We start from the raw sequence: 57671 nt of genomic DNA on the forward strand, positions 1-57671 counted from the left end.
CGGGGCCGCCTCGGGGGCGTCGGCGATCGTGCGGCCGTCCCCGGCCCGGACGGTCCAGGCTCCGGCGGGCACGGCGGCGAGTGCCTGCCGGACGAGGTCGGCGCGGTGCGGGGCGACCTCGTTGGCCACGAGCGTCGCACCCCGCTCGGCGGCGAGGGCGGCCAGCAGGGCCGCCTTGCCGCCGGGGCCGGCGCACAGGTCGAGCCAGCGCTCGGCCCGCCCCTCGGCCGCGGGGACGGGTGCCTGGGCCAGGGCGCGGGCGGTGAGCTGGGAGCCGGCGTCCTGGACGCGGAGCACGCCCTCGCGCACCCCGGGCAGGCGGCCGGCGTCGCCGCCGGAGTGCAGGGCGGAGTCCGGGGCCAGCGGCCCGGGTTCGGCGCCGTCGTCGAGGGCCGCGGCGAGCGCTTCGGCCCCGCCGGCCACGGGCAGGGCGACGAGGTTGACCACGGGCGGGGCGTTGTTCGCCTCGAGCAGGGCGGCCAGCTCGGCGTCGCGGTCGGCGATGTGGCGGGTGCCGCGGTGGGCGGCCAGGGCCTGGCGCAGCGCGCGGACGATCCACACCGGGTGCGAGGTGCGGACGGCCAGGGCGGCGTCGCCGCCGTCGGCGGGGGCGACGTCGGCCAGCCACTCTTCGAGGGGGCGTTCGGCGACCCGACGCAGCACCGCGTTCACGAACCCGGAGGCGCCGGCCCCGATCTCGGCGCGCACGAGGGAGACGGTGGCGTCGAGGGCGGCGTGGGCGGGCACGCGCATGCCCAGCAGCTGGTGGGCGCCGAGCCGCAGGGCGTCGAGCACGGGTGGGTCGATCTTCTCGAGCGGGCGGTCCACGCAGCGGGTCAGGATCGCGTCGTACAGGCCGAGCCCGCGCAGGGTGCCGTAGGCGAGTTCGGTGGCGAAGCCCGCGTCGCGCCGGTCGAGGCGGGCCTGGCGGATGCGCGCCGGGAGGACCAGGTTCGCGTACGCGTCCTCGGCGTGGACGGAGCGGACCACCCCGAAGGCGACGCGGCGCGCCGGGTCGGCGGTGCGGGAGCGCTGCGACGGCGCCTGCGCCGAGTACTTCCGTCCGGCGCCGGAGCGACCCCGGTTGCGGGTGCGCCCCTGCGCGTCGCGGCGGTCCTGGGAGTCCGCCCGGGGTGCGCGGCCGCGTTCTCCGCGGGCCCCTCGCTCGCCCCGGCCCTGTCCTGGCTGTCTCTCGCGGCTCATGCGCGCGCCTCCTCGTCCTGTGCCGTGGCGTTCCGCGCGGCCTCGCGTGCCGCCGCCCGGGCGGCGGCCTCCCGGCGGGCCTGTTCTTCGTGGTGGGCGAGCGCCTCCCCGGCCAGCAGCGCGGCCCCGGCGGCGGCGCCGCGCGCCCAGTCGGCGGCCGGCATCAGCTTCCTGCCCGCCGGCTGGACTCGGGAGAGCCGGACGGCCCCGCCGGCGGTGCGCAGCCAGGCGGCCTTCGCGGCCACCAGGATCTGCCCGGGAGCCGCGGCATCGAGGGCGGAGGGCCAGCCGTCGTCGCCGGCGCTGACCGGGGCGACGCCGTCGAGCTTGAAACGGGCCGGGGCGGCGCCGTCGTCGGCGGTCAGCCAGCCCCAGGCGCCGGGCTCGGGGGTGACGCCGTTGATCCGGGCGGCCACCTCGGCCGCCGGGCGGGCGGGGTCCACCAGGCCGTCTGCGGCCGTGAGCTTCGGCGCGTGGGTGGGTTCGCCGCGCTGGGGCGTGGCCGTCGCGGTGCCGTCCGCCAGGCGGTCGAGCACGTCGATCACGAGCGGGCCGCCGCGCTCGGCGAGGTCGGTGAGCACGGTCCCGGCGGTCTCGTCGGCCGCGACGGGGCGGGTGAGTCGGGCGAAGACGGGTCCGGTGTCCAGGCCCTCTTCGAGCTGGAACACGTCGGCGGCGATCTCGGTCTCCCCTGCCATCACGGCGCGCTGGACGGGGGCGGCGCCGCGGTAGGCCGGCAGCGCGGAGAAGTGCAGGTTGAGCCAGCCGTGGCGGGGGGTCTGCAGGGCCTCGGCGGGCACGAGCGCCCCGTAGGCGACGACGACGGCCACGTCCGCCTCGAGGGCGCGGATCGCCTGGAGGGCATCGGCGCCCTCGGGTCCGCGGAGTCGGTCGGCCTTGAGCACGGGCAGGCGGGCCTCCTCGGCCACGACCGCGACCGGCGACGGGGTCAGCACCCGCCGGCGCCCGACCGGGGCGTCCGGCCGGGTGAGCACGCCGACGACCTCGTGGGGTGAGTCGAGCAGGGCGCGCAGCACGGGCACGGCGGTCTCGGGCGTGCCGGCGTAGAGCACGCGCAGGGGCGTCGGGGCGGTCATCGGGCGGCTCCTGTTCCGGCGGCGGGGGCGGCGGGGGCGCCGAAGACCGAGCTGACGGCGGCCGCGCGCGCGGCCCCGATGCGGCGAGCGGCGCGGTCCACCTCGCCGGCGCGCATGCGGCGGCGGGCCTCACGGCGTTCCTCGCCGTCGAGGCGGTCGACGTAGAGGATCCCGTCGAGGTGGTCGGTCTCGTGCTGGAGGCAGCGGGCGAGCAGGCCGGTCCCCCGGTGCTCCACCGGGTTCCCGTCCACGTCGGTGCCGCGGACGACGGCCTCCGCGGCGCGCGCCGGGTGGTAGCGCAGCCCGGGCACGGACAGACACCCCTCGCCCGGCTCCCGCAGCGCCTGCCCGGCGGTCTCGAGCACGGGATTGACCACATGCCCGGCGACGCCGGCAACGTCGAACACGAAGACCCGCAGGCCCACGCCCACCTGGGGCGCGGCCAGGCCCACGCCCCCGACGGCGTGCATCGTCTCGATCATGTCCGCCATCAGGGCGCGCACGTCCGCCCCCGCGGGCACGGGCGACGCGGCGGTGCGCAGGACGGGGTCGGGGACGGTGCGGACGGGCAGGACGGTCACGCCGTCACCCTATCGCCGCCCTCGGCGGCGGACGCCGGGCGCGACGACGACCCGTCGGGCGCCGCGTCCGGGGCGGCGTGGGAGCCGCCGCCGAACGCCGCGGCGCGCACGGCCTGCAGGCCGGTGGCCGCCGACGCCGGGACCGACGGCGGAGGCGGGCCGATGAGGCGGAGCGCGGGGCCGGCGTCGTCCACGGCCTGCGCGTGCTTCCAGACCTGGCGCAGGGCCCAGAACTTGTGCCAGTGGCGGGGCAGCACGCCAGGGTTGGCCTGGTGCACGGCGACCTCGGTCTCCCCCAGGGCGACGCCGAGCAGCATCTCGGCCTGGCCGTGTCGCCACTCCTCCCAGGTGCCGGCCTCGGGGTCCACGAGGGACTCCTCCGCCTTCAGGCCGGCGGTCAGCTGCATGACCACCTTGGGGTCGAGCGCCTTGACCCGTCCGTCCCGCCCCGTGCCCTTCGTCTTGTAGTCGATCAGACACAGCCGGCCGCCGATCCGGGCGACGAGGTCCAGGGTGCCCGCGTAGCCCACCGTGTGGTTCCAGACGGTGATCTCGGCCGCGATCGGCCGGACGTCGTAGAGGTCCCACCACTCGTCGAAGCGGTCCGCGTAGGCACCCTCACCGTGCTCGATCAGGCGCGCGCGGGCCTCCGCCATGGTGTGGGGACGGCCGAGGGCGCGCTGGGCGACCTGCTCGGCATAGTCGTGCACGCGGTCCCCGCGCTCGGCCGCGGCGTCCCGGTAGCGGGCCGCGGCGTCGGCGGACTGCCGGGCCACCTGTTTCAGGCGGGCAGCGGAGCCCACCGATTCCGCCAGGCGCGGATCCTGGGTCACGGACTGGGCCGCCATCCACCCGACCCAGCCGTCCAGGTCCGTCTTCTCCATGCCGATCACGGTGGTGATGGACGGGACCTCGGGCAGGCCCGAGAGGGAGCGCGCGTACATGCGTCCGTGGGGGGTCTGATGCGCGAGGCGTGGCTGGGTCATGGTCAGCCATTCTGGCAGGGTCCGCGGACCCCCGACGGGGTGGCCCGACACGCCTCCGGACGCCGATTTTGCATCCGGGCGGAGATGGCCTAGAGTTCTTTCTCGTTGGAAAACGCAGGTGAGCGGCTCGGACGAGCGGATCCCGGCGGCACCGACACGCGGATGTAGCTCAGTTGGCTAGAGCGCCACCTTGCCAAGGTGGAGGTCGCGAGTTCGAATCTCGTCATCCGCTCGCTCAACCTTCACCCCTGGTCGGGTGGCCGAGAGGCGAGGCAGCGGCCTGCAAAGCCGTATACGCGGGTTCGAATCCCGTCCCGACCTCGCAGGCTTCTCCGACCGGGAGTGGCGGCATGTTCACCACCTCCTCGGAGGTGGACGAGCGCGATTGGCGCAGCGGTAGCGCGCTTCCCTGACACGGAAGAGGTCACTGGTTCGAACCCAGTATCGCGCACGGAGACGATCCGTGAGGATCGACTCAGGCGGATGTAGCTCAGTTGGCTAGAGCGCCACCTTGCCAAGGTGGAGGTCGCGAGTTCGAATCTCGTCATCCGCTCCACACACGAAGGGCCCCTCCTGGCGGAGGGGCCCTTCGTCGTTCCGGGGCGTGCGGTCGGCCTCGTGCTCGGAGCACGGACGCCGACCGTCGGACGGGATCAGAGCCGCGGGCCGTCCACCCGCCAGTAGCCGCTGAACATGATCGCGCGCTTCGGTGCGATGCCGCGGCGGACGATCACCCGCCGCGCCGCCGTCGCGAGCGACTGCTCGCCGCACGCCCACACGTGGTCGCGGGGCGCGGCGGGGAGGTCCTCGAGGTGCGGCGTGAGCAGGGCGCCCGGCACGGCGTCTCCGCGGTGCAGGACCGTGAGCGTGGCGCCCTCCGGGACCTCGAGGGCGGGGACGTGGTCACGGCCGGGCACCTCCAGGACGACGTCCATCCGGCCCCCGCGCGGCGTGCGACGCTGCGCGGCGAGGGCGGCGGCGATGCTCGGGACTGCGGTCTCGTCCCCCACCACGAGGTGCGACTCCCCCGCCGCCGGCAGACGATAGGCGCCCGTCCCGGTGCGGAAGCCGGCGACGTCGCCCGGACGTGCGGTGCGCGCCCACGTGCCGGCGGGGCCCGCATGGTCGTGCACGACGACGTCGACGTCGATCTCACCGACGGAGGGCCGGTGCTCGGCGACCGTGTACCACCGCAGATCCGGCCGCACGTCCTCGGGGATCCGCCCGACCGCTCGCCGCGCATTGAGCGCCGCGGGATCGGGCATCACGAGCGCCCGCCCCGGGGGCGGGGTGAGCAGCCCGAAGTACTCGTCGCAGCCCTGCGGGGTGAACGTGCGGAACTCCTCCGCGGCGAACGTGAGACGACGCAGCCGGGGGGCGAGCAGCCACGTGGCGCGGACCGTCATGGTCCACTGCGGATACTCGTCGCGGTCAACGGGCATCGCCTGGCCGAGGGCCGCGAGCCCGCGGTAGGCCTTCATCTGCAGGGCCTCGACACGCGAGGGACGGGCGGCAGGCGGGGGGAGGACGGAGGAGCTCGTCATCCGGTCAGCATAGGTGAGCCTCACCTTTGCTGGAGTCCTCCCTTTGAATACGTCACGTCATTGTTGCGTATTTGCTTTCTTAGGTAAGGCTTCCCTACTGTGCGGGACGTCCGTGGCGCACGCCGCCCGGAGCCGACGACCCCCTCACGGAAGGCCCTCCCATGCTCCCTCGCCTGTTCGGACTCGGCGATCCCGCCGCCTACCTCGACGCCACCGGCAGGGCGGCCCGGGTGGCCGTCGACACCGCCTACGACCGCGCGGGGGTCCACCCGGACACCCCGTCGACGCACCTGGCCGACGCCGTCGGCGCCGTCGACTTCTCGCAGCCGACGGGCAGCCTCGACGACGCCCTCGCCGAGGTCGCGGAGCTCTACGCCCACCAGACCACCGCCTACCACCACCCGCGCTATGCCGCTCACCTCAACTGCCCGGTTCTGCTCTCCAGCACCGCAGCGGACACCGTGCTCGGGGCGCTCAACACGGCGGTCGAGTCCTGGGACCAGGCCCGCTCCGCGGCGCTCATGGAGCAGCGGCTCCTGGCCGAGGTCGGACGCTGGTGCGGGTTCGCCGCGGGCGACGGCGTCTTCACCTCCGGAGGGTCGGCCTCCAACCTGCAGGCCATGACGCTGGCCCGCGGCCGCGCCGTGCAGCGTCTCACCGGCCACGCCGGGCTCGCCGACCTGCCCGCCGAGGTGCTCGGCTCGCTGCGCGTCTTCGTCAGCGCGGCCACGCACTACAGCATCGCCAAGGCAGCCGGCCTGCTCGGGCTGGGCCGCCACGCCGTGGTCGTCGTCCCCACCGACGCCGCCGGGCGCCTGGACCCCGGGGCCCTGGCCGCGGCGGTCGAGCGTGAGGTGGCCGCCGGTGCCGTGCCGATGGCCGTCGTCGCGACGCTGGGGACCACCGACCGCGGCGCCATCGACCGGCTGCCGGCCATCGCCGACGTCGCCGAACGCCACGGGATGTGGGTCCATGCGGACGCGGCCGTGGGCGGGATCCTCGCCGCGAGCGCGGCGACGCGCCACGAGCTGCCGGCACTGCACCGTGCGGACTCGGTGACGATGGACTTCCACAAGACGTTCTACGTGGGGCTGGCCTGCAGCGCGCTGGTGGTGCGGGATGCCGAGAGCCTGCGCCATGTGACGGTGCACGCGGATTACCTGAACCCGGAGGACAGCGTCCATCCGAACTTGGCGGATCGGTCGCTGCAGACGAGCCGCCGGTTCGATTCGCTCAAGCTGTGGCTGACGCTGCGTGAGCATGGGGCCGAGGCGGTGGCGTCCCTGTTCGCGGGGGCGCGCGAGCGCACGCGGCAGGCGTGCGGGATCCTGCGGGCCCGGCCGATGTTCGCGGTGCTGGAGGATCCGACGCTGGTGACGGTGCTGTTCCGGGTGCGGGCCGAGGGACTGTCGGAGGAGGAGTGCACGGCGGTGCAGGCGGCGATGCACCGGGAGCTGGTGGCCGGCGGGCGCGCGCTGATCGCGACGACGGTGGTGGACGGGGTGCCCCATCTGAAGTTCACGATCCTGAACCCCGCGGTCACCTCGGGCGAGCTGGAGGCGCTGGTCGACGTCGTGGAGGAGGCGGCGCTGCGGCACGCCGACGCGGTGCGGGCCGGCCGTCACCGGAGGCGCGGGGCGGGGCGGAACCGTCCGCATGCCCCGTCGGCCTCCGTGTCCTGCACGCTTCCCTCGTCGGCGGGACCCCGTCCGTCCGCGGCGCGCGTGGTTGAGCACGGAGAGCAGGTGTGCGCATGAGCCCGGCGTCCACGTCCCCCCGCCGCGTGCTCGCGATCGGGCTGGGCCCGTTCGACCTGAGCCTGGCCGCGCTGGCCCACCCGCTGCCCGACGTCGAGGTGGAGGTGGTGGAGAGCCGCGACGCGTTCGTGTGGCACCCGGGCATGATGCTGCCGGGCGCGCAGATCCAGGTGCCGTTCCTCGCTGACCTGGTGACGTTCGCGGACCCGACCTCCCCGTACTCGTTCCTGGCGTATCTCAAGGCGATGGGCCGGCTTCACCGCTTCTACATCCGGGGTTCCTGGTACCCGCTGCGGCGGGAGTTCTCGGACTACTGCGCGTGGGTGGCAGCCCAGCTGCCCGGCATCGCCTACGGGACCACGGTGACGGCGGTGCGGTGGGACGAGCAGGCGGACGAGTTCGTGGTGGAGGCGGCCTCCGCGGCCGGGACCAGCACGCACCGGGCCGACCACGTGGTGGTGGGCACGGGCACGGTGCCATCCCTGCCCGCGCCGCTCGCGCGCGTCGCGGAGGAGGCGGTCCGGGTCGGCGCGTCCCCCGTGGTGCACACGGGCGAGTACATGGGCCGTCGCGAGGACATCGTTGAGGCCGGGTCGGTCCTGGTGGTGGGCAGCGGTCAGTCGGCGGCGGAGTGCGCCCTGGACCTGCTGAACGCGGGCCACCCGGACCTCACGTGGGTCACGCGCTCACCCCGGTTCTTCGGCATGGAGGTCGGCCAGCTGACGCTCGAGCTGACCTCGCTGGACTATGAGCGGCACTTCGCCACTCTGCCCCGGGCGCGGCGGGATGAGATCAACGCGTCCCACCGGTCCCTGTACAAGGGGATCAGCGAGCACACGATCGAGGACGTCTACCACGCGCTGTACGAACGCCAGGTGGGTCCGCTGGACCCGGCCCGGCTGTGGCCGGGCACGTCGGTGGCGGACGCCCGCCTGGTCGCGGGCCAGGGCGCGCCCCGGGTGGAGGTCACCCTGCGCGATGAGGAGACCGGGGTGACCGCGCGGCACGTGGTGGACCGCGTCGTCGCGGGCACGGGCTACCGCCACCCGGACCATCCGTTCCTGGAGCCGGTGCGGCACCTGCTGCGCGTGGAGGACGGTCGGACGACGGCGAACGCGGACCACGCGATCGACGTGAGCGGCCGCCGGATCTTCGTGCACAACACCGCCGAACAGCCCCTGGGGCTCACCGGCCCGGACCTGGGCATGGCGGCGGAGCACAGCGGCCGCATCCTCAGCACGATCGCCGGCCGCGAGGTCTACGCGCAGGCCGAGTCGATCGCGTTCCAGGACTTCGGTGCCGTCGCGGCGGGCGTCCGGTGAGCGCCGTGACGCCGCCGCAGACCACCGTGGACGGTGCGGCCGCGAGCGCGGCCCGTCGTGTGGAGCTCCGTCCCGTGGGCGCGCAGGACCATCCGCTGCTGCACCGGTGGGTGACGTCCCCGCACGCCGTGTACTGGGAGATGACGGAGGCGGGCCTGGCCGACGTCGTGGCCGAGTACGAGGCGATCGCCGCGCACCCGCACCACCACGCGCACGTGGGGCTCGTGGACGGGACCGCGACCTTCCTGGTGGAGGTCTACGACCCGGCCCACTCGGAGCTGGCCGGACGGTATGCGGGCGCGCCCGGCGACATCGGCCTGCACGTGCTCGTCGCCCCGACGGACACCCCGGTGCCCGGGACCACGGACCTGGTGATGGCCGCGGTGGTGCGCTGGTGCCTGGCCCAGCCGGGGGCGCGGCGCGTCGTCGTCGAGCCGGACGAGCGCAACGCCGCCATCCGGGCGAAGAACCTGGCCGCCGGGTTCACGGAGCTCGGTCCCGTGGCGCTGGGATCCAAGACGGCGATGCTCTCGATCGCCACGCCCGAGTCCTTCACTGCCAGCCGGATCGGCGTCCTCGCCGCCGGGCTGGACCTCACCCTCCCCGAGCCCCCGCTCCTCCTCACCCCCGACAGGCAGGTGTCCGCATGACCCCCGTCCCCCCGTCCTCCCCGTCCCGCCTGGACGCGCTGACGGCGCCGACCGCCCGGCACGCCCACCGGCTGCTCGTCGCCAAGGCGATCCGCGAGTTCACCCATGAGCGGCTCCTGACGCCGGTGCGCGGCGAGCGGGTCGACGACGCCGGCCGCCACGCCTACACGCTCACCCTGGGCGGGGTGCGGTGGACGTTCACCGCGCGTGCCCTCCCGCTCGAGCACCTCGGCGTGGATCCGGACTCGGTGTGCCGTGCCGGGGATCCGGACGCGGTGGCCGTCGACCGCTTCGTCCTCGACGCGGCCGAGGTGCTCGGGCTGGCCGGCGAGGCGCTGGACGTCTATCTCGAGGAGCTCGCCTCCACCTTCGCCGCCCGGTGCCACACCCTGGCCGGCGAGCGCCCGTCCGCCGCCGACCTGGTGGACGCGGACTACACGGCGGTGGAGGCCGCCATGAGCGAGGGACACCCGGGCTTCGTGGCCACCAACGGCCGCATCGGCTGGGGGGCCACGGAGTACGCGATGTTCGCCCCCGAGGGCGGGCGGGCGCTGCACCCGGTGTGGCTCGCGTTCCCCTCCGAGCTCGGGGGACGGTGGACCTGGCCCAAGACCGCGAGCGCGGGCGCCGCCGTGCCGGCGCCGCCCCCGCCGATCACCGAGGCGGTGGCGGGCCTGTGGGCGGAGCGGGCGGCGGCGCTCGACGTCGATCCGGAGGCGTACACGCTGATCCCGGTGCACCCGTGGCAGTGGGAGCACCGGATCCAGGTGGCGTTCGCCCCCGACCTCGCCGCGGGGCGGCTGGTGCACGTGGGCGAAGACCCGGACGCGTTCACGGCCATGCAGGCGGTGCGCACCCTGTTCAACGCGAGCGACCCGCACGCCCCGCAGCTGAAGACGGCGTTGTCCGTGCAGAACATGGGGTTCGTGCGCGGCCTCTCCCCCGCGTACATGTCCGTCACCCCGGCGATCAACGCGGTGGTGGCCGACCTCGTGGACTCCGACCCCCTGCTCGCGAGGTGGGGCTTCGGGGTGCTGCGGGAGTACGCCTCGGCCGGGTACACCGGGGACGCCTTCCATGCCGTGGGCTCGAAGGGCCCTCGCACGAAGATGCTCGCCGCCCTGTGGCGGGAGAGTCCGCTGCCGCGCCTGGCGGAGGGCGAGCGGGTCATGACCATGGCGGCGCTGCTGCACCGGGACGGCGGGGGCCGCTCCGTGGCGGGGGCGCTCGTGGAGCGCTCGGGGCTGACGGCGGCGCAGTGGCTGCACGGGGTGGTGACGGCCTACGTGACCCCGCTGGTGCATCTGGCCGCCGCCTACTCGACCGTGTTCATGCCCCACGGGGAGAACATCGTGCTCCGCCTGCGGGAGGGACGGGTCACCGGCGCCTTCCTCAAGGACATCGGGGAGGAGGTGGTGGTCGGCGCGGACGGCGTCCCGCTCACGGAGCAGACCCGGCGCATCCGCATCGACCTCACCGACGAGGACCTCTCCCTCTCCTTCTTCACGGACATGCTGGACGGCGTGCTGCGCCATCTGGCCGACGTGATGGACGCGGACGCCCTGCTGCCGGCGGAGGAGTTCTACGCCGTGGTGGGGCGGGTCCTCGCCGAGTACACGGCCCTGGGGCTCGCGGATGTGGAGCGCCTCGGCCTGGACGCGGAGGACTTCGCGCACTCGTGCCTGAACCGGTTGCAGCTGCGGAACGCCACGCAGATGGTGGACCTGACGGACCCGTCGGGCTCGCTGCTCTACGCCGGTCGCCTGGCCAACCCGGTGGCCGCGCCGCTGCGCCGCGCGCTGGCGGAGCTCCGGCAGGACGCCGCGGCATGAGCGCGGACGCGTGGACCGGGACGGCGACGGGTGACGTGGCGGGCCGTTGCCACCGGGACGCGCACGGCGTGCCGACGCTCGTGGCCGCGTCCCTGCCCGAGCTGGCCTACCTCCAGGGGTGGCACGTGGCGACGGAGCGGGCCTGGCAGGTCGACTGCGAGCACCGCCGGGTCACCGGCATGGGCGCCGAGGTGTTCGGCCCGCCGGCGGTGGCGAACGACGTCGCCGCCCGGCAGATGGACCTGGACGGCGCGGCCCGCCGGGCGTTCGACGCCCTCGACGACGCGGAGGACCGGGCCTGGTTCACCCGGTTCGCCGACGGCGTGAACGCGGGGCTGGACGCCGGGGCCCGGCGCGCGCCCGAGTTCGCCGCCCACGGGGTGAAGCCGCTGCCGTTCGACCCGCACACGGCGCTCGCCCTGCACCTGGGCTACAACGTCTGGCTGACCAACGCGCCGGCCGCCCTGTTCCGCACCCTGCTGGCCGAGCGCTTCCCCGCGCTCGCCGCGGCGCTGATCTCGCCGCGCCCCGACGCGGACGGCTCGAACGCCTGGGCGGTGCGCGTCGGCGCCGAGGGCGCTCCGCTCGTGGCCGCCGACCCGCACCGGCTGCTCGAGCTGCCCGGCGTCTACCAGCAGGTGCGCCTCGTGGTGGAGGCCGAGCGTCCCCGGGACCGCGTCGACGTCGTCGGCCTGGCCTTCCCCGGTGTGCCGGGCGTCCCGCATGTGGGGCAGTCCGAGCACGTCGCGTGGGTGACGACCTCGGCGATGGTGTCCTCGCTCGAGATGGTCCTCGAGGACGCCCCCGAGGGGCCGGAGGTCCTCGACGCCCGGACCGAGCGGGTGCACGTGCGCGGCGGCGACCCCGTGGACGTGCGGGTGGCCCACACCCCGCGCGGGCGGCTCGTGGACGTGCCCGGCGCCGGACCGGTGAGCATGCGGTTCCCCGCCTGGGACCGCGCCGACACCGGCCTGCCGAGCGCGCGCCGGCTGCTCACGGCCGCGAGCGCCGCGGAGGCCTGCGCGGTGCTGGACGGGCACGTCGAGCCGGTCAATCGCGTGATCGTCGCGGACCGGCGGACGGTGCTCACCCGGCACGCCGGGGCCGTGCGGCGCCGGGATCGACGCTCGGCCTGGGGTGCGGCGCGGGCCTCCGCGCTGGGCCGGGGCTCCGCCGACGGGTCCCTCGATCAGCGCTGGGTGCGCTGGCCCGCGCCGGCCGCGGCGGACGACGTCGTGGTGGCGGCCAACGAGCCCCACCCGGACACCGCCTGCCTCACCGTGGACGCGTGCGCGCCGTGGCGGTCCCGCCGCATCCGGGAGGCCCTCGAGGCGCTGGCACCGCAGGAGCGGACCGTGGACGCGATGGCCGCCCTGCAGACGGACACCCGGACCCCGGGCGCGCCGCGGGCCTGGCTCGCCGACGCCGTCGACGCGCTCGTCGCGGACGGCGTGCTGGCCGCGGAGTCCGTCCCGGCGTGGGCCGGCGACGCCGCCGCCGGATCGGCCGCGGCCCGCTGGTGGCTCCTCGTGGAGCACGAGGTGGCCGCCGCCCTGATCGCGCACCTGCCGCCCGCCTCGCGGGCCCTGCTCGGCGGCCCGTGGGCACCGTGGGGCGACGCCGCCGCATGGGTCGGCGCGGCGCTCGCCGAGCGCGGGCCGGAGCCGCTGCGCGCGGCCCTGGGGATCACAGCGTCGACGAGGGACCTCGTGCGGGCCGCCGTCGCCGCCGTCGACGACGCCGCCGAGCCGCCGGGCCCCGACGGCGCGGCCCGGACCTGGGGCGAGGCGCATGCCCTGACCCCGTTCCTGTTCACGCACGAGCATCCCGGCGGGCCGGACGTGCCGGGGCTCGCCGACGTGCTCGACACGATCGGGTCCGTCCGGGTGGGCGGCACCGCGGACGCGGTCTGCGCCACCTCGCACGCCCCCGGCCTGGCCGTCGGCACCCACCGCGGGCCGGTGGCCCGGGTCGTGTTCGACCTCGGCGACCGCACCCGCAGCCGGTGGGTCGTCCCGTTCGGCGCCTCCGGTCTCGGAGGCGGGCACGTGACGGATCAGCTGGACGCGTGGGCCGCCGGCCGCCTGCTGCCCGTGCCGTCCCGTCCCGTCCCCCCGTCCGCCGGCAGCGGCGTCGCACCCGCCCGCTCCGTCCCCGGCGGGGCCCCTCCGGGACGCATCGTGGCCGAGGTCGGCGTCGGGGCGTTGGGCCTGACCATGACGCGCGTCCGCCCGGCCCTGGACGCCCCGCTGATCCACGCACTCGTCACGGAGCCGCGGGCGGAGTTCTACGGGATGCGCGGGCACAGCGTGCAGGACGTCGAGGAGGTCTACGACTTCCTCGAGTTCCAGCCCACCCACGCGAACCACCTCGTGTGGCACGGCGGGACCCTCGTGGCCCTCGTGCAGACCTACGACCCTCGCGCGGAGGAGGTCGGCGGCGCCTACGAGGTGCGGGACGGGGACCTCGGATTCCATTTCATCACCGCCCCCGGCGGCCTGCAGGGGCGCGCCCGCGCCACGGCCTACCGGAGCATTGTGGACTGGTTGGGCGCACGCCCCGGCACGCGTCGGCTCGTGATCGAGCCGGACGTCCGCAACACGCGGGCCGTGAAGACCGCCCGGGCTCTGGGCTTCACGGTGGACCGGGAGGTCGAGCTGCCGGGCAAGCGGGCGGCGCTGTGCTTCCGCGCCGTGCACTGACCCTGCCCCGCACACGGCGACGGCGCGCACCCGCCTCGGTGCGCGCCGTCGTCGTGCCGGTCAGGGGCGGTGGCTCACTTGTGCTCGGCCACGCCCGTCTGGCCCTCCCGGACCAGGGCGGTCATGCGGGAGACCGTGCGGAAGTACTTCTTCATGTAGCCGCCGTGCATCATCTCCTGCGTGAACAGGGCGTCGAAGGGCACACCGGAGGCGAGGACGGGCACGTCCTTGTCGTACAGGCGATCCGCGAACACCACGAAGCGCAGGGCCGTGGCCTGCTCCGTGATGGTGTGCACGTCGTGGAGGGCGAGCACGTCCACGTCCTTGACGAGCTCGCGGTAGCGGGAGGGATGCACGCGGGAGAGCATCGCGGTGAGGTCCGCGAAGTCGTCCACGGCGAGCACACCCGCGTCGGGGAAGTTCTCCTGGGCGGTGGCCTCGACGGCGGCGTCGTCCAGCGGCGACGGGGCGGCGGAGAGGCCGCGGTGGCGGTAGTCCTCGCCGTCCACGCGGATGACCTCGAACTGGTCGGCCAGGACCTGGATCTCGCGCTTGAAGTCCTGCGCCGCGAAGCGCCCCTCGCCGAGCGAGCCCGGCAGGGTGTTGGAGGTCGCCACCAGGCGCACGCCGGCGTCGGCCAGCTCGCGCATGAGGCGGGACATCAGCACGGTGTCCCCCGGGTCGTCGAGCTCGAACTCGTCGATGCACACGAGGGTGTACTCCTTGAGCTCGTCCACCGCCTTGCGGAAGGACAGGGCGCCCACGAGGTTGGTGTACTCCACGAACGTGCCGAACGCCTTGGGCCCGGGGGCCGCGTGCCACGTCGAGGCCAGCAGGTGGGTCTTGCCGACGCCGAAACCGCCGTCGAGGTAGATGCCGGCCGGCCCTGCCGCCCGCTTCTTCCCGCCGAACAGGCCGCCGAGGAACCCGCCGCCCGAACCGCCCCGGCCGAGGTCTGCCGCGAACCGGCGCAGCCGCTCCACGGCCTGTGCCTGCGAGGGGTGCGCGGGGTCCGGGATGTAGGTGTCGAAGGACACCGTGCCGAAGCGGTACGACGGGTGGAAGCCGGACAACAGCTGGTCCGGGGTGACCTGCGGCGAACGGTCGGCGAGGTGGACGATCTGAGCCACGGGACACTCCCAGGGTCGACGACGGGGATTCCGGGCCATGCTATCGGGCCGCGGACCCGACCCATGTGACCTCGCGTGTCCCGGACTGAGGGGCCCCTACCCTCTTACGTGACACCGACGTGCCGTAATCTGGCGCGCAGGGCACGGACACGGAACCCGCCGTCGTCGTGCCGCCCGCCCCGGGCCCGTGCGGGCCCGCCCCGACGCGAAGGAAGGCAGTGCCATGACCGATACCGCCGCGAAGTTCTCCGAGTACGCCCACCCCGAGAAGCTGGTGTCCACGCAGTGGGTCGCCGACCATGTCGGCGACGAGGACGTCGTGGTCCTCGAGTCCAACGAGGACGCTCTCCTCTACTCCACCGGCCACATCCCCGGCGCCCAACGCGTCGACTGGCACACCGAGCTCAACGACCCCGTCACCCGCGACTTCGTCGGCCCCGAGGCCTTCGCCGAGTTCGCCGCCTCCAAGGGGATCTCCCGGGACACCACCGTGGTGTTCTACGGCGACAAGTCCAACTGGTGGGCCGCCTACGCCCTGTGGGTGTTCACCCTCTACGGCCATGAGGACCTGCGCCTGATGGACGGCGGCCGTGACAAGTGGATCGCGGAGGGACGCGAGACCACCCGCGAGGTCCCGACCGTGGCCCGCGCCGAGTACCCGGTGATCGAGCGCGACGACCACACAGATCGTGCCGCCCGCGAGGACGTCCTGCAGGCCATCGGGACCACCCCGCTGATCGACGTCCGCTCCCGTCCCGAGTACACGGGCGAGACCACGCACATGGCCGGCTACCCGCAGGAGGGCACCCTGCGCGGCGGCCACATCCCCACGGCGGCGTCCGTGCCGTGGGCGTCCGCGGCCAACGAGGACGGCACCTTCAAGTCCCGCGCCGAGCTGGAGCAGGTCTACCGCACCGACGCCGGGCTGCGGGAGGGTGACGACGTGATCGCCTACTGCCGCATCGGCGAGCGCTCCTCCCACACCTGGTTCGTGCTCAAGTACCTGCTCGGCCACGAGGACGTCCGCAACTACGACGGCTCCTGGACCGAGTGGGGCAACGCCGTGCGCCTGCCGATCGCCGTCGGCGAAGAGCCGGGCGAGGCCCCCGCGCGCTGAGCCCCCGGCACGGCGTGGATCACTAGACTGGGACACCATGACCGAGAACCACGCCGTGCCCGCCGCCCTGGCCGAGATCATCGACGACTTCGCCGGGGTGCCCGATCCCGAGAAGCTCGAGCTGCTGCTGGAGTTCTCGGACGAGCTGCCGGCGCTGCCGGAGCGCTACGACGGCCACGAGGCCGAGATGGAGCAGGTCGTGGAGTGTCAGACCCCGCTGTTCCTGGCCGTCGAACTCGAGGGTGAGCCCGGCCCGCAGGCCCCGGTCCGCCTCTTCATCACCGCTCCCCCGGAGGCGCCCACCACGCGCGGCTTCGCCTCCGTGCTCACCCAGGGCCTGGACGGGCTGAGCGCCCTCGAGGTCGTGGACGTGCCCGAAGACATCCCCACCCGCCTCGGCCTGGCCAAGGCCCTCACCCCCTGCGCCTGCGCGGCATGTCCGCCATGCTCGGCCGCATCAAGCGCAACGTCCGCGAGCAGGCCGGGATCGCCTGAGTCCGCCGTGGGCCAGCGCAAGAAGGATCGCGGCGCCCGGCACGGGGCGGCCACGCCGGCCGTCGCCGCCCTCGAGGCCGCCGGGGTCCCGTACCGGCTGCACACCTTCGACGTGGCCCTCGACGCCGGCGGCGAGCGGTTCGGCGTCCAGGTCGCCCGGGCGCTCAGCGTGCCCGCCGACCGACTGTTCAAGACGCTGATGGTGGCGGACCCCGACGGCGCGCTCGCCGCGTGCGTGGTGCCCGTGTCCGGTCAGCTGGACCTGCGGGCCGCCGCCGCGGTGCTGGGCGTCAAGCGACTCGCCCTGGCCGATCTGGCCGTCGTCGAACGCCGGACCGGCTACGTGCGGGGCGGCGTCTCGCCCCTGGGCCAGCGCCGGCCCCACCCCGTCGTCCTGGACTCCTCCGCCCTCGACGCGGAGCTCATGTACGTCTCCGGCGGGCAACGCGGCCTGGATGTGGAGATCGCGCCCGCCGACCTCGTGCAGGTGACGGGCGCCGTCGTCGCGGAGATCGCGGCGGGCTGACGGGCCGGTCCTGCGGCGGACCGGTCAGGCGTCGTCGCGCGCCTGACGGCGCACCACGGCCATGCGCTGGCCGACGGTGACCAGGGACGCGGCGGCGAGCAGCCCCAAGGTGACGGCCAGGACGACCGGGGGCAGACCGAGGCCGGTGAGGCCGGCGACCACGAGGGTGGCCACGAGCCGTTCCGCTCGCTCGGCGATGCCCACGTGCGCGTCCCAGCCGAGGGCCTCCGCCTTGGCACGCACGTAGGAGACGAGCATGCCTAGGGCGAGGCAGGCCCCGGAGAGCGCGCCGACCGCGGGTGCGGCGCCGACGCCGAAGCCCCACAGGCACAGCCCGAGGAACACGGCCGCGTCCTGCACGCGGTCCAGGGTGGAGTCGAGGAACGCGCCCCAGCGGCCGGTGGACCCGGCCTCGCGCGCCATGATCCCGTCCACCAGGTCCGAGAACACGAACGCGGTGATGAAGAGCGTGCCCCAGAACAGGTGCCCCAGGGGGAAGAGCACGAGCGCGCCCAGGCTCACGCCGAGTGTGCCGACGACCGTCACGGTGTCCGGACTGACCCCGGCCCGCAGGAGCGTACGGGCCACCGGGGTGAACAGGCGGGTGGTGACGCCGCGCGCGTGACGGTCCAGCATCAGGCGGAGTCTCCGGCCCCCGGGCGAGGATGCTCGGCCGCGGCACGGGCGTTGGCCGCCTGGCGCGCGGCGTGGTCCCGGGCGGCCCGGTCCCAGACGTCCGCGAGGATCTGCCGGGTCTCCCCCAGGGTCTGCGACATGTTCTTGGTCCGGGCGATGATCGGCAGGAAGTTGCCGTCGCCGGTCCACCGCGGCACCACGTGCTGGTGCAGATGGGCCGCGATCCCGGCGCCGGCCACCGCCCCCTGGTTCATGCCGAGGTTGTAGCCGGACGCGCCGGCGGCCTGGCCGAGGGCGAGCATCGCCGTCTGGGTCAGCTCCGCCATCTCGGCGGCCTCCTCCGTGGTGGTGTCCGTGTACAGGGGCACGTGGCGGTAGGGGCAGACGAGCAGGTGACCGGGGTTGTACGGGTACAGGTTCAGCACCACGTAGGCGGTGCGGCCGCGGTGGACGATGAGGGAGTGCTCGTCGTCGCGCTGCGGGGCCGCACAGAACGGGCAGGTGTGCTCGTCCTTGACCTGGCCCGTCCCCTTGGACACGTACGCCATGCGGTGGGCGTTCCAGAACCGCTCGAAGGCGTCCGGGGCGCCGGGCAGCTCGAAGCCGTCCGTGGCGGCGGCGTCCGCCGACGCGCGGGCCTGCGCCCGCGCGTCGGATCCGCCGGTGCCGGGGCTGGTCATGGGGTGACCTCGCGCTCGCGCACCGCCTTCACGATGCGTTCGATCGCCTCCTCCACCGGCACGCCGTTGTCCTGGGTGCCGTCGCGGAAGCGGAAGGACACGGCGTTCGCCTCCCTGTCCTCGCCGCCGGCGATCAGCACGAACGGCGCCTTCTCCTTGGCCGCGGTGCGGATCTTCTTCGGGAAGCGGTCCGAGGAGTCGTCCAGGCGCGCCCGGATCCCCTCGGCACGCAGCTTCGCGACGACGTCGTCCAGGTAGTCGTTGAATGCCTCGGCCACCGGGATGGCCACGACCTGCTCCGGGGCAAGCCAGGCCGGGAACGCGCCGGCGTAGTGCTCGGTGAGGACGCCCAGGAAGCGCTCGATGGAGCCGAAGAGGGCGCGGTGGATCATCACGGGGCGCTGACGGGTGCCGTCGGCGGCCTGGTACTCGAGGTCGAAGCGCTCGGGCAGGTTGAAGTCCAGCTGGATGGTGGACATCTGCCACGTACGGCCGATGGCGTCCCGGGCCTGGACCGAGATCTTCGGGCCGTAGAACGCGGCGCCGCCCGGATCCGGGACGAGCTGCAGACCGGAGGCCTCCGCGACCTCGGCGAGGGTGCGGGTGGCCTCCTCCCAGATCTCGTCGGAGCCGACGAACTTCTCCGGGTCCTTCGTGGAGAGCTCGAGGTAGAAGTCGTTGAGGCCGTAGTCCTTGAGCAGGTCGAGGACGAAGTTGAGCGTGGTGGTCAGCTCCTCCTTCATCTGCTCGCGGGTGCAGTAGATGTGGGCGTCGTCCTGGGTCATGCCGCGCACGCGCGTGAGCCCGTGGACCACGCCGGACTTCTCGTACCGGTACACGGAGCCGAACTCGAACAGCCGCAGCGGCAGCTCACGGTAGGACCGGCCGCGGGAGCGGTAGATCAGGTTGTGCATGGGGCAGTTCATCGGCTTGAGGTAGTAGTTCTGCCCCTGGCGCGTGATCTCGCCGGTCTCGGGATCACGGACCTCGTCGATGTGCATGGGCGGGAACATGCCGTCCGCGTACCAGTCGAGGTGGCCGGACACCTCGTAGAGGTGCTGCTTGGTGATGTGCGGGGTGTAGACGAACTCGTAGCCGGCCTCGGTGTGGCGCCGACGGGAGTAGTCCTCCATCTCCTTGCGGATGATGCCGCCGCGCGGGTGGAACACGGGCAGGCCGGAGCCGAGCTCGTCCGGGAAGGAGAAGAGATCCAGCTCGGCGCCGAGCTTGCGGTGGTCGCGGCGCTCGGCCTCGGCGAGGCGCTCCTGGTAGGCCTTGAGGTCGTCCTTGCTGGCCCAGGCGGTGCCGTAGATGCGCTGCAGCTGCTTGTTCTTCTCGTTGCCGAGCCAGTAGGCGGCGGCGGAGCGGGTGAGCGCGAAGCCGTTGCCGATGAGCTTGGTGGAGGGCAGGTGCGGGCCGCGGCAGAGGTCGCACCACACGGCGTCGCCGGTCTTGCGGTCCACGTTGTCGTAGATGGTGATCTCCCCGGCCCCGACCTCCACGGAGGCGCCCTCGCCGGCGGTGTCCGCGGCGTCCTTCTTGCCGAGCAGCTCGAGCTTGTAGGGCTCGTTCGCCATCTCGGCGCGGGCGGTCTCCTCGTCCACGACGCGGCGGCGGAAGGTCTGGCCGGACTTCACGATCTTCTGCATGAGCGAGGAGATCTGCTTGAGGTCCTCGGGGGTGAAGGGCTCGTCGACGTCGAAGTCGAAGTAGAAGCCGTCCGTGATGTACGGGCCGATGCCGAGCTTGGCGCCCGGGCGCAGCTGCTGCACGGCCTGGGCCATCACGTGGGCGGTGGAGTGCCGCAGCACCTCGAGTCCCTCGGGCTCCGTGATGTCCACCGATTCGACGGACGCGCCGGCGGGGATCTCGCGGGCCAGGTCCCAGAGCAGGCCGTCCACCCGCATCACGGCGGTGGTCGGCTTCTCGCGGAAGAGGTCGAGGCCGGTGGTGCCGTGCGTCACCTCCCGCAGCTCTCCGTCCACGGTCAGCAGGATGTTCTTCGGCTCCGACACGGTGCTCCTTCGAGGTCTGGCTTCGGGATCGGTGGCGTACGGGGGCCACCGTCGGCCGCGTCCCATTCTAGGGGCGCGGCCGGACGGCGGGGCACGGAGGCGAGCGGTCTCATCTGTCCGGGGTGGGCAGCAGCTCCCACGTCTCCGGGTGGGGCACCGGGATCGGGGTGTGCTCCGGCGCGGGCCGATCGGGTGCCGTGCGGCCGGGGCGGGCCCCGCCGGCCGGTCCGACGTCGGTACGCACCTTCACGGGCCAGCCGCCCGTGCCGTGGTGCGGGATGTCCGGCAGGGGCTGCGCCCCGGTGCCCGCCCGGCCGCTGCGGCGCGCGGCGGCGGCTCGGCGGTCCGCCGCGAGCCAGTCCCGCCACTGCTGCCGGGTGGCGTCCAGGTAGTCGGGGTCCGGGAGCGTCTCGGGCCGGTGCAGGTCCCAGGCGCGCACGGCCTGGACGGACACGGCCCGGTCGCCGGTGCGCCGGACGGTGCCCTCGATCAGCAGGAGGCGGGCGGAGAAGAGCATCTCCCCGGAGGCGTGCTGGGCCTCGGTGAAGAAGGAGGCGTCCACGCATCCGGTGCCGTCGTCCACGGAGAGGAACACCACCCGCTTGCCGCTGCGCATGGGCGGGGTCTGGGTGGCCACGCGCACCCCGGCCACGAGCACCCGGGACTGCGTGCGCAGCCCGAGCAGGTCCTTCGCCCGGGTGACGCCGAGCGCGTCCAGGTACGGGGCGTGGGAGTCCATGAGGTGGGCGGTGACGTCCAGGGCGGTGAGCTCCAGCTCGGTGCGGACCCGGGCGGCCGGGGCCGGGTCCGGGAAGAGCGGGGCGAGGGCGGTGAGCTCGGTGTCCGGCAGGTCCAGGGCCAGCTGGCCCTCCACCTGCCGTGGACGGGCGGACCGCGAGCGCGGGGCGGTGCGGCCGGGGGCGGTGCCGCGGGTGGTGGAGTGCTGGAGTTCGAGGTGGTGGACGAGGTCGGTGCGGGAGGCGCCGCCGGGTGGGAGGAGGCAGTCGAGGGCGCCGAGCTGGGCGAGGCGTTCGAGGTTGCGGGCGGTGGGGCGGGCGCGGTCGCGGACGTCGGCGAGGGAGCGGTAGGGGCGGCCGGCGTCGAGGCGGTCGGTCTCGGCTTCGCTGAGTCCGGAGAGGCTGGTGAGGGGCAGGCGGATGCCCCAGCGGCCGGGGGCGCCGTCGTCGACCTCGGGGTGGGCGGGGACCCACTCGACGTGGACGTGGCGCGAGGAGGCGTTGACGTCCACGGGCAGGACGGGGATGCCCATGCGGCGGGCCTCGGCGACCATGAGGCGGGCGGGGTACATGCCGGGGTCGTGTTCGAGGATGGCGGCCATGAAGGCGGCGGGGTGGTGGGTCTTGAGCCAGGCGGAGTGGTAGGTGGGGACGGCGAAGGCGGCGCCGTGGGCCTTGCAGAAGCCGAAGGAGCCGAAGGCGGAGAGGGTGGCCCAGACCTCGTCGATGACGTCGAGGGAGTAGCCGCGGGCGAGGGCGCCGGTGCGGAAGGCCTCTTCGACGAGGTGTTCCTGCGGGCCGCCGAGGAGGCGGCGGTGCTCGTCGGCGCGGGCCAGTCCGCAGCCGGTCATGACGTCCATGGTGCGCAGGACCTGTTCGTGGAAGACGGTGACCCCGTGGGTCTCGGCGAGGACGGGCCGCAGGTCGGGGTGCGGGTAGTGGGCGGGTGCCCAGCCGTGCCGCTGTTCGAGGAAGGGCCGGACCATGTCGGACTGCATGGGGCCGGGGCGGAAGAGGGAGATGTCCACGGTGAGGTCGTTGAACTCGCGGGGGGCGAGTTTGCCGACGAGTTCGCGCTGGCCCGGGGACTCGATCTGGAAGCAGCCGAGGGTGTGGGTGGTGCGGATCATCGCGTAGGTGGCGTCGTCGTCGAGGGGCACCTGTTCGAGGTCGATGCGCTCGCCCGTGGTGCGTTCGACCTCGGCGATCGTGTAGGCGATGGCGGACTGCATGCGCACGCCGAGGATGTCGAGCTTGAGGAAGCCCATGGGGTCCATGTCGTGCTTGTCGAACTGGCTCATGGGCAGGCCCATGCCGGAGGGTTGGACGGGGGTGCGGTGCAGCAGGGTGGCGTCGCCGAGGATGACGCCGCAGGGGTGCATGGAGATGTGGCGGGGCAGGCGGTCGAGGCGTTCGGTGAGGTCGACGAGCAGGTCCAGCTGGCGGTCGCCCTCGGCGCGGCCGGACTCGATGCGGCGGGAGAGGCCGCCGAGTTCGGGCATGCGCTGGAGGGCTTCGCGGAAGTTCGAGGCGGAGAAGCGCCAGAGCTGCTTGGCGATGGCGTCCACCTCGGGTTCGGGCATGCCGAGGGCGAGGCCGGCGTCGCGGACGGCGCCGCGGGCCCGGTAGGCGTTCTGCATGCTCATGAGGGTGGTGCGCTCGGCGCCGAAGCGTTCGACGACGGCGTGGTAGATCTCGTGGCGGCGGGCGGACTCCACGTCGATGTCGATGTCCGGGAGGGTGGAGCGGTCGGTGGAGAGGAAGCGCTCCATGATCAGGCCGTTGGCCATGGGGTCGACATGGGAGATGCGCAGGGCGTGGTTGACGAGGGAGGAGGCGCCGGAGCCGCGGGCGGCCACGCGGATGCCCATGCCCTCGATGAGGTCGACGACGGCGGCCACGGTGAGGAAGTAGGAGGAGAAGCCGAGTCGGGTGATGATGCCGAGCTCGTGCTCGGCGCGGTCCTGCAGGTCCCGGGCCGCCTGGCTGGTGCCGGGGAGGCCTCCCCCGGTGTGGAGGTGGGGGTAGCGGGCGAGGAGGCCGGTGCGGGTGCGCTCGCGCAGCACGTGCTCCGGGGGCCGTCGATGCCGATGACGGCGGCCTCCGGGACGCGGGGCACGCCCCAGCCGAGGTCGGTCTCGGGGTCGAGTGCGCAGGCCTCGGCGAGGCGGCGGGTGGCCTCGAGCAGGGGGGCGGGGCGGTCGTCGGCGGCGAAGGCGATCTCGTGGGCGATGCGGTGCATGGCGGCGGTGGACTTGAGCCAGCCCTGCCCGTTGGGCTGCAGGTCGTGGAGGGCGTCGAGGGAGCTGAGGGCACGGACGGCGTCGAGGACGTCCGCGGTGGCGGCACCGTCCGGGGCCGCGTAGCGCACGGCGTTGGTCAGGACGGCGGGGATGCGGGCCTGGCGGGCGGCGCGGAGGGTCTTCACGGCGTGCCCGGTGTCGAGGCGTCGGCCGGGGGCGGAGAGGTGGGTGACGACATCGGCGTGGGGGCTGCCTGCGGGCAGGGCCGCCTTCCAGCGGCGCAGGGCGGTGAGGCCGGCCGCGTACCGGCGGCGGGCCAGGTGGCGGCCGACGTCCGAGTCCGGGCCGAGGAGGACGAACAGCTCGGGGGTGGGCGGGTTGTCCCGGTTGGCGGCGGTGGGGACACGGCCGGCCGCCGCGGCGGCGAGCTCGGCGACGCTGGCCCACGGGCTGCCGCCCGCCGCTCCCCCGGTGGTGCGGGCGTGGGCGGCGGAGACGAGCTCGCACAGGGAGCGGTAGCCGGAGCCATGACAGCCTCCTCGGGCGAGCACGACCACGCGGCCGGCGTCCTCGTCCTCGCTCCACCGGACGGCCAGGTCCACGCCCACGATCGGGGTGATGCCGTGGCGCAGGCAGGCACCCACGTGTTTGGCCATGCCGTAGAGCCCGTCCCGGTCGGTGCAGGCCAGCAGGTCCATGTCCGCGGCCGCGGCGGCGGCCACGAGGTCCTCGGGCCAGCTGACCCCGTAGTGGGCGCTGAACGCGGAGGCGACGTGCAGGTGGGCGAAGGGTGCGGCGGTGCGTCCGGCCGCGGCGGCCCGGCTCATGCCGACCGCCTCAGGTCCTGGGCGTGCTCGTGGACGCGCACGAGCCGCCACCGGCCGGAGTCCAGGTGGTGGGCGACGTCGAGGGTCTGCAGGGGCGCGGCGCCGGCCCGGGCCAGGCGGACCTGCAACCGCCACATCTCGTGGTCGACGAGACCGGCGCCGCGGCCCTTCTCCGCGCGGACCTCCTCCGCCCACCAGCGGCGCCGCTCGAACCAGCGCACGGGGCGCTCTGCGAGGACGTAGTCCCGCCCGTTCCAGCGCAGCCCCTGCGGGGTGCCGTCTGCCCCGCACTCCACCGCCACCGACTGTGTGAGGACTCCCATTCTGCTTCTCTCCCTGTGCACTGCTGACCGGACCGACGACGGGGTGCCGTCGGGCGATGGGAGCGCGGCCCGTCCGGCGGACCGGACGCGGGGAAGAAGTGGGAAGGTGGGGCCGCACACCCGATCGTACTCGAACATGTGTTCGAATGCGATGGGTGCGAACGTAGGGCGCCCGCCGGACACGTTAAGGACGCATCGCCCCAGACGGGCGAGGCCGGGAACGCCCTTTTCGTGAGGCCGGCTGGCCGAGTCCTGGCCGTAGGCCTCAAACCCGACCTTGGGGCGCACACGCACGAGAAAATCGTCTCTTGGGCCGGAAGAAGTGCGCCGGCACGGTCCTGTGGACAATGCGAGCAGGACCACAATCCGTCTGCGTATACTCCGAACCAACCGGGCCTCGCATGCCACGGGCACCGCGTTGCGGGATCAGCGCGGGAGGCGCGGACACACGACGGACGTCCAGTTGGAGGGGAAATGTCTCTCACCGCACCCGGGCGCGCCCTGCGCCGCCACCGATTCGCCCAGGCCGGCACGCTCAGCGTGGCCTTGGCGCTCGCACTGACCGCCTGTGGCGGGCAGTCCGAGCCCGCCGAGTCGTCGACGACGTCACCCTCGTCCGCCAAGCCCGCCGTCGAGACGTCCGCGCCCGCGAGCACGAGTGAGACCGCAGGCGTCAGCTCATCCCCCACGGCCACGGAGAGCGGGTCCGGCGAATACGTGCCCGCGTCTGCCGACGGCCCCGCGCGGAACGTGCCCAAGCCGGAGATGCCCGCCGCCATGAAGGAAGAGACCAAGGAGGGCGCCGAGGCGGCAATTCGCTATTTCTGGGAGGCCATTTACTACACTGACCAGACCGGAGAAACCGCTGATTTTGATTCGACATACAGCGAATACTGCGAGCTTTGCCAAGCCGTATCCGACTCAACTGCCCAGCACTACAAAGAAGGTGGCTGGTCGACGGGAGAGCACACCTCGATCAAATCGTTGACTCTCACCCCGTCAGAGTTTGGCTACACCGCTACTCTTGTTCGTGACGCATCCGCTGTAGAGGTCTTCGACTCACAGGGCGTTAGAGACGACTCTGCCAGTGGGGTGGAAACTCACGACGAGACCTGGCTGGCCGACGTAGTCTACGAACCCTCCAAGGGCCACTGGGTGATCGATGAGATGCAAAATCACCAGGATGCTCAATAATGCCTTCCATCTCGCGTATTTTGATTGCGATAGTAACTGCTTGCATTGCCCTAACGCTGATTCAAGCGCCATCGGCACACGCACAGCGCGCGAAGCCCTGCACCGATGTTCCCATTAGTGGCAAGCGAGAAGACGTCGAATTTAGGATTCGAACGCAGTGCAAGAAACAGTCGCGAACACAGCCCCCTCAGCCGGCCTCCGAACCGGTATCCGAAGTTGCCGCTCCAGGAGCCAGAGAAAAGCCGGCAATCGAGCAGCGCACTGTAGACGCCTGTTTTCCGAATCAAGAGAATAATTCCGATTTTGGGACGTGTCGCGAACAGACCGAGGCCTTTTGCCCAGAAGGGGCATGGGTACGTGAGCAGTTCGTCGACACAACTCGCCCAGATAGGGATCCCTATTACAGCCGGCCGGAATGCGTTACTGCGGGTTCGCCAGCCCCAGCAGCAGACGGCGCCCCGCCCGTGTCCATCGACGAGGTCCGCACGCTCCTCGTGCTGGAGCCTGAGATCCGGTCGGACAACGGCGGACGCGGGATCCGCAATGCGGAGACCAACTTCTACGCAGACGCCGAAACACGCACGCTCGTCACCACCCTCAACGGGGTCGAGGTCGAACTCCGCGCCACGCCGGTGAGCTTCCACTGGGATTACGGGGACGGGTCCCCCACCAAGACCACCTCGGTCGCAGGCCAGAGCCAGCCGGAGTTCAACGTCCCCACCCCCACGAGCCACGTGTACGAGGACACCGGGCAGTACACGGTCCGCCTCACCACCGTGTACATCGGCGAATACCGGGAGGCCGGGGGCGAGTGGGTGCTCATCCCAGGCACCATCAGCCTCGACTCGGCCCCCGTCACCGCGAACATCTGGCGCACCATCACCCGCAATGTCGCCGATGACTGCAGCGTCGACTCCTCAGCCTGGGGCTGCACCGGCCCCATCGAATCCGCTCCGGCCGGCTGAGCACAGACCGCGGGGCGGCCGACGGTCTCCCGTCCACCGCCCCGCGGCCCACTCATCGGCCGGGTGTGTCAGACCCGGCGCACCCGCCCCCGGGCCGTGAGCACGAGTCCCGCACCGAGGGCCGCGAGCGCTCCGAGCGCACCCGCCGGAACTTCACGCCCGGTCTCGACCGTGTCCGGGGTCGTGTGGGTCTCCTCCCCGCCCGTTCCCTCCCCCGGTTCCTCCCCGGCCACGGGAGCCGGAGTGTCGACGGGCTCCTGCTCGGCGGGCGGCACCGGGTCCGCCTCGCCGGGAGACGGGGCGTCCTCCCCCGCCGGCACGTTCAGGGCCCAAGGCTTCTGCCCGTCCGCGAGCAACTCGACGAGCGCGAAGACGTCGGACCGCGCCGCGTCCTGGGTGATGATGACGTCCTCACTCTTGGTCATCCCGTCCAGCGACCAGTCGAGGACGAGGCGGTCGTCGGTCGGGTATGTCGCGTCGGCGAGGTAGTGAAACCCGGTGAAGGAGTCCACCGTGGTGTCGCGCCAGAGGGCACCCCAGCGCGGACCCCACGAGAGTTCCGCGACCGCCGCGTCGTCGCCCAGGCCTTCGGACCGGAACGGCAGCAGCACGCCCGACTCGGCGTGCTCCAGCGTGAAGAACCACTCGGGGTTGTCCCCGAACACGGGGTCGGCCAGGCTGTGCTCCCCCCACGCGTAGACGAGCCCGGCAGAGGGGCCTCTGTTGCCCTCCGGAGTGCCGGCGGCCTCATCGTAGAGGGCGGCGGCCACCGGGGTGCCGTCCACGGACAGGGCGAACAGGAGATGGCCGTCTCCGGCCTCGCCGTGGCACCCCTCCGAAAGATGCGGCGCTCATACCGGCCCGGTGACACCCACGCTACGCAGAGCCCATTCTCAGGGGGAGTTCAGAACGGTCTCGGATCCGTCTCGATCCGATCACGATGCCGCGGCACCGCGTTCCCGCGCCTCACGGGCAGGTCATCCCCGTCGCCCCGTCCTTCAGAGCAGCGTTCCCTGATGCTCTCTCATCTCCTGGATCAGCTCCGGCCCGTTGTTCCGCACGTTCCCCACGGCGCCCCCCACGGGCCGCAGCGACCAGCCCGCCGCGACGTCGTACGCGCCGGCGCACACCTCGCCCACGAGGGCGTCGGCTTCTTCTGCGGACCCGAGCGTGTCCGGGGCGAGCCACCGGTCCATCGCCTCGGCGTCCATGGGCACGGGCATCCGGTCGTGCAGCTGGCCGAGTGCGGCGAGCACCGGATCGTCGTCGTCCGCGTCGGGCGCGGCCATGGTGAGGATCGTCGTCGAGAGGACCCAGGCGTCCTCCCCCGCGGCCTTGGCCTCGGGGTCCTGCCACCACTCGTACAGGCCGGCGAACCAGATGACCGGCCCCTCGCCGTCCCCGGCCCCGGCCGGGTGCACGTAGTAGGGCTGCTTCTTCGCGGCCCGCCCGTCGGGACCCTTGGCGCCAGGCTCCGGCGTCTTCCACTCGTAGTAGCCCTCCACCGGCACGGCGCAGCGTCGAGCGCGGACGGCGGCCCGGAACGTCGGCTTGGAGGCCACGGTCTCCGAGCGCGCGTTGAACGCACGGGACCCCACGGACAGCTCCTTCGCCCACGGCGGCACCAGGCCCCAGCGTGCCACGTGGATCCGCCGGGTCACTCCGGCGCCGACGTCGTCCGCATGCGCCACGAGGATCGGCACCTCGGCTGTCGGCGCCACGTTCCAGCTCTGGCGCAGCACCAGCTCCTCATTCGTCTCGGCATCGCCCAGGGCCACCAGGTCGCTCGTGGCGCGGGCCATCACGTAGCGGCCGCACACGTCAGCGGTCCCTCCCGTCCCGGCCACGATCGACATACATCCACGCGATGCCGAGGGCGAAGCCCATCATCGCGCAGCCGAGCACAGTGCCCCAGGGACTCTCGGTGCCCAGTCCGAACACCACTCCCAGGCCGACGCCGATCAGCAGCCCCACCAGCGGGATGCGCCACTGAGCGAGCGTGCCGGCACCGGCCGGAGCCCCGGCTGGAGCCTCCGGAGCCTCGTACGCCTCGTCCTCGTCTCTGCCATGTCCTGCCACGGTTCGCCCCTCCGTTCACATCGGTGTTGCGGGTCAGGTTGCAGTCTCCCCCGGCCGCCATGGTGACGCCATACACCAGGCCCCCCGGCTGCTCACCGATGCGTCGCACAGGGTCCTGTGATGGGATGGGCAGAACGAGCCCGCCCGCCGCGCCGCCTCACGCATGCGCGGCCTCGGGCAGATCCCCACCACCAGGAGGAACAACGTGTCCCAGAAGGTCCGCGGCGTCGTCGCCATGGCGAAGGACGCCCCCGTCACCATCGAGACCATCGTCATCCCCGATCCGGGACCCGGCGAGGCCGTCGTCGACATCAAGACCTGCGGCGTCTGCCACACGGATCTGCACTACCAGCAGGGCGGGATCGGCGACGAGTACCCGTACCTGCTCGGCCACGAGGCCACGGGTGTGGTCTCCGCGATCGGCGAGGGCGTCGACCACGTCCAGGTCGGCGACACCGTGATCCTCAACTGGCGCGCCGTGTGCGGCGAGTGCCGCGCGTGCCGCAAGGGCGAGCCGAAGTACTGCTTCAACACCCACAACGCGACCCAGAAGATGACCCTGGAGGACGGCACGGAGTTGTCCCCGGCCCTGGGCATCGGGGCGTTCGCGGACAAGACGCTCGTCCACGCCAAGCAGTGCACCAAGGTCGACGGCGTCGACACTCCCGAGGAACAGGCCGCGGTCGGCCTGCTCGGATGCGGGATCATGGCCGGCATCGGCGCGGCCATCAACACCGGCGAGGTCAAGCTCGGCGAGTCCGTGGCCGTGATCGGCTGCGGCGGCGTCGGCGTGGCCGCGATCGCCGGGGCGAAGCTCGCCGGCGCCACCACGATCATCGCGGTGGACATCGACGCCAAGAAGCTCGCGAAGGCCGAGGAGCTCGGCGCCACCCACACCGTGAACTCGAAGGACGAGGACCCCGTGGAGGCCATCCGCGCGGCGACCGGCGGCTTCGGCGCCGACGTGGTCATCGAGGCGGTCGGCCGCCCGGAGACCTACGAGCAGGCGTTCTACGCCCGGGACCTGGCCGGCCGCGTCGTCCTGGTGGGCGTGCCCACCCCCGGCATGGAGCTGAAGCTGCCCCTGCTGGAGGTCTTCGGCCGCGGCGGCGCGCTGAAGTCCTCGTGGTACGGCGACTGCCTGCCGGAGCGCGACTTCCCGATGCTCGTGGACCAGTACCGCCTGGGCCGCCTGCCGCTGGACGAGTTCGTCACGGAGACCATCGCCCTGGACGAGGTGAACGAGGCCTTCGAGACGATGAAGTCCGGCGAGGTCCTGCGCTCGGTGGTGGTGCTCTGATGGCGCGCATCGATCACCTGGTCACCTCCGGCACGTTCTCCCTGGACGGGGAGACGTTCGACGTGGACAACAACGTGTGGATCGTCGGCGGCGCGGAGCAGTGCGTCGTCATCGACCCGGCCCATGATGCCTCGGCCGTCTGGAAGAAGGTGAACGGCCGCCAGGTGCTGGCCATCGTCCTCACCCACGGCCACGACGACCACATCCGCCAGGTCCAGGAGTTCCGCCAGATGGTGGACGCCCCCGCGCTGCTCCACCCCGCCGACCGCATGCTCTGGGACGACGTCTTCCCCGACGAGGAGCCCGATGGCGCGCTCGCCGAGGGCGACGTCCTGCGCGTGGCCGGCGTCGAGCTGCGGGTGCTGCACACCCCCGGCCACTCCCCCGGCTCGGTCTGCCTGTACGCCCCCGCCCTGGGCGAGGCCGGCGACGACGGCGCCCCGACCGGCGTCGTGTTCTCCGGCGACACCCTGTTCCAGGGCGGGCCCGGCGCCACCGGCCGCTCGTACTCGGACTTCGACACGATCATCGAGTCCATCCGCGAGCGCCTGCTCTCGCTGCCGGAGGCCACCGTGGTCCACACCGGCCACGGCGACTCCACCACGATCGGCACGGAGAAGCCGCACCTGCAGGAGTGGATCGACCGCGGCCACTGAGGACGCGCCGAGGTGGGGAAGAATGGTCCCCCGTGACCATCCTCCCCGCCTCGCCCCCTCCCTCCGTGATCCTGCTCGGCGGCGCGTCGGGCTCCGGCAAGTCCTACCTGGCCCGGCGGCACGGCCGGCCCCACCTCTCGCTCGATGCGTTCTACCGTCCGCAGTCCGACGACGGCGCCGCGGGCGGGCCCGGCCCCGTGTTCCCGCGCACCCCCTACGGCGAGATCGACTGGGACCACCCCGGAACATGGGATGAGCAGGCGGCCGTGGACGCGGTCGTCGAACTGCTCGAGGAGGGCGCCACGCGTGTGCCCGACTACGACATCTCCACGTCCTCCGTCCGCGGGCACAGCACCGTCGCGCTCGAGCCGGGCGGGGTGATCGTGGCGGAGGGCATCTTCGCCGAGCGCATGCCCGCCGCCCTGGACCGGGCCGGGGTCGGCTACGCGGCCTGGTACATCGACCAGGCGCGGACCACGACGGCGGCCCGCCGGTTCGTGCGCGACGTCGCCGAACGCCGCAAGCCGCTGCCGTTCCTCGTGCAGCGGGGCTGGTCCCTGTACCGGACGGACGCGGCGCGCCGGGCGGCGGCCGTGGCGGCCGGCTTCACCCCGCGACGCAAGCGGGAGATCATCGCGGATCTCACGGCCTGACGGCCCGCCCGCAGTCTGGCCGCCCGTGCCCTCAGCCGGAGGTGCCCGCAGCGAGGACGGCGAGCTGCTCGTCTACCACCTCGAGCCCGGCGGCGGCCGCCCACGCCGTGTACTCCTCCCGCAGGGCCGCGGCGAACGCGGGGACGCTCACCCCGGGGCGCACGTCCTCGGCCGCGCCCGCCGTGCGGGGGTCCATGTCCAGACCGAGCTCCCGGTAGACGTCGACGAGCACGGCCCGCAGCGGAGCGGGGTCGGACACCACCACGTGGGTGGAGAACAGGAACGCCCCCTTCACCACGCGCTGCGCGGAGCCGGCCAGCTTCACCGGGTATGTCGGCGCAGGGCCCTGCACGGAGAACTCGCCCGGGCAGTACTCCCCCGGGATCTCGCCCACGGAGGCGGGCACGTCCACGCGCGCGAACGCCCGCACGAACAGGTCGGCGAACTCGGCGAACCGGGCCTGCTGCGTGAGTGCCGCGTCCTCCTGCTGGCTCAGGTGGTCCACCACCAGGCAGCCGTGGTGGTAGGCCGCCGCCCGTCCGCCGGCCCGGCGCACCACCGGCTCGAAGCCGTGGGCGCGGGCCGCCGCGGCCGCGGCCGCGAAGCCGGGCAGCCGGGCGTCGCGCTGGCCGAACGGGACCGTCGGTTCGGGCACGTAGACGCGGATCAGGTCCTCGAGGGCCCTTCCCTCGGCCGCGGCGGCGCGGAAGACGGCCAGCTCGTCCATGGCCCAGTCGAGGTCTTCAGCGGCCCCGAGGGTCCGCTCCTGCACGGCCCAGCGCAGCCGGGGAGCTGCGCTCACAGGCCGCCCTCGGCCGGCCAGGAGCGCAGGGTGAGGGTCTGCTCGGCGTGGGCGAAGGGGCCGTCGTCGTCGTGGAGGACGGTGCTGGTCAGGCCCACGCCGTCCGGGCCCACCGTGACCTGCCCCGCGAGGCCGAGCCAGTGGCCGGTGGGCTCGCGGTACAGGTGGATCTGCAGGTCCACGTTGGGGAAGAACCACCCGCCCGGTTTCGCCGGCAGGGCCGGGGCGATCCCGTTGGCCGCGTCGGTGAGGCTGATCAGGCGCACCAGGTCGCTCGTGCTCTCCCCCGCCACCATCTCGCGGTCCGTGGTGAGCCACACCCGGCCGTGGCCCGGCCCGTGGCCGGGCAGGACGACGCCGTCGAGGGAGGCGATGTACCCGCCTCCCCATCCGTGGAGCGCGTTGTGCGACTGCGCCTGCGAGCGCGGCGGGAGGGGCTCGTCCGGCAGCTGAGCGACGGCGGAGGTGTCCGAGGTGGACAGCAGCCAGGCGCGCAGGGTCAGCACGGTGCGGCCCCGGGCGTGGAGCACGGACTCGACAAGCTCGATGGTGCGGCCCGGACGCAGGGTGCGCGTGACCACCTCGAGCTCGCCCGACCAGAGCGTGCCCAGGATGTCGTAGGAGAGCCGTCCCACCCGCAGCCCGGGAGTGGTCTCGTGCGCAGCCACCTCGTGCAGCAGCAGGCCCGAGACGGCGGCCATGTGCATCTCCTCTTCCCGCCATGCGCCCTGGGCGTGCACGGTGGAGCGCACGCGGGAGGTGCGGACGCCGTCGGCGTCCACGGTGGGCTCGCCGAGGCGGACGTAGAAGGCCAGGGGATCGCCGGCGACGGAGGTCGCGGGGGTGGAGGTGATGTCGGTCATGGGCCGAAGTCTGCCAGAACGACGACGACGGCCGGTGACGTCCCCGCGGGATGTCACCGGCCGTCGTCGTGCGGACCGAGCCGGGGTTCAGCGGCGCATGACCTTGCGGGCGATGCCGTTGCCGATCAGCTGCAGCGCCTGGACGAACACGATCACCACGATCACGGCCAGCCAGGTGACCTCCGGACGGAACCGGTTGTAGCCCTCCACGATGGCGAAGTTGCCGACGCCGCCGCCGCCGATGATGCCCGCCATCGCGGACATGTCCACGAGCGAGATGATCACGAACGTGAAGCCGAGGATCAGCGGGCCGAGGGCCTCGGGCAGCACCACGGCGCGCACGATCCGCATGCGGGAGGCGCCCATCGCGCGGGCGGCCTCGATCACGCCGGGGTCCAGCGAGACGAGGTTCTGCTCCACGATGCGGGCGATGCCGAACGTGGACGCCCAGATCATGCAGAACACCACGGCGGTGTTGCCGATGCCGGTGCCGAGCACCGCGATGGTCAGCGGCTGCAGGGCGGCGATGAGGATGACGAACGGGATGGGCCGGATGAGGTTCACGATGAAGTTCGTGACCAGGTAGACGGCACGGTTGGCGAAGATGCCGCCCGGGCGCGTGGTGTAGAGGACGAGCCCGACCAGCAGGCCGAGGATGCCGCCGAGGATGAAGGACCAGCCGACCATGTAGAGGGTGTCCCCCACGGCGGTCATCAGCTCGGGGCCGTAGTACCCCCAGTCGAGGTTCTGGAATCGGTCGATCACTGGTGCACCTCCTGCACGTCTCCGGCGCCGGCCAGGTCCGCGACAAACGCGTCCACCGCGGCGGCCTCGCCCGTGAGCGCCACGGTGAGCAGGCCGTACGCGGAGTCCTTGGTGGCGGACATGCCGCCGTGGACGATCTCGAAGCCCACGCCGCGCGTCGATGCGGTGCCGAGCACCGCCGAGACCGCGGCGGAGTCCTTGAGCGAGACCATGATCAGCCGACCCTCGGTGCGCGCCCGGATGCGGGCCACCTCCTCGGCATTCGGCCGGTCCTTGAGCGCCGTGGCCACGAAGGACGCGGCGTCGGCGGAGTGGGCGGGCCGAGAGAAGAGGTCGTAGACCTTGCCGGACTCCACCACGCGGCCGCTGTCCATCACGGCGACGCGGTCGGCGATCGAGCGGATGACCTCCATCTCGTGGGTGATGGCCACGATCGTGACCCCGAGCTCCTCGTTGACGCGGCGCAGCACGGAGAGCACCTCGTGCGTCGTCGAGGGATCCAGGGCGCTGGTGGCCTCGTCTGCGAGCAGGATCTCCGGCTCGGCGGCCAGGGCGCGGGCGATGCCGACGCGCTGCTTCTGGCCGCCCGAGAGCTGCTCCGGGTAGTGCTTGGCCTTGTCCGCCAGGCCGACGAACTCGAGCAGCTCCGCCACGCGAGCGCGGCGTTTGGACCGCGGCCAGCCGGCCGTGTCCAGAGCGAACTCGATGTTCCCGGCCACCGTGCGGGAGGTCAGCAGGTTGAACTGCTGGAACACCATGCCGATGCGGGTGCGCAGCGGACGCAGCTTCGCTTCGGAGAGATGGGAGACCTGCTGGCCCAGCACCGTGACGGTGCCCGACGTCGGCTTCTCCAGCCCGTTGATCATGCGGATCAGGGTGGACTTGCCGGCGCCGGAGAAGCCGATGACGCCGAAGACCTCGCCGCGGTTCACGGCGAGCGAGACGTCGTCCACGGCCTTCACACCGGCACCCTTCTTGGTGGCGTAGACGCGGCTGACGTGGTCGAAGACGATGACCGGCTCCCCCGGGGCGCCCGCGGAGGGGCGCCCCGGGGTGACCGCGTCACGGTCGGACGTATGGGAACCTGCCATGGATCAGGCGCCCTGCTTCGCGATCGCGTCCTGGTACTGCTTCAGGGTCTCGTCGATCTGGGCGGTGTCGAGCTGCACCGGCACGCTCGTGTCGGAGGAGAGCTTCGCGGACTCATCCAGCACGGGCTGCTCGTGGTACAGGGCCGCGATCTTCTTGTAGGTCTCGTTGTCGCGGTCCTCGCGACGCACGGCGAAGCCGTTGACGTACGGCTTGGCGGAGTCGTCCTTGGGATCGTCCTTGAACAGGGCGGTGTTCGTGTCGATGCCGGCGTCGGCCGAGAAGGTGTTGTTGATGACCGCGCCCTGGACGGACTCGAGCGCGTTCACGGTCTGCTGGGCGGCCACGGTCTGGACCTTCACGGTGGAGGCGGCCTCGTCGATGTCCTTCGGCTCCGGGCGGATGGTCTCGTTGGACAGCTTCAACAGGCCGGCGGCGACGAGCACGTTGATGGCGCGGGCCTGGTTCACGGTGTCGTTCGGGATGGCGACGGTGTCGCCCTTCTTGAACTCGGAGACGTCTTTGTACTTCTTGGAGTACAGGGGCAGCGGGATGATCTCGGTGGTCCCGATCAGCGTCAGGTCCTTGCCGGAGGCCTGGTTGTAGTCGGCCAGGTAGGCGATGTGCTGGAACCAGTTCATGTCGATGTCGCCGTTGTCCAGCGCCGGGTTCGGCTGCGTGTACTCGGTGAAGTTGCGGATCTCGACGTCGATGCCGTGCTTCTCCTTGGCGAGCTTCACCAGGGCGCGGTGCGTCTCGTTCTCGGACACGACGCCGATGCGCACGGTCTGGGCGCCGTCGTCGCCCTTCTTCTCGGCCTGCGAGTTGCAGGCGGTCAGGGCGAACGCGCCGACGGCGGCCAAGGACAGGCCGGCGAAGGAGCGGCGGGAGATGTTCGAGGGGGTCGTCATGGGGTTCTCCTTGGAGGACGGTGCGGCGTCGCCGGCGCGGGTGGGCACGGCGGGTGCGGAACGGTGCGGGGTGGGCCGTGCGGTGGGTGATTCCCCGCGGGGCACAGCACGGCGGGCGGGGGGCGAGAGACGCCCCGAGCCGGAGGCCGGGATCCTTTCGAACGCTGCTCTTGCCCGTCCCCCAGTCACCGCGGGCTCCCCTCGAGGGGTCTGCACGCAGCGGAGGCAGGCCGCTTCTCGGTCCGTTGCCACCCGTGAACATGGGGTTGGCGAGCGGCTCGTCGTGGGACCACGTGGACCCGCCGAGGCGGGGTCCACAGCCGCTTCTCCTGAAGCTGGGCCCAAGCGTATCGCAGCGTGTGCGCTCCATCGGGCAGGGCGGTGACGCGCAGCGTCATACTGCGGGCCCGGGTGTCGACGTGTGATGCCCCCGCGAGACGACGACGGCCGGGCGCCTCCGCGGGGAGGCGACCGGCCGTCGTCGGGACGGGGCTCAGGCGGACGGGATCAGAAGTCCCAGTTCTTGCTCTCTCAGGATGCCCAGTCCTCGTCCTCCCTGATGAGAGGCGGAAATCCTGCGGCTCCTCCAACTCCGATGGCCGCTCGTGCCATCCGCGTGCCACTCGCGATCGAAGCCGCTCTCGCCGACCAGATCGCTGCCGTCGCACATGCCCAGCTTACCGCCGGACGGCTCCGTCTGCACGGGAACTTGCGCGGCCCACAGGCAGCACGTCGCACGCTCTCCCTCCAGTTCAGTGCCCCTCCCGGGTGGGTCAGTGGCTCGTCCCACCGTTCGGAGAACCATATGCCGCGTCTGCCACCCCGTCGCCAGCTGAGCAGCAAGCTCACGTCCCCCTCGCCCCAAAGGTCAACCATTGAGTTCAGAGGCTGAGACCTCTGGCACCATTGATGACATGGCACCACTTTCATCGTGGACGACTTCCACACACGAGCCGCTTAATCGGCACACGATGGTGCACATGGTTGCCCCACCGGCGACCATCGGATCGGGAGTCGGCTGGGCTGCGTCACAGATCCCGAACCAATACACGGATCCGGATCGCGTCGCCACGATCCTCGCCAAGCTGGGGAAACCTAAAGCGGCTAAATACCTTAAGGGGAAGCTCCCTACGAGCAAGCGCACCCGCTCGGGCGACCTCGGAGAGATCATCGGAGCGCAGTACGCAACGCTTGAGCTGGGCTTTCGAGTGGTGGAGCGGTTGCGGTGGAAGGACCACCGCGAGATGTCGATGCGTGGCGATGACTTGGTTGGTGTGCGCGCGAGTACGAACGGAACGCTGGAACTGTTGAAGGGTGAGGCAAAGAGCCGCGTAAGGCTCGGAACTGCAACGGTCACGGACGCAGATGATGCACTTAAGCGCGATCGGGGACGCCCATCGCCTCATGCTCTCAGCTTCGTCGCTGACCGACTCCACGGACTCGGTGAGCACACGTTGGCAGAGCTCATCGACGACGCCCAGTTGATTTCTGGGATCAGTCAACGGCAGGTGGTCCAGCTGCTTTTTACTTTCACTGGAAATGATCCGCGGGCCCTCCTCCGCGCAAATACGACAGCGTACCGGGGACGTGTAAAGCGCCTCGCCGTCGGTCTGCAGGTGTCAGAGCATCAGGCGTTCATCGCGAAGGTGTATTCGAAGGCGATCGCTGATGCCTGAAACAGTCGATGAGATTGAGGCCGCGATCGGGGAGGCGACGACCCCCGGATTTCGTGAACAGCTTCTCGCGCGAGGAGAGGCCCGGTCTATGATCTGGCGGGACGGTGTCCTGCCCGAGGACGCGCCCGCGTTCGATGAGCTGCTCAGCTACGACCTTCTATCCTACGGCTATTCGCTCCTGGGCCTGGGGCTACGTCTCGTGGAGGCGGATGGGTCGCGGAGCCTCGCCCAACGCGCCTTTGAGGGCGCAGCTACGGCCATTGAATCAGTCATCGCCAGAGGAGCTAACTCGCGCGAACGAGGCTTCCACCGTGTCGTCGCAGCAGCCGCCTACCACCTCGGCAGCTTCTCCGCGCGGGCGTACTCACTGCTTCAGACTGCGCTCGATTCCGGTGAAGTCACGACTAGTGAGCGATGCCTCATCCACATCATCCGCAGAGAACTCGACACCCTGGCCGCGCTCATCCTGAGTCACCGCGACGAGGACGCGGCAGCAGACGCCGACCTCGTCGAGACGTTGCGCGGGCTCCTCGAGCCCGCCAGCGATGAGGAACAGGACGATGACAGCGGCGACACCGATGTCATCGACGTCGTCGACCTCGCACTGACCGACGCGTTCGTCGGCGCAATCAGCATGGCGCTGCTCGCATTCGAACGGGGCGAGGGGGCGCTCCTGGAGGAGGCCCTCAGCACACTGCAGGTCGGTCTCAGAGCCGCCAGCGAACTGAGCCTAGTCCCCCAGTGGTGGTGCCATCGACTCGCGATTCACCTGCTCCGCGGCCTGTGGGAGGCCAGTTTCCACCGCCTGCTCCCGGACGACCCAATCGACGGCGGTGGCGACTGGGCACGACTGCGTGCGACGTTCATCGCATCTCTCTTCCGAAGGCGACGCTCGGAGATCGACCTATGGCCGTCGCAGCTCGCCGCCGCAGAACGGGTGCTGAACACCAGCGAAAACCTGGTGCTGTCTCTCCCAACAAGCGCCGGCAAGACCCGGATCGCCGAACTTTGCATCCTCGCGACCCTAGCCGAGGGTCGGCGCGTTGTCTTCGTGACCCCATTGCGGGCGTTGTCAGCCCAGACTGAAACGGCTCTGCAGCGGACCTTCACCCCTTTGGGCAAGACCGTCTCGTCCCTCTACGGCGCGATCGGGGCCAGCAGCGTCGACGAGGATTTGCTACGAGAGAGGGACATCGTCGTCGCCACTCCCGAGAAGCTCGACTTCGCTCTGCGCAACGACCCAACGCTCCTCGACGACGTGGGGCTTGTCGTGCTCGACGAGGGGCACATGATCGGGGCGGATGAACGCGAGGTCCGATACGAAATTCAGGTACAACGACTGTTGCGCCGTGGGGATGCAGCCACCAGACGTATCGTTTGCCTCTCGGCGATCCTGCCAGACGGAGACGAAGTCGAGGACTTCGTGAACTGGCTCACCGATGACCAGCCCGACGGTCTCATCGCAAGCTCGTGGCGGCCGACTAAGCTTCGTTTCGGCGAAGTGATTTGGCAAGGCGATCGAGCCCGCCTGAGCATCATCGTGGGAGACGAGGAGCCCTTCGTCCCCCGGTTTCTCGAGCCCTTCGTTCCCCCGAACGGCCGCAGGACGACGCAGTTCCCCAAAAATCAGCAGGAGCTGACACTGTCCACAGCCTGGCGGCTCGTCGATGACGGCCAGACCGTCCTGATCTTCTGCCCACGGAAGGACTCGGTAAATGCTCTTGCCAAGGTCATAGTCGACCTTCATAGGCAGGGAGCACTCCGAAGCGTCTTCGAAGGGGATCCCGGCGACCTCGCCTCGGCCATCACGATCGGCGAGGAGTGGTTCGGGCGAGAACACCCGATCCTCGCGTGTCTGCGACTTGGAGTGGCGATCCACCACGGCTCGCTGCCCGCGCCCTATCGAAGAGAGATCGAGCGACTACTCCAGCAAGGAACGCTGAGGATCACTGTCTCCTCACCGACTCTTGCCCAGGGGCTCAACCTTTCGGCGAGCGCTCTCGTGATGCACAGCCTCTGGCGCAACCGGGAACTGATCAAGGCGTCCGAGTTCCGTAACGTTGTCGGCAGGGCCGGGCGAGCATTCGTGGACTCCGTCGGCCTCGTCGTCCACCCGATCTTCGAGAAAGTGTCCTCAGGTAGACGGAACTGGAGGCAGCTGGTCGAGGACACCGCTCTGCGCGACATGGAAAGCGGCCTACTGCAGCTGGTGGTAAACCTGTTCCGCCGGATGCAGGCGAAGCACGGTCTCCAGGACCTGGATGCACTGCTGGAATACGTCGCCGGCGTCGCGGCGTGGGATTACCCAGAAGTCGCGGCCGAGAGCGACAAGGAAGCCGAGCGCTCCCGAACTGCGTGGCGCTCGCAACTCGCTAGCCTCGATAACGCCCTTCTCAGTCTGCTCAACGACTCTGCGATTACGGAGGACGGAATCGAGGGGGCTCTCGATGACGTGCTCGCCTCGTCGCTTTGGACCAGGAGCTTGGCTCGACGGCAGGAGCCCGTGCAGACAGCGCTTCGAGCCGGCCTGACCGCGCGGGCACGCTTCCTCTGGAGCCAGTCGACCCCGGCACAGCGCCGAGGGTACTTCCTTGCGGGGGTCGGCCTAGAAACCGGACGCCAACTCGACGAGCACGCCAGCATCTTGGAACAGTACCTGCACAACGCGGACGAGGGCATCCGAATCGGCGACCCCGGTGCCGCAATCGACGCCCTGACCAGCTTCGCCAGGATCGCATTCGGCATCTACCCCTTCGCGCCCCGCACCCTTCCTCCGCAATGGGAAGACATCCTCGCCGCATGGCTTCGCGGCGAGGATGCCGCACAGATGGCACGCGAGGAGATCACGGACACACTGGAATTCATCGAAGACTCGCTGACCTACAGGCTGCCATGGGCGCTGGAAGCGGTCCGGGTCCGAGCAACCGCCAACGAGGACCCGGTCGGCAATCTTTGGGCGCTCCTCACCGATGAGCACGGACTCGCAGTTGCAGCGCTAGAGACAGGGACGCTGAACCGATCTGCCGCGCTGCTCATGCAGGCCGGATTCTCCTCCCGAGCCGGTGCCCTCGCCGCCATCGCAGCCGGAGGCGGCACCTTCACAACCGTGTCGGAGCTTCACCAGTGGCTGAACTCGGAGGAGGTGCGGCAACATGCGAACGACCCGCACTGGCCGACCGTGTCATCGCACGATCTCTGGGTCGATTTCATCAGCCGTAGCACTGCTGCACCGGAGAGAACCTGGATCAACACAGTCGAGGATGCCGCGGTGACGTGGCTTCCCGATCACCAGCCGAGTAGCGGGACTCCCTATCGAGCCGTGTCCCTTGCGAACGGTGAGACCATCCTCCAAGCCGCGGACGGTCGACGAACCGGTTCGCTTGAGGAACCACTCAATCCGAAAAGGCGCGGGTTGCTCATAGTCACTGGGACAAGCGCCGCCAACAGCGTCGAACTCCGCTATCGAGGCCCAGCCGACCTTCATGCATAACAGTGTTGCATGATTCTCAGATCATGTTCGGATTTCTACGGGACAAGGGGATTGCAACGAATACCACATGCTGTATCTGACACCACTACCCAGCGGATCTGGACAGGGCTCCTACTCCCGGGCACCGCGGGCGGCGCCCGGGAGTAGGAATAGGTGTAAGAGGTCATGACGTTGTTGACTCGGGCCGGGGCCAACGAGGCCGGCGGGGCGTTCCCGCGGGAGGTATGAGGCCGATGGTAGTTGTAGTGGTTCACCCACACCGCCAGGGCCTCACGCCGAGCTGTCTCTGAGGTATACGGGCGGGCGTAGATGACCTCATCGACCATCAGCCGGTTGTACCTCTCCACCTTCCCGTTATGGCGCGGGGTGTAGGGCCGGATCCGGTGATGCCGGCCCCCGAGCGAGACCACCTTGGCGGTGAAGTCCGCAGCCCGGTAGTTGTTTCCGTTGTCCGTGATCACCCGGTCCACGGTGATGCCGTGGGCGGCGAAGAACGCCCTCGCCCGGCAGTAGAAGCTCACGGTCGTGGCCGCCCGCTCGTCCTCCAACGCTTCGGTGTAGGCCAGGCGGGTGAACCCGTCGATCGCCGAGTGCAGGTAGGTGTAGCCGACCCGCCGGCCGGCACCACGCTTGGAAGCACGGCCTGCTTCACTTTCACGTCCGTGGGTGCGCCAGCCGCCCCCGTCTGGGATCTTCCCGATCTTCTTCACATCCAGGTGCACCATGTGCCCCGGCCCTCTCGCGGTGATCTTCTGGGGTCGTTGGCGCAGGTCCTCACCCGTGGGCGCGAGGTCTGGCAACCGGGAGAGCCCGGCCCGGTGCAGCCACCGTCCCACGGTACGAAGACACACCCGGTGGCCCTCGGAGACGAGGTGGTGATGGATCCGGCGGGCCGACCACTTCTCCCTGCGACGCAGGGTCTGGATCTGAGCCACCACCTCGGGATCGAGCTGGGCAGGTGAACGGTGCGGCCGGCTGGGCAGGTCCTGAAGGCCGGCTTCTCCCTAGTTGAGTCCCTGATAGTGGTGTAACCCTCCCCGGCCGCCAACACCGTCCCCAGCATGGACGCGGTCACCGTGGGAGCCTTCGAGTGAACCTTCCACAGCACTCTCGAAAGGGACATCACCACGATGACCGCTCCTCACATTGTCGACCCTGAACGCCTGCTACGCGAAGCGATCGGCGAAGCCTCGCCGGACTTGTTGCGCCACCTGCTGCAGACCGTGATCAACGCCCTGCTCAGCGCTGACGCAGACGCGGTCTGCGGCGCCGAGTACGGCACCGCTTCTGATACCCGCACCGCACAGCGCAATGGGTACCGCCACCGGCCCCTCGACACCCGCGCCGGCACGATCGACGTGGCCATCCCGAAACTGCGCGCCGGCACGTACTTCCCAGAGTGGCTGCTCGAGCGACGCAAGCGGGCCGAGTCCGCGTTGATCACGGTCGTCGCCGACTGCTACCTCGCTGGGGTCTCCACCCGACGCATGGACAAGCTCGTGCGCCAGCTGGGCATCGACTCGCTCTCGAAGTCCCAGGTCAGCCGGATGGCCGCCGAGCTGGACGAGCACATCGACGCGTTCCGGCACCGCCCGCTGGGGGATGCCGGCCCGTTCGTGTTCCTCGCCGCGGACGCCCTGACCATGAAGGTTCGCGAGGGTGGTCGGGTGATCAACGCGGTGGCCATGGTCGCCACCGGCGTCAACGCTGACGGGCGACGTGAGGTACTCGGGCTGCGGGTGGCCACCACGGAGTCAGGCGCGGCGTGGAACGAGTTCTTCGCTGATCTGGTCGCCCGCGGCCTTCACGGGGTGAGACTGGTGACTTCGGACTCCCACCGTGGCCTGGTCGAAGCCATCGCGGCGAACCTGCCCGGGGCTGTGTGGCAGCGGTGCCGCACGCACTATGCCGCGAACCTGATGGCGGTGACCCCGAAGGCCATGTGGCCGGCGGTGAAGGCCATGCTCCACAGCGTCTACGACCAGCCTGACGGGCCCGCGGTGCACGCCCAGTTCGACCGGCTCTTGGACTACGTGGCCGAGCGGTTGCCCGCCGTGGCTGGGCACCTCGATGCTGCTCGGGAGGACATCCTCGCGTTCATCTCGTTCCCGAAGGACGTGTGGTCCCAGATCTGGTCGAACAACCCTGCCGAGCGCCTGAATCGGGAGATCCGGCGCCGCACGGACGCGGTGGGCATCTTCCCGAACCGGGATGCCGTGGTGCGGCTCGTGGGGGCCGTGTTGGCTGAGCAGACGGATGAGTGGGCCGAGGGCCGCCGGTACCTCGGTCTCGAGCTGCTGGCCCGCTGCCGCGAGCCCCTCACGCAAGAACCGGGCACCGTGATGGGCACGGAGGTGATGCCGGCCCTGGCCTGATTCTCATGCCTCGAAGACGGTTACACCACTTCCAGGGACTTGACCTTCTCCCTGGGCGCGGTAGCGGGCCACCCAGGTGGCCACCGTGGGGCGGCTCACCCGGAACTCGGCGGCGACATGGGCTTGGGGGATCCCGTCGTGCAGGTGGCGGTGGACCATCCTGAGACGGCCAGTGGGGGTCAGGGGTGCATTAGCGTGGGTCATGAGCGGGTCTCTTTCCAGCGGAGGGGTTGTTGAGGAACTTCCATCCTGCCGGGCGGGGCCCGCTCGTCTCATCTCAGTCCGGGCCTCGTGCCAAGAACCTCATGACCCACAACAAATAGGGCTGCCCGAGCGAGCAGCGTGAGCCTGGTGTCTACGCTCCCGTCCGTTCGGTGCGCATCGAATGACGGTGTGGGAGTACACGAGCGGATCACGAAGAGCCAGGTAGTCAACCTGCGCACGAGGATGCTCCAAGTCTCACTTCTTATAACCCTTAATCCTTCTGACCCATTCTTTGAAGCGGACCAACTCTGCTTCGAGTTCGTCGGGCTCCGGTGCGATGAAGTTGGTCTCTGGGGCATGATCGTGGCGAGGCGCCCACTCGGATGCCTTGGCGTAGCCAGATTGGTAGTCGTTGTCGTCCTGTTCGGTGATTCCTACGAGCATCTTGAACATGCGTGGCCGCACCTCGGTCAAGTCCTTTTGAGTGGTGTATCGAGGCTTTGTCGGGTTCCTCGTGGTCGGGTGGGTTGTCAGGCGGCGAGTGCCGCGTGGCCGGGGTCGTCGGTCATGGTGTCGCTGACCTGTAGGGCGGCTTGTTCAGCCGCGGCTTTCGCGGCTGCTTCGGCGAGCATCGTGTCGGTCGCGGTCAGCAATTCCAGGCTCATGTAGCGCCGTGATTCGGTCCATTCGTCGTGCTGCTCGGCCAGCACCGCGCCGAGGAGTCTAATCACCGCGACTCGGCTGGGGAAGATGCCGACGACGTCGGTGCGTCTCCGGATCTCCTTGTTGAGCCGTTCGTTCGGGTTGTTCGACCAGATCTTCTTCCACACCTCCTTCGGGAACTTCGTGAACGTGAGCACCTCATCGCGGGCGCCCTCGAGGTGCTCGGCAGCGGCCGGCAGATGGGTGGCCAGGCTGTCGATCATGTGCTCGTACTGGGCGATCACCGCCTCGACGTCGGGCTGGGTGTAGACGCTGTGCAGCAGCGCTTTCACCGCGGGCCACTGCGACTTCGGGCACACCGCCATCAGGTTCGCCGCGTAGTGGGTGCGGCAGCGCTGCCACTGCGCCGTCCCGAACACCGCCCCGGCCGCTTCGACCAGCCCGGCATGGGCATCGGAGGTGATCAGCTCCACCCCCGACAGGCCGCGGGCAGCCAGATCACGGAAGAACCCGAGCCACCCCTCCCTGGTCTCCGCGGTGCCCAGTTGCAGGCCGAGGATCTCGCGGTAGCCGTCGTTGTTGATGCCGGTGGCGACCATGGCGGCGACCTTGACGACCCGGCCGTGTTCACGCACTTTGAGCACGAGCGCGTCGGCGGCGACAAACCGATACGGCCCAGCATCGAGCGGCCGGGTGCGGAACGCTTCGACCTGCGCATCCAGGTCTTTACTCATCTCTGAGACCTGCGATTTCGACAGGCCCGTGATGCCGAGAGTCTGCACCAGTTTGTCCATCCGGCGGGTGGAGACGCCGAGCAGGTAGCAGGTGGCGACCACCGTGGTCAGCGCTGCCTCGGCGCGGCGGCGCCGCTCCAGGAGCCAGTCGGGAAAGTAGGTGCCTTTGAGCCGCCCCCTTCATTCGGTCCGGACGTTCTGTGAGTCGTCGGTTTCCATTTGATGGGTGCACTGCCGAGCGTACTCGGCTGGGGTTAGGTAGCCGAGCGAGGAGTGCCGGCGGTGGTGGTTGTACTCGTCCTTCCAGTCGCCGATGATGACCTGTGCGTGCAGCAGCGAGTAGAAGCTGTTGATGTTGAGGCACTCGTCGCGGATCCGGCTGTTGAACGACTCGACGTACCCGTTGCGCCACGGCGAGCCCGGAGGGATGTAGGACAGGCCGGTGCGGGTGCCGGCCCAGTCGACCACCGCCTCGCTGATGAACTCCGGCCCGTTGTCCGACCTGAGCACCGCCGGGGCGCCCCGGGCGGCGACGAGGTCCCCGAGGTGGGCGGTGAGTCGGTCGGCGGTAATCGAGCGCTCCACGAGCCCGCCGATGCACTCCCGGGTGTGTTCGTCGACGATCGAGCAGATCTTGATCGGTCGTCCGTGCTCGTCGGCGTCGAACTGGAAGTCCACCGCCCACACCACGTTCGGCGCGTCCGCCGTCGGCGCGTCGACGGTCGAGGACCCGACGCGCTTGCGTCGACGCCGCTGCGGGACCCGGAGCCCTTCGTCACGCCACAGGCGTTGGATCTTCTTGTGGTTCACCACCGGCCCCTCGGCGCGGGCGTCGTGATACGCCCGCCGATACCCGTAGCGGGGATGGTCCTTCGCCCAGGCACGCAGCCACTCCCTGAACGCCCGATCCGGGTCCGCGACCGTGTCGCCCTTGAGCGGTCGCCGGTACGCGGAGCGGCTCAGCCCGACCAGACGGCACGCCATCCGTTCGCTCACCCGCAACTTGCGCTTGAGGTGATCGACGGCGGCGCGGCGCCTGTCCGGGCTTAGAAGTTTCCCTCAGCCAGCTCCTTGAGCGCGGCCTTCTCCAGCTCCGCTTCCGCGAGCAGACGCTTCAGGGTCGCGTTCTGCTTCTCCAGCTCCTTCAGGCGCTTTGCGTCCTCGGCCTTGAGGCCGCCGTACTGGTTCCGCCACCGGTAGTACGTCTGCTCGGACACCCCGAGCTCCCGGCACACCGCCGCGACGTCCTGACCATCGGCGAGCATCCTGTCGGCCTGCCCGAGCTTACGGACGACCTGCTCGGGGGTGTGACGCTTCCTGCTGTTCGTCATGATCTGACCAGTCTCCCTGCCCGCGACCGCGGGCAACAGGACGACTCTCATAACGACTGGACCTACGAAACGGGGTCAGCCCACCACAACGCGATCCGCAGCGGGGTCAGGACCAGCGGGGTCGTCTTGGCCGTCGCGGCATGCCAGGCGAGGATTCTCTGCGAGTAGCAGTCCAGCACGAACGCGACGTATACGAAGCCCGCCCACGTGCGCACATAGGTGAAGTCCGCGACCCACTTCGTGTTCGGCGCGGCCGCGGTGAAGTCTCGATTGAGCAGGTCACCGGCACGGCAGCCGTCCTTGGCCGGGACGGTGGTGCGCACTGGCCTGCCTCGACGCACACCGTTCATCCCCGCAACCCGCATGAGCCGGTCCACACGACCGGCGCCGACCTGGTGACCTTCTCGACGCAGCCACGCGGTCATCTTCCGACGCCCGTACAGCCCTTCCGGGGTGCCGACAAGGTCGTGCAGGACGTTGAGCAGGACCGCGTCGGACGTGTCACGAGCCGACGCGCTGCGGCGGCGCCACGCCCGGTAGGTGCGTGCGGCGATCTGACAGCCCTCCTGACGGAGCACCCTGCAGATCGACTCGACCGCATGCCCCTTGGCGCGCATCTGATCGATGAATCCCATGATCATCGGTTGCGGGGGTCGAGCTCCCCGCGAAGAAAATCGAGGCCTTGCGCAGGATCTCGTTGTCCTCCCGCAATCGCTTGACCTCGCCGCGCAGGCGCTTGAGCTCGGCCAGGTCATCGCTGGTCGGCCCGTCCTTGAGGCCGGCGTCGACGCGGTGCTGACAGACCCAGCGGCGCAAGGTCTCGCGCCCCACGTCGACCTTCGGCGACACCAAAGCCACGGCCTTCGTGACTGACCCGGCTTCCTCGACACGGTCCAGGACCATCCGCACCGCGCGGTCCTTCACCTCGGGATCGAACTTCTTCGGCATGAACAACATCCTCTCGAACTCGAAAGGAAGCGGCATCACACCCGGGACGCTTCACAGTCCCTTCAAACCGGCCTCTCACCTGGCCTTTTACGGACCTCGACGCGAGCCCAATGGCACGCTGTGGCACGCAGCTGGTGGCACGCAGCCCCCAAATTTCGGGCTTCGAGCCACCCCGCGCTTGGCTGGAAGGTGCGCTCGTGCCACCCCCGTGCCATACCGAACGGATACTGATGTTCATCTGTGCTCTCCTCTGTCCTTCGGATGGAGGCACGAGAAGAGGCCCGGACCTGCAGAAACCTGCAGGTCCGGGCCTCCCATCAGCCCTTTCGGGCCTCGAGCAAGCTCTGGGGTCTTAGAAGTCCCAGTCCTCGTCCTCGGTGTTCTCGGCCTTGCCGATCACGTAGGAGGAGCCCGATCCGGAGAAGAAGTCGTGGTTCTCGTCCGAGTTCGGGGAGAGCGCGGAGAGGATGGCGGGGTTCACGTTCGTGGTCTCGGCCGGGAACATGGGCTCGTAGCCCAGGTTCATCAGCGCCTTGTTCGCGTTGTAGTGCAGGAACTTCTTCACGTCCTCGGCCAGGCCGAGGGCGTCGTAGAGGTCATGGGTGTACTCGACCTCGTTCTCGTACAGCTCGAACAGCAGCTCGAAGGTGAAGGCCTTGAGCTCCTCCCGCTTCTCCTCCGGCAGGGTCTCGATGCTCCGCTGGTACTTGTAGCCGATGTAGTACCCGTGCACGGCCTCGTCGCGGATGATCAGGCGGATCAGGTCGGCGGTGTTGGTGAGGCGGGCGTGCGCGGAGAGGTACATGGGCCAGTAGAAGCCCGAGTAGAAGAGGAAGGACTCGAGCAGGGTGGAGGCGATCTTCTTCTTGTACGGGTCCTGGCCGTCATAGCGCTCCACGATCAGGCCGGCCTTGGCCTGCAGGTTCCGGTTCTCACGGGACCAGCGGAACGCCTCGTCGATCTCCGGGGTGGAGGCCAGCGTGGAGAAGATCGAGGAGTACGACTTCGCGTGCACCGACTCCATGAACGCGATGTTCGTGAGGACGGCCTCCTCGTGCGGGGTCATGGCGTCCGGGATGAGGGAGACGGCGCCCACGGTGCCCTGGATCGTGTCCAGCAGCGTCAGGCCCGTGAACACGCGCATGGAGAGCAGTCGCTCCTCATCCGTGAGGTGGGACCAGGACTGGACGTCGTTGGACAGCGGCACCTTCTCCGGCAGCCAGAAGTTGTTGACGAGGCGGTTCCACACCTCCACGTCCTTCTCGTCCTGAATGCGGTTCCAGTTGATCGCCTCGACGAGGTGGGACTGCTGGGTCTCGGTCACGGCAGGGCACATCCTTCAGAAGAATTCGTTGAGAATCCGCGGATTCCGGGGGCTCTCGAGAGCACGGTCAGCGGGGCGCGGGTCCGGGACAGTCTAGGCCTTGGGCGCCGCTGGGGCCATGGAGGCGAGGGTGTGGTCGGCCACGCTTACCGAAGTTCCCACGCGTCAGCTAGAAGGCCGACAAGTCGCTCATGCCGTTCGCCCACTATGGCCGGGGTCCAAGAATCGGTATTGATAACCTGCGTGGTGAGTGCAAACATTGCCACCCCCTTTGTCGAGGTGAAGTACATGCTCTTCTTCTTGTCGAAGTCGTAGTTCTGAGCTTGGCTGTTCTTCCTCCGATTGAGCAGGAGGAGGTTACCGAGGCGGTGCACCCAGCGCTCGGCTTCCTCATCAGTGAAGTCCTGGCGCCATTGACTGTCGACAGCGGGACTCTGAGGCAGCACGTGTTCCACAGTGATGACGGAATGGTCATACGATGCGCCTGGGTTGTCCGCAAGCATCGAGTCCAGGCGCAACAGCACATAGCGCCGCACCGGTCGCGTCAAGTAGATGTCCCCGGTGAGCTGTTCGAGGGTCGCCGCCTTCTCCGCATCACTGAGCGCGAACGCCGCCGCGTCGAGGCCCCGCCCCTCGGCAAGCTGGTCGAGGAGGACGTGGTAGCGCTGCATCCTCGGCGTGCGGTATTCACGCCGCAGAAGCATGCTGGCCGCGAGTCGCTCGAGCTTCTCCAAGTAGTCCGAGAGGAAGGCAGGGTCATCCGGGTGGGCTCGAAGCGCCCACAGCGCCAGAGGCCGCCAGTCGTCGTTGTCGAGTTCAACGAGCCGTTTCAACCACGCGTTGACCTTTTCCCACTCGGCACCGCCCGCAAAATCCTGGGCGACCAGGCGCATGTCTGCTTTCGCATAGGGTTCGAGCACATCCTTGATGAACGCGATGCCGTCATTGGCTCGCAGGTAGGGGTCCAAGACTTGTTCAGGAAATTCCTGGAGCAGGGATTTCACAGCTCGTTTGCGCGAGACCACCATGCGAATGTACAAGAACAGGTTCGCAAACTCGTCACGCCCCAGATTCTCTTCGAGGCTTTCCCAGAGGTCCGCGTAATGCTGACGGGACTGCTCCGGGATGGCCCCGATCACCTGCGACTTGAAGATGTCAGAGGGGGCCAGCGCCAGTCCCCGGGCGTTCATGACGGAGAAGATCCGGTAGGCACTGTTGAGGTCCGGGGTGCTCACGGTCACCACGAAGGTGCGCTTGGCGAGCATCTTGAACAGCTCTTTGAGCCTTGACTCTCCCCATGCCACCAGCTTTTCCCGCAAGACCTTGGCATTGTCCCGGATTCCACGCTGGGAATCCGTGCTGGTCTGGTTGTCGCTGATGTCCACCAGCGCTGCGGTGGCGCCGTCCGTCTGGACGTGCTTTCTGAAGAACTCCCGGTCCCGTGGACGCAGCGTCAAGCGAGGACGGGCTGGAAGGTCGTCCCACTCGACGGCGGGCTCCTCCACGAACCCGTGCACCGCGGAGCGGAATGCCGGATCATCCACAAGGTCGCGCAGCACACTCAACAGGATGGTGAGGGTCGTGAGTCGCTGCTGCCCGTCGATGACCTCCGAGTGCGACGACGCGGCGTCCTTCACGAGCACGACCGAACCGAGGAAGTACGGTTCCTCCGTGTCACGCTCGAGCGCTCCTTCGAGATCGGCCAGCAGCTGGAGGGCCTCCTCCTGTCCCCATGCGTAGGGGCGCTGGTACTCCGGGATGACGAAATCGAAGTCGTTCGTGAAGAGCTTCCCGAGGTTAATCTCGGCGGCCTTCATGGGCTGGGCGTTCACGTGCATGTCCTCAGTTTGCCGCAGGTCACGACCCACAGCGCGGAGTTGCAACTCAAATTTCAGAGGCTCTTCGGCCGGTCGAGGACAAGTGGCGCGACTACCGCGGCCCATGACAGGTGGTGTCGGATGATCCCACAGCGGCGTCGGTGGTCGGTCTCGGCCGCAGCCGCTACAGATACCAGTGGATGGTCAGCCCCAAGCGTCTCGCCAATCCACAAAAACATCTCCCAGCACTGGAGTCTGTTGCACGTCAGCCGGACATCGAAATTGGGCGTCGTAGGGGTGTATCCCCCAGATCCTCGAGTTGCCTGACCTTTGAACCAGCCGATCATGTGCTCGTGCTGAGTCTGGTGCCAGACACCGCGCTTTTGACCGTGGAGCTTCTCGTAGGTGTCCGTCACCGGCGTGGAGGCGGGCAGCGTTCGGAGAATGCGGATGAACTTTCGATTCGGATATCTCGACTACCGGTGCACCCACGTCCCGGTTCCGAACCGTCTGCCTCAAGGCCCAGCTTGGTCGCGGAGACGCATTGGCAGCCGTCACTCCACCTCCAATTTCGGCAGGCTGTCCACGATCTTCATGGTCTCCAGGCTCACCGTCACGATCCGGCCGATGAGGTCGCGGATGTAGCGGGGCTGCCCGTGTTCGCGGGACCAGTCGTTGGGGTTGTTCTCGATGCCCGACGCCTTGTCCGTCTTCACCTGATACCGCTCGAGGATCCAGTCCAGCGCGGACCGTGAGCCCAGCATGTACCGCTGCGCCTCCTCCGGAATGCCTGTGAGCGTCAGCCAGCCGTTGTACTTCACGGTGGTCTTGTCCCAGGCACCGGACTTGCCGCCGTACTTCATCTTGGTCACACGGAATCGCTCGTACTCGTCCAGGCCGTCGGCGGTCGCAGCCCACTGTTCCTGCAGTGCAAACGGTTCGACCGTCTCATACCCGATGTGCAGCTCCGACAGTGCCCGGCCGGCATCCGAAAATGCCCGGAAGTCCTCCACGGACGGCACCTGCGGGATGCGCGGCAGCATCTTCTTCAGGTCCGCCGCGAACCGCTCCCGGTAATCGGGCGAGTGCAGCAGGCCGTAGACGTAGTAGAAGATGTCGTCCTTCGTCACCGCTTCGCCGTACGCCGCCCGGTAGGAGGCCAGTGTCGCGTCCGTGATGTTGTCCACGCCCGTGTACCGATCCGCAGGCGACGACGGCCCGTCAGCCTGAGAGAACAGGTCACCACTCGACTCCGCGTAGGTGTAGCGGGGAAAGAACTGGCCCTGACCAGAGCCCCAAAAGGAGAGGTCAGGCAGAGCGTCGGTCATCAGTGCGGTGAACGGCTTGTCGTTTCCTGGCCCAACGACGTAGAAACCGCAGTTGTTCATGTCTCGAACAGGGAAGTACTTGGGCTGCTGACCGCGCTCGTGATTCAAGAGTCGAGCAAAGTAGACGGCCTGCTTATTGAATGGCCTATAGACCCCCACCCGCCGAGATTCCTCGTTCGCCTTCGGAAGTTTTTCACCCTTCGCCAACGCGGCACGAAGTGAGCGGGCCCAGCTGATTCTGGCCGGATCCTTGTCGATGAAAGATTCCACCGGGGTTGGCTTCCCCGCCCCTTCCCATCGGGCCACTTCACCGTTGTAGTTGTCGATCATGCGAGTCACATTCGAGATGAGATGTTCGCTGCTGGAGTTGTAAACCCACGCATCGCGATTCGTCTGGAGCCCAGCGCCATTCGACGCGAAGATCGCGTCCCGTCCGTCCTTCATGGACAGCGGCTGGAATGAGGGGAACCGTTCATCCCGCTGGTTGATCCAATCCCCCTCGGCATTCGGAGTGATCTCCTGCCAGTCCAGAGACCGCAGCGTCGCCCGGTCCACCAGGTCCAGCTTGGTCTTCCGGTCTAGGTAGTCACCGATGTCCTTGTAGTGCAGGCGCGCCTGCTCCACATCCCCGGTCCGCTTCACCAGCAGGAGCACGGCCACGGTGGTCTTGCTGCCCTCACCGAAGACGTTGCCGCTCTCCTTACGGCGCTGGTCCCCGGCCGACCTCGCATTCCCCCGCAGGTTGTACACGTAGATCTCGTGGAACTCCGAGTACAGGGTCTTCCTCAGGCCGTCCGCCGTGTTCCCGTCGATATACCCACCGTTGGACACATAACAGATCACTCCGCCCTGCTCCGATTTCAGCAGCCGGTCAGACCCCCACCGAATGGCCCGGATGTACGAGTCGTAGAGGGAGTTCTTGTTTTGCGCAGTGGAGAGCTTCGCGTAGGTGTCCCGGATGGAGGCGTCCAGCGTCGGGTAGCTCAGATTCGCGTTGTCGTCATTCCCGGACGTCTGCCCCACCGAGTACGGCGGGTTTCCGAGGATCACCCGGATGTCCAGGTTGTTCTGCGCCTGGACGCGGGCGTTGTTGGAGCGGAACACCACCTCGTCGAGCTTGTCGCCGTCCTCCGTCATCTGGAAGGTGTCCGTCAGCACGATGCCGTCGAACGGCTCGTAGCCCACCGCAGCGGGATCCTTGCCGGCGGCCCGGGCCTGGTCGGCCATGAGGCCGTGGAACGCGGCCTCGATGTTGATCGCGGCGATGTAGTACGCCATGAGCAACAGCTCATTGGCGTGCAGCTCCTGTGTGTACTTGCGCAGCAAGTCCTCCGGGCGGATGAGCCCTGATTGCAGCAGGCGCACCACGAACGTCCCCGTGCCCGTGAAGGGATCCAGCACGTGCACGCCCTCATCCGTGACGCCCACACCGAAGTTCTCCCGCAGCGCCTCATCCACGGCACGGAGGATGAAGTCCACCACCTGCACCGGCGTGTACACGATGCCCAGGGACTCCGCCGTCCGCGGGAACGCCAGCTTGAAGAAACGCTCATAGAGCTCGGTGATGATCTTCTGCTTGCCCTCGGCCGTCTCGATGCCCTCGGCCCGCATCCGCACACCCCGGTAGAAGTCCTCCAAGGAGTCCACCTCGGTCTCCAGGTTGTACGAGTCCAGCACCTGCGCCATGGCGTCCATCACCTGGGAGACGGGGTTGTGCGCGGCGAAGGAGTAGTCCTCGAACAGCGCCTCGAACACCGGCTTGGTGATCAGGTGCTGGGAGAGCATCTCGATCGCGTCCTGCTCCGTGATCGCGTCGTTGAGGTTGCCGCGCAGGCCCTCGAGGAACAAGGCGAACTTCCGGCGAGGTTCACGGTCAGGGCCGTTCAGGATGCCGCGGATGCGGATGATGTGCCGGTCCGCGATGTCCTTGACGTCCTTGGCCCAGTCCTCCCAGTAGCGCCGATCCCCCACCTTGCGCACCAGACGCGCGTAGATGGCGTCCTTCCACTGCTGAGCGTCCTGCATGGCGAACAGCGCCTGACGCGTGCCCCGAACGGACGTGTCCTCGCCCGAGCCGGGAGCGCCGTCGTCCTCCGCGGCGTCCCCCGAGCCGATGCCGATCACCTGCACCCGGTCCTCCACGGACCGGCCCAGCGCGATCTGGTTGACCATCGCCTCGAAGCGGTCATCGTGGGCGCGCAGCGCCTGCAGCACATCCCACACCACCTTGTACGCCTTCGAATCGTTCAGCGCGGACTCCGGGTCTGCCGATGCGTCCACCGCGATGGGCAGGATGATGTAGCCGGTCCTCTTCCCGTCTGCTTTCCGCATGACCCGCCCCACGGACTGCACCACGTCCACCTGCGAGTTCCGCGGGCTCAGGAACAGCACCGCGTCCAGGGTGGGGACATCCACGCCCTCCGAGAGGCACTTGGCGTTGGAGAGGACCCGCACCGTGTTCTCCCCCGCCGATTGCTTCAGCCAGTTCAGCTCCCGCACCCGCTGCGCCATGGGGAACGTGCCGTCTACGTGGGAGGCCTCCACCCTCAGGTCCGGGGTCATGGGGTCCGTGGAGGTGGCCAGCTGACGGCTCACCTGCTCGAACTGGAGGGCCAGCTGCTTCGACTCCTTGATGTTCCGTGCGAACGCCACCGCGCGGCGCATCGGCGCGGCATCCACCTCATCCAGCCGGCCGCCGTCCACCCCTCGCTTGGCCAGCCCATTCCAACAGCCCACGATCCGCGCGGCGTCGTCCAGGTCCAGGCCTTCGGTGTCCGCGAGCATCTGCTGGAACGAGGCGCCGATCGCGTTGGTGTCCACCGCGAGGATCAGCACCTTGTAGTCCGTCAGGTGGCCCTGCTCCACCGCCTTGCCGAACCCCAGCCGGTGGAACTCCGGGCCGTAGATGGACTCATCGTCCATCGAGTAGACGGTGACCTGGTCCTGCGCGGCCTTCGCCTTGGCCTCCTGCACGTAGATGCGCGGGGTAGCCGTCATGTACAGGCGCTTGGCCGCCCGGATCTTCGCGGCGTCATGGACCATAGTGAACGCCGAGCCGTCCTGGCCCTGCTCGGTCACACCCGTGGTGCGGTGGGCTTCATCGCAGATGACCAGGTCGAACTCAGCGAGGCCGAGGTCCTGGGCCTGCCGGACCACGTCGATGGACTGGTACGTGGAGAAGACCACCGTCACAGCCTCGTCCCCGGTGGAGACGGCCGCGCGGGCCGCGAGCTTCGCCGGGTCCGTGCTGGCCGGGAAACCCAGGTCCGAGGCAGCGATGTCCTCACTGGCCCGGCGCCGCCCCACAGAAGCGTCCGAACACACGGCGAACGGGCGCAGCGGTACGTCCGCATTGGCCGTCCACTCATTCAGCGTCTGCTGCAGCAGCGCGATCGACGGCACCAGGAACAGCACCGTGCCGCCCACCGGCACCATCCGCTCCACCAGCTTCAGCGACGTGAACGTCTTGCCCGTACCGCACGCCATGATCAGGCGGCCACGGTCCTTGGTCTCGAACCCGGCCACGACGTCGTCGATCGCCTCCCGCTGGTAGCGACGGGGCTCCTTGCGTGGGCGCTGAGTCAGCTCCTCCGGACGCTCGAACGTGAAGTCGGACCAGTCGATGGCCGAGTCCACCAGCGTCTGGATCCCCACCCTGGTGACGTCCTTGGACTGGCCCGCTCGCGCGGCTTCCGCCGACGAGGACCACTCGAGCGCCGTGTCGATCACCATGCCGTGGGCGAAGTCCACCTTGCCCAGCTCGGTGAAGAATGAGTCAATGCTGCCCTTCTGCAGCTTCTTCTCCGGATCGAAGAACTTCACCTGGACGCCGGTGAGTTCACCGGTGTAGCGATCCTTCGCGACGATGTCGATGCCGTTGTCCGGCCTATTCTCCCGGCCGGGCCATTCGTTCCACAGCCACACGTCCGAGAACTGGTCCGCGAACTTCGGCTCCACCTCGAGGAAGCGCTTGGCCAGCCGCTCGAAGCGACGGCCCTGTTCCTGGCGGGAGAGCTCCGAGAGCCAGAGACGATCGAGCACCTCGTCGAAACCGACGCGGGACTCACCCCCGGAGTCCGCCTGGCCCATGGAGGAGGGGTCGGTCGAGGATGCGGCGTCCGGCGTCGAGATGGTCATGCGGACCATTGTGACCCGGGGCCACCGGGGAGTGGAATGCGGCTCGCGGGGGTGTCTCACCGGGTGGCCGGCTTATTGGCGGCTCAGCGGTTCAGCGGCGCCAGCCCTCCGGTTGCGCGGCCAGGCCGACGATCATGTCCCACGGCAAGACGGCGCGGATCTTGCCGCACCGGCGTCGGTGGTCAGACTCCGCTGCGGCCGCGTCGGCGGCTTCCCTCACCGTGGCCTCGTCTGCTCCCAGGGCCTCGGCGATCCAGAGGATCGCCTCGCTGCACAGGAGCCGGTTGTACGCCCGCCGCGCGGAGGTGTTGGGCGTCCCACGGGTGTACGCGCCGGATCCGTTGGTCGACTGCGTGCTGAACCACCGGACCATGTGCTGCCGCTGCGACGAGTACCAGACGTTCCGTCGCTGCCCGTGACGATCCTCGTAGTCCTGCGCGATCGGCGTGCGCTCCGTGAGGGTGCCGAGAATGGTGGCTGTAAGCGGCCATGAAAAGCTGCCCATAGGTGGCCAGGGAATGACCCGCTGACGGCCATGAGGACTGCCCAGTGATGGCCACGGGAACTGCCCGGTGCTGGCCATCTGGTTTGCCCGCGTTGCTCGTTGCCCGCCGCGTCGTGAGCCGGCGGGGGCCTCCTCCCCGGGTTGGATATCGGTGTCGAATCGAATCCAGCGAGGAAGAGGCCCTGAATGAAGGATGCCGCAGAAACCATGAAAATACTCAGTGCCTATGACCTGACCAAGTCATTGCGGGGCGCCGCCGAGCTGGCCGGTTGCTCCCATCACACCGTGGCCCGGCTGGTGCGGGCCCGCGACGCCGGCCAGACCCCTGGATCCGGAGCCAGCCGCCCGAAGGTCACCGATGTCTGGCTGCCCAAGATCGAGGAATGGGTCGAGGCCTCCACGGGCAGGATCCGCGCCGATGTCGTGCACGCCAAGCTCACCGCAATGGGCTACACCGGCTCTGAGCGCTCCACCCGGCGGGCGGTGGCCGAGGTGAAGGCCGCCTGGCGGGCCGGGAAGCGCCGGGTGCACCGGCCCTGGATCACCGAGCCGGGCGCATGGCTGCAGTACGACTTCGGCGATGGGCCGGCGATCGACGGGGCCAAGACGGTGCTGTTCGTGGCCTGGCTGGCCTGGTCCCGCTACCGGATCGTCATCGCCCTGCGTGATAGGACGGCTCCGAGTGTGTTCGCCGCCCTGGACCGGTGCTTCCGGCTGATCGGGGGCGCGCCGACCTATGTGCTGACGGATAACGAGAAGACAGTGACGGTCTCTCATGTGGCCGGGGTGCCGGTGCGTAACCAGGCCACCGTGGCGTTCGCTCGGCATTACGGCGTGGAGGTGCTGACCTGCCAGCCAGCGGATCCGGCCGCCAAGGGCGGGGTGGAGAACGCGGTGAAGCTGGCCAAGGCCGACCTGGTCCCGAAGGACACCAACCTGCGGGACCAGTACGCCTCGTTCGCTGAGCTCGAGGCCGCCTGCGCGGGGTTCATGGCCATGGTGAACTCCCGGGAGCACCGGGTGACCCGGCGCCGCCCGGACCACATGCTCGCCGAGGAGACCAGCGCGTTGCATCGGATCCCCGCCACGGCGCACACCGTGGCCTACGGGGTGGGACGGAAGGTGCCGGAGAACACGCCGATGGTCTCCTTCGAAAACGCCCAGTACTCGGTGCCCGCGCACCTGCTCGGGGCCGAGGTGTTCGTGCGCCATCACGGCACCGGACCGGACTCGATGGTGGTGATCATGCACGCCGGTGCGCAGGGGCCGGTGGAGGTCGCCCGGCACCGGGTGGCCCGGCCCGGGTCCCCGGCCATCGACGACGCGCACTTCCCCGGCCACGAGACGGACAAGGTGCCCGGGGACTACACCCCGGTGCCCCGTTCGGCGGCGGAGGCCGAGTTCCTGGCCATCGGGGCCGGAGCGAGGACCTGGCTGGTGGAGGCCGCCGCGGCCGGCA

Annotated in this window: 42 protein-coding genes, 4 tRNA genes and 6 pseudogenes (2 of these 52 cut by a window edge); 21 read left to right on the forward strand and 31 right to left on the reverse strand. The window is 70.1% G+C overall.

All coding sequences use genetic code 11. From position 1 onward, the window contains the following. The 4 genes in view from POD19_RS09960 to POD19_RS09975 are tightly spaced (each overlapping or abutting the next) and all read right to left on the reverse strand, a layout consistent with a single transcriptional unit that may run on beyond the window. A protein-coding gene (locus POD19_RS09960) for an RsmB/NOP family class I SAM-dependent RNA methyltransferase (RefSeq protein WP_144818460.1) crosses the window boundary here: on the reverse strand, positions 1-1203 show its 5' portion. Its footprint begins 429 nt before the window's first position; only the first 1203 of its 1632 coding nucleotides appear in the window; it begins with the start codon at positions 1201-1203; its stop codon lies beyond the left edge, outside the window. Continuing rightward, positions 1200-2300, reverse strand: coding sequence for a methionyl-tRNA formyltransferase (locus POD19_RS09965; RefSeq protein WP_144818458.1), 1101 nt, complete (start codon positions 2298-2300; stop codon positions 1200-1202). Before POD19_RS09965 ends, POD19_RS09960 begins: the two co-directional genes overlap by 4 nt. Beyond that, positions 2297-2881, reverse strand: coding sequence for a peptide deformylase (gene def / locus POD19_RS09970; RefSeq protein ID WP_073115354.1), 585 nt, complete (start codon positions 2879-2881; stop codon positions 2297-2299). The genes POD19_RS09965 and def overlap by 4 nt, the downstream gene beginning before the upstream one ends. After that, positions 2878-3867, reverse strand: coding sequence for a cytochrome (locus tag POD19_RS09975; RefSeq protein ID WP_073115356.1), 990 nt, complete (start codon positions 3865-3867; stop codon positions 2878-2880). Before POD19_RS09975 ends, def begins: the two co-directional genes overlap by 4 nt. 158 nt (positions 3868-4025) lie before the next feature. On the opposite strand from POD19_RS09975, the gene POD19_RS09980 reads away from it, so the two are divergent. The 4 genes from POD19_RS09980 (at position 4026) to POD19_RS09995 (ending at position 4423) form a co-directional block, all read left to right on the forward strand. Further along, positions 4026-4099, forward strand: a tRNA-Gly gene (locus POD19_RS09980). 18 nt (positions 4100-4117) lie between these two features. Beyond that, positions 4118-4188: transfer RNA gene (locus POD19_RS09985), tRNA-Cys, on the forward strand. A 58-nt stretch (positions 4189-4246) separates the two neighbouring features. Next, a tRNA-Val gene (locus POD19_RS09990) sits at positions 4247-4318 on the forward strand. A gap of 28 nt (positions 4319-4346) precedes the next feature. Beyond that, positions 4347-4423, forward strand: a tRNA-Gly gene (locus tag POD19_RS09995). Positions 4424-4520: 97 nt separating this feature from the next. Here the strand turns inward: POD19_RS09995 and POD19_RS10000 are convergent. Continuing rightward, on the reverse strand, positions 4521-5411 hold the full coding sequence (locus POD19_RS10000) for a siderophore-interacting protein (RefSeq protein WP_049147987.1): 891 nt from the start codon (positions 5409-5411) through the stop codon (positions 4521-4523). Between the two features lie 161 nt (positions 5412-5572). On the opposite strand from POD19_RS10000, the gene POD19_RS10005 reads away from it, so the two are divergent. The 5 genes from POD19_RS10005 to POD19_RS10025 are packed head-to-tail and all read left to right on the forward strand — an operon-like array spanning position 5573 to position 13674. Beyond that, positions 5573-7168: a pyridoxal phosphate-dependent decarboxylase family protein gene (locus POD19_RS10005; protein WP_051995184.1), complete on the forward strand. Its 1596-nt coding sequence runs from the start codon at positions 5573-5575 to the stop codon at positions 7166-7168. Further along, positions 7165-8490: a lysine N(6)-hydroxylase/L-ornithine N(5)-oxygenase family protein gene (locus tag POD19_RS10010; protein WP_036313286.1), complete on the forward strand. Its 1326-nt coding sequence runs from the start codon at positions 7165-7167 to the stop codon at positions 8488-8490. Before POD19_RS10005 ends, POD19_RS10010 begins: the two co-directional genes overlap by 4 nt. A gap of 5 nt (positions 8491-8495) precedes the next feature. Then, entirely contained in the window at positions 8496-9140 is a 645-nt protein-coding gene (locus tag POD19_RS10015) for a GNAT family N-acetyltransferase (protein ID WP_227717895.1), read from the forward strand. Further along, entirely contained in the window at positions 9137-10972 is a 1836-nt protein-coding gene (locus tag POD19_RS10020; protein WP_144818456.1) for an IucA/IucC family protein, read from the forward strand. The genes POD19_RS10015 and POD19_RS10020 overlap by 4 nt, the downstream gene beginning before the upstream one ends. Then, positions 10969-13674, forward strand: coding sequence for a GNAT family N-acetyltransferase (locus POD19_RS10025; RefSeq protein WP_144818454.1), 2706 nt, complete (start codon positions 10969-10971; stop codon positions 13672-13674). Before POD19_RS10020 ends, POD19_RS10025 begins: the two co-directional genes overlap by 4 nt. Before the next feature lie 74 nt (positions 13675-13748). Here the strand turns inward: POD19_RS10025 and zapE are convergent, their stop codons facing one another. Continuing rightward, complete coding sequence (gene zapE, locus POD19_RS10030) at positions 13749-14804, reverse strand: cell division protein ZapE (protein ID WP_080981737.1); 1056 nt, start codon at positions 14802-14804, stop codon at positions 13749-13751. A 223-nt stretch (positions 14805-15027) separates the two neighbouring features. On the opposite strand from zapE, the gene POD19_RS10035 reads away from it, so the two are divergent. The 3 genes and pseudogenes from POD19_RS10035 to POD19_RS10045 all read left to right on the forward strand — a co-directional run bounded on the left by POD19_RS10035 (position 15028) and on the right by POD19_RS10045 (position 16942). Next, a complete protein-coding gene (locus tag POD19_RS10035; RefSeq protein WP_144818452.1) occupies positions 15028-15921 on the forward strand; it encodes a sulfurtransferase in 894 nt (297 codons plus the stop codon). Positions 15922-15958: 37 nt separating this feature from the next. Then, positions 15959-16416, forward strand: a pseudogene (locus POD19_RS10040) (SufE family protein). 7 nt (positions 16417-16423) lie between these two features. Beyond that, positions 16424-16942, forward strand: a complete 519-nt coding sequence (locus POD19_RS10045) for an aminoacyl-tRNA deacylase (protein ID WP_010078782.1) — start codon at positions 16424-16426, stop codon at positions 16940-16942. 24 nt (positions 16943-16966) lie between these two features. Here the strand turns inward: POD19_RS10045 and pgsA are convergent, their stop codons facing one another. The 5 genes and pseudogenes from pgsA to POD19_RS10070 all read right to left on the reverse strand — a co-directional run bounded on the left by pgsA (position 16967) and on the right by POD19_RS10070 (position 24403). Beyond that, on the reverse strand, positions 16967-17578 hold the full coding sequence (gene pgsA, locus POD19_RS10050; protein ID WP_070708840.1) for a phosphatidylinositol phosphate synthase: 612 nt from the start codon (positions 17576-17578) through the stop codon (positions 16967-16969). Next, on the reverse strand, positions 17578-18258 hold the full coding sequence (locus tag POD19_RS10055; protein ID WP_095346702.1) for an HIT family protein: 681 nt from the start codon (positions 18256-18258) through the stop codon (positions 17578-17580). The genes pgsA and POD19_RS10055 overlap by 1 nt, the downstream gene beginning before the upstream one ends. Beyond that, on the reverse strand, positions 18255-20273 hold the full coding sequence (gene thrS, locus POD19_RS10060; RefSeq protein ID WP_135019394.1) for a threonine--tRNA ligase: 2019 nt from the start codon (positions 20271-20273) through the stop codon (positions 18255-18257). Before thrS ends, POD19_RS10055 begins: the two co-directional genes overlap by 4 nt. Positions 20274-20382: 109 nt before the next feature. After that, positions 20383-24080 (reverse strand): annotated as a pseudogene (locus POD19_RS10065) (DNA polymerase III subunit alpha). Then, the gene (locus POD19_RS10070) at positions 24077-24403 is read right to left on the reverse strand and encodes a DUF6504 family protein (RefSeq protein WP_036338972.1); all 327 of its coding nucleotides are present in this window, start codon (positions 24401-24403) and stop codon (positions 24077-24079) included. The pseudogene POD19_RS10065 and the gene POD19_RS10070 overlap by 4 nt, the downstream one beginning before the upstream one ends. Before the next feature lie 474 nt (positions 24404-24877). On the opposite strand from POD19_RS10070, the gene POD19_RS10075 reads away from it, so the two are divergent. Both POD19_RS10075 and POD19_RS10080 read left to right on the forward strand, forming a co-directional pair. Continuing rightward, positions 24878-25597: a DUF6318 family protein gene (locus POD19_RS10075; RefSeq protein WP_095353990.1), complete on the forward strand. Its 720-nt coding sequence runs from the start codon at positions 24878-24880 to the stop codon at positions 25595-25597. Between the two features lie 464 nt (positions 25598-26061). Next, the gene (locus POD19_RS10080; protein ID WP_230260529.1) at positions 26062-26562 is read left to right on the forward strand and encodes a PKD domain-containing protein; all 501 of its coding nucleotides are present in this window, start codon (positions 26062-26064) and stop codon (positions 26560-26562) included. 68 nt (positions 26563-26630) lie between these two features. Here the strand turns inward: POD19_RS10080 and POD19_RS10085 are convergent, their stop codons facing one another. The 3 genes from POD19_RS10085 to POD19_RS10095 form a co-directional block, all read right to left on the reverse strand. Next, positions 26631-27347 carry a hypothetical protein gene (locus POD19_RS10085; RefSeq protein ID WP_260849645.1) on the reverse strand — a complete coding sequence of 239 codons (717 nt, stop codon included), beginning with the start codon at positions 27345-27347 and terminating at the stop codon, positions 26631-26633. 213 nt (positions 27348-27560) lie between these two features. Continuing rightward, positions 27561-28382, reverse strand: a complete 822-nt coding sequence (locus POD19_RS10090) for an SOS response-associated peptidase (protein ID WP_119217919.1) — start codon at positions 28380-28382, stop codon at positions 27561-27563. Position 28383: 1 nt separating this feature from the next. Then, entirely contained in the window at positions 28384-28641 is a 258-nt protein-coding gene (locus POD19_RS10095) for a hypothetical protein (protein ID WP_119217323.1), read from the reverse strand. A gap of 205 nt (positions 28642-28846) precedes the next feature. Here POD19_RS10095 and POD19_RS10100 point away from each other — a divergent pair, with 205 nt between their 5' ends. Genes POD19_RS10100 through POD19_RS10110 form a run of 3 tightly spaced genes read left to right on the forward strand, consistent with a single transcriptional unit; the run spans position 28847 to position 31250 of the window. After that, complete coding sequence (locus POD19_RS10100) at positions 28847-29941, forward strand: S-(hydroxymethyl)mycothiol dehydrogenase (protein WP_269295548.1); 1095 nt, start codon at positions 28847-28849, stop codon at positions 29939-29941. Beyond that, a complete protein-coding gene (locus POD19_RS10105) occupies positions 29941-30597 on the forward strand; it encodes an MBL fold metallo-hydrolase (protein ID WP_036338953.1) in 657 nt (218 codons plus the stop codon). The genes POD19_RS10100 and POD19_RS10105 overlap by 1 nt, the downstream gene beginning before the upstream one ends. A gap of 32 nt (positions 30598-30629) precedes the next feature. Continuing rightward, on the forward strand, positions 30630-31250 hold the full coding sequence (locus tag POD19_RS10110; protein ID WP_113914437.1) for a uridine kinase family protein: 621 nt from the start codon (positions 30630-30632) through the stop codon (positions 31248-31250). A 31-nt stretch (positions 31251-31281) separates the two neighbouring features. On the opposite strand, the gene POD19_RS10115 is transcribed toward POD19_RS10110, so the two are convergent. The 5 genes from POD19_RS10115 to POD19_RS10135 form a co-directional block, all read right to left on the reverse strand. Continuing rightward, entirely contained in the window at positions 31282-32052 is a 771-nt protein-coding gene (locus POD19_RS10115; RefSeq protein WP_144818444.1) for a lipoate--protein ligase family protein, read from the reverse strand. Further along, the gene (locus tag POD19_RS10120) at positions 32049-32915 is read right to left on the reverse strand and encodes a thioesterase family protein (RefSeq protein ID WP_036313183.1); all 867 of its coding nucleotides are present in this window, start codon (positions 32913-32915) and stop codon (positions 32049-32051) included. The genes POD19_RS10115 and POD19_RS10120 overlap by 4 nt, the downstream gene beginning before the upstream one ends. 87 nt (positions 32916-33002) lie before the next feature. After that, positions 33003-33680 carry a methionine ABC transporter permease gene (locus POD19_RS10125; RefSeq protein ID WP_036313181.1) on the reverse strand — a complete coding sequence of 226 codons (678 nt, stop codon included), beginning with the start codon at positions 33678-33680 and terminating at the stop codon, positions 33003-33005. Next, positions 33677-34771 carry a methionine ABC transporter ATP-binding protein gene (locus tag POD19_RS10130; protein ID WP_083325258.1) on the reverse strand — a complete coding sequence of 365 codons (1095 nt, stop codon included), beginning with the start codon at positions 34769-34771 and terminating at the stop codon, positions 33677-33679. Before POD19_RS10130 ends, POD19_RS10125 begins: the two co-directional genes overlap by 4 nt. 3 nt (positions 34772-34774) lie before the next feature. Next, complete coding sequence (locus tag POD19_RS10135; RefSeq protein WP_144818442.1) at positions 34775-35680, reverse strand: MetQ/NlpA family ABC transporter substrate-binding protein; 906 nt, start codon at positions 35678-35680, stop codon at positions 34775-34777. Positions 35681-36660: 980 nt separating this feature from the next. Between POD19_RS10135 and POD19_RS10140 the strand changes: the two genes are divergently transcribed. Then, the gene (locus POD19_RS10140; protein ID WP_229745277.1) at positions 36661-37356 is read left to right on the forward strand and encodes a Hachiman antiphage defense system protein HamA; all 696 of its coding nucleotides are present in this window, start codon (positions 36661-36663) and stop codon (positions 37354-37356) included. Next, on the forward strand, positions 37349-40846 hold the full coding sequence (locus POD19_RS10145; RefSeq protein WP_340309451.1) for a DEAD/DEAH box helicase: 3498 nt from the start codon (positions 37349-37351) through the stop codon (positions 40844-40846). Before POD19_RS10140 ends, POD19_RS10145 begins: the two co-directional genes overlap by 8 nt. Before the next feature lie 152 nt (positions 40847-40998). Here the strand turns inward: POD19_RS10145 and POD19_RS10150 are convergent. After that, a pseudogene (locus tag POD19_RS10150) lies at positions 40999-41850 on the reverse strand (IS481 family transposase); the annotation flags it as partial. 126 nt (positions 41851-41976) lie between these two features. Here POD19_RS10150 and POD19_RS10155 point away from each other — a divergent pair. Further along, positions 41977-43221, forward strand: coding sequence for an IS256 family transposase (locus POD19_RS10155; RefSeq protein WP_031943898.1), 1245 nt, complete (start codon positions 41977-41979; stop codon positions 43219-43221). 45 nt (positions 43222-43266) lie between these two features. Here the strand turns inward: POD19_RS10155 and POD19_RS10160 are convergent. The 11 genes and pseudogenes from POD19_RS10160 to POD19_RS10205 all read right to left on the reverse strand — a co-directional run. After that, positions 43267-43425, reverse strand: a pseudogene (locus tag POD19_RS10160) (helix-turn-helix domain-containing protein); the annotation flags it as partial. 255 nt (positions 43426-43680) lie between these two features. Continuing rightward, a complete protein-coding gene (locus POD19_RS10165; RefSeq protein WP_340309452.1) occupies positions 43681-43878 on the reverse strand; it encodes a hypothetical protein in 198 nt (65 codons plus the stop codon). Between the two features lie 77 nt (positions 43879-43955). Continuing rightward, positions 43956-44987, reverse strand: a pseudogene (locus POD19_RS10170) (IS256 family transposase); the annotation flags it as partial. A 15-nt stretch (positions 44988-45002) separates the two neighbouring features. Further along, positions 45003-46153, reverse strand: a protein-coding gene (locus tag POD19_RS10175; RefSeq protein ID WP_340309515.1) for an IS3 family transposase whose coding sequence is annotated in 2 segments (ribosomal slippage) — positions 45003-45883 and positions 45883-46153 — 1152 coding nt in all. Because the reading frame shifts where the segments join, the coding sequence is not laid out codon by codon here. 62 nt (positions 46154-46215) lie between these two features. Then, positions 46216-46476 (reverse strand): DDE-type integrase/transposase/recombinase, encoded by a 261-nt coding sequence (locus POD19_RS10180; protein ID WP_340309453.1) that lies wholly within the window; start codon positions 46474-46476, stop codon positions 46216-46218. Between the two features lie 15 nt (positions 46477-46491). Further along, positions 46492-46770 (reverse strand): annotated as a pseudogene (locus tag POD19_RS13040) (IS3 family transposase); the annotation flags it as partial. Then, entirely contained in the window at positions 46655-47101 is a 447-nt protein-coding gene (locus tag POD19_RS10185; protein ID WP_340309454.1) for a transposase, read from the reverse strand. The gene POD19_RS10185 and the pseudogene POD19_RS13040, both read right to left, overlap by 116 nt. Before the next feature lie 352 nt (positions 47102-47453). Next, positions 47454-48437, reverse strand: coding sequence for a class 1b ribonucleoside-diphosphate reductase subunit beta (gene nrdF, locus POD19_RS10190; RefSeq protein ID WP_239074567.1), 984 nt, complete (start codon positions 48435-48437; stop codon positions 47454-47456). Positions 48438-48571: 134 nt separating this feature from the next. Further along, positions 48572-50257: a DUF262 domain-containing protein gene (locus POD19_RS10195; RefSeq protein ID WP_340309455.1), complete on the reverse strand. Its 1686-nt coding sequence runs from the start codon at positions 50255-50257 to the stop codon at positions 48572-48574. Positions 50258-50796: 539 nt separating this feature from the next. Next, positions 50797-55707 carry a DEAD/DEAH box helicase gene (locus POD19_RS10200; protein WP_340309456.1) on the reverse strand — a complete coding sequence of 1637 codons (4911 nt, stop codon included), beginning with the start codon at positions 55705-55707 and terminating at the stop codon, positions 50797-50799. A 91-nt stretch (positions 55708-55798) separates the two neighbouring features. Continuing rightward, complete coding sequence (locus tag POD19_RS10205) at positions 55799-56212, reverse strand: hypothetical protein (RefSeq protein ID WP_340309457.1); 414 nt, start codon at positions 56210-56212, stop codon at positions 55799-55801. 186 nt (positions 56213-56398) lie between these two features. Here POD19_RS10205 and POD19_RS10210 point away from each other — a divergent pair, with 186 nt between their 5' ends. Further along, positions 56399-57671, forward strand: the 5' portion of a protein-coding gene (locus tag POD19_RS10210; RefSeq protein WP_031943827.1) for an IS21-like element ISMlu14 family transposase. 251 nt of this gene lie beyond the right edge of the window; the window shows 1273 of its 1524 coding nt (coding positions 1-1273); its start codon is at positions 56399-56401; its stop codon lies off the right edge, out of view.

The sequence above is a fragment of the Micrococcus sp. GPGPB33 genome (genome assembly GCF_037853785.1).
Lineage (GTDB): Bacteria > Actinomycetota > Actinomycetes > Actinomycetales > Micrococcaceae > Micrococcus > Micrococcus luteus.

Coding starts and splice junctions, on each gene's coding strand:
- POD19_RS09965 (WP_144818458.1), bottom strand. CDS start 2,300: ATGACCGCCCCGACGCCCCTGCGCGTGCTCTACGCCGGCACGCCCGAG.
- POD19_RS09975 (WP_073115356.1), bottom strand. CDS start 3,867: ATGACCCAGCCACGCCTCGCGCATCAGACCCCCCACGGACGCATGTAC.
- POD19_RS10000 (WP_049147987.1), bottom strand. CDS start 5,411: ATGACGAGCTCCTCCGTCCTCCCCCCGCCTGCCGCCCGTCCCTCGCGT.
- POD19_RS10005 (WP_051995184.1), top strand. CDS start 5,573: ATGCTCCCTCGCCTGTTCGGACTCGGCGATCCCGCCGCCTACCTCGAC.
- POD19_RS10010 (WP_036313286.1), top strand. CDS start 7,165: ATGAGCCCGGCGTCCACGTCCCCCCGCCGCGTGCTCGCGATCGGGCTG.
- POD19_RS10020 (WP_144818456.1), top strand. CDS start 9,137: ATGACCCCCGTCCCCCCGTCCTCCCCGTCCCGCCTGGACGCGCTGACG.
- POD19_RS10025 (WP_144818454.1), top strand. CDS start 10,969: ATGAGCGCGGACGCGTGGACCGGGACGGCGACGGGTGACGTGGCGGGC.
- POD19_RS10035 (WP_144818452.1), top strand. CDS start 15,028: ATGACCGATACCGCCGCGAAGTTCTCCGAGTACGCCCACCCCGAGAAG.
- pgsA (WP_070708840.1), bottom strand. CDS start 17,578: ATGCTGGACCGTCACGCGCGCGGCGTCACCACCCGCCTGTTCACCCCG.
- POD19_RS10055 (WP_095346702.1), bottom strand. CDS start 18,258: ATGACCAGCCCCGGCACCGGCGGATCCGACGCGCGGGCGCAGGCCCGC.
- POD19_RS10070 (WP_036338972.1), bottom strand. CDS start 24,403: ATGGGAGTCCTCACACAGTCGGTGGCGGTGGAGTGCGGGGCAGACGGC.
- POD19_RS10075 (WP_095353990.1), top strand. CDS start 24,878: ATGTCTCTCACCGCACCCGGGCGCGCCCTGCGCCGCCACCGATTCGCC.
- POD19_RS10105 (WP_036338953.1), top strand. CDS start 29,941: ATGGCGCGCATCGATCACCTGGTCACCTCCGGCACGTTCTCCCTGGAC.
- POD19_RS10120 (WP_036313183.1), bottom strand. CDS start 32,915: ATGACCGACATCACCTCCACCCCCGCGACCTCCGTCGCCGGCGATCCC.
- POD19_RS10130 (WP_083325258.1), bottom strand. CDS start 34,771: ATGGCAGGTTCCCATACGTCCGACCGTGACGCGGTCACCCCGGGGCGC.
- POD19_RS10135 (WP_144818442.1), bottom strand. CDS start 35,680: ATGACGACCCCCTCGAACATCTCCCGCCGCTCCTTCGCCGGCCTGTCC.
- POD19_RS10140 (WP_229745277.1), top strand. CDS start 36,661: ATGGTTGCCCCACCGGCGACCATCGGATCGGGAGTCGGCTGGGCTGCG.
- POD19_RS10145 (WP_340309451.1), top strand. CDS start 37,349: ATGCCTGAAACAGTCGATGAGATTGAGGCCGCGATCGGGGAGGCGACG.
- POD19_RS10155 (WP_031943898.1), top strand. CDS start 41,977: ATGACCGCTCCTCACATTGTCGACCCTGAACGCCTGCTACGCGAAGCG.
- POD19_RS10165 (WP_340309452.1), bottom strand. CDS start 43,878: ATGTTCAAGATGCTCGTAGGAATCACCGAACAGGACGACAACGACTAC.
- POD19_RS10185 (WP_340309454.1), bottom strand. CDS start 47,101: ATGCCGAAGAAGTTCGATCCCGAGGTGAAGGACCGCGCGGTGCGGATG.
- nrdF (WP_239074567.1), bottom strand. CDS start 48,437: ATGTGCCCTGCCGTGACCGAGACCCAGCAGTCCCACCTCGTCGAGGCG.
- POD19_RS10200 (WP_340309456.1), bottom strand. CDS start 55,707: ATGACCATCTCGACGCCGGACGCCGCATCCTCGACCGACCCCTCCTCC.
- POD19_RS10205 (WP_340309457.1), bottom strand. CDS start 56,212: ATGGGCAGCTTTTCATGGCCGCTTACAGCCACCATTCTCGGCACCCTC.